Source organism: Hydrogenophaga laconesensis, assembly GCF_031457235.1.
Taxonomy (GTDB): Bacteria; Pseudomonadota; Gammaproteobacteria; order Burkholderiales; family Burkholderiaceae_C; genus Hydrogenophaga; species Hydrogenophaga laconesensis.
In genome coordinates, this window is the sequence record NZ_JAVDWE010000012.1 from 112883 (window position 1) to 170553 (window position 57671).

48 protein-coding genes and 1 pseudogene (2 of these 49 running past the window's edge) are annotated in these 57671 nt (G+C 62.2%); 37 read left to right on the forward strand and 12 right to left on the reverse strand.

All coding sequences use genetic code 11. The annotated features are described in order from the left end of the window. Positions 1 to 303: the beginning of an RlmE family RNA methyltransferase gene (locus tag J2X09_RS19525; RefSeq protein ID WP_204734939.1), read on the reverse strand. It extends 369 nt beyond the left edge of the window; only the first 303 of its 672 coding nucleotides appear in the window; the start codon lies at positions 301 to 303; its stop codon lies off the left edge, out of view. A gap of 44 nt (positions 304 to 347) precedes the next feature. On the opposite strand from J2X09_RS19525, the gene J2X09_RS19530 reads away from it, so the two are divergent. From J2X09_RS19530 to J2X09_RS19540, 3 genes are all read left to right on the forward strand, one after another. Next, positions 348 to 824, forward strand: a complete 477-nt coding sequence (locus J2X09_RS19530; protein ID WP_204734940.1) for a YhbY family RNA-binding protein — start codon at positions 348 to 350, stop codon at positions 822 to 824. A 72-nt stretch (positions 825 to 896) separates the two neighbouring features. Beyond that, positions 897 to 2978 carry a M3 family metallopeptidase gene (locus J2X09_RS19535; protein WP_204734941.1) on the forward strand — a complete coding sequence of 694 codons (2082 nt, stop codon included), beginning with the start codon at positions 897 to 899 and terminating at the stop codon, positions 2976 to 2978. A 30-nt stretch (positions 2979 to 3008) separates the two neighbouring features. Beyond that, positions 3009 to 3665 carry a glutaredoxin family protein gene (locus tag J2X09_RS19540; RefSeq protein ID WP_204734942.1) on the forward strand — a complete coding sequence of 219 codons (657 nt, stop codon included), beginning with the start codon at positions 3009 to 3011 and terminating at the stop codon, positions 3663 to 3665. A gap of 33 nt (positions 3666 to 3698) precedes the next feature. Here the strand turns inward: J2X09_RS19540 and rpiA are convergent, their stop codons facing one another. Beyond that, on the reverse strand, positions 3699 to 4370 hold the full coding sequence (gene rpiA / locus J2X09_RS19545; protein WP_204734943.1) for a ribose-5-phosphate isomerase RpiA: 672 nt from the start codon (positions 4368 to 4370) through the stop codon (positions 3699 to 3701). A gap of 38 nt (positions 4371 to 4408) precedes the next feature. On the opposite strand from rpiA, the gene J2X09_RS19550 reads away from it, so the two are divergent. Further along, positions 4409 to 5494, forward strand: a complete 1086-nt coding sequence (locus J2X09_RS19550) for a quinone-dependent dihydroorotate dehydrogenase (protein WP_204734944.1) — start codon at positions 4409 to 4411, stop codon at positions 5492 to 5494. Here the strand turns inward: J2X09_RS19550 and J2X09_RS19555 are convergent, their stop codons facing one another. Beyond that, the gene (locus J2X09_RS19555) at positions 5495 to 6604 is read right to left on the reverse strand and encodes an NAD(P)/FAD-dependent oxidoreductase (protein WP_204734988.1); all 1110 of its coding nucleotides are present in this window, start codon (positions 6602 to 6604) and stop codon (positions 5495 to 5497) included. A gap of 360 nt (positions 6605 to 6964) precedes the next feature. On the opposite strand from J2X09_RS19555, the gene J2X09_RS19560 reads away from it, so the two are divergent. The 7 genes from J2X09_RS19560 to J2X09_RS19590 all read left to right on the forward strand — a co-directional run bounded on the left by J2X09_RS19560 (position 6965) and on the right by J2X09_RS19590 (position 14869). Continuing rightward, positions 6965 to 8413, forward strand: a complete 1449-nt coding sequence (locus tag J2X09_RS19560; protein WP_204734945.1) for a tyrosine-type recombinase/integrase — start codon at positions 6965 to 6967, stop codon at positions 8411 to 8413. A gap of 105 nt (positions 8414 to 8518) precedes the next feature. Then, positions 8519 to 9514: a helix-turn-helix domain-containing protein gene (locus J2X09_RS19565; protein WP_204734946.1), complete on the forward strand. Its 996-nt coding sequence runs from the start codon at positions 8519 to 8521 to the stop codon at positions 9512 to 9514. Beyond that, the gene (locus tag J2X09_RS19570) at positions 9508 to 10281 is read left to right on the forward strand and encodes a hypothetical protein (protein WP_310309070.1); all 774 of its coding nucleotides are present in this window, start codon (positions 9508 to 9510) and stop codon (positions 10279 to 10281) included. Before J2X09_RS19565 ends, J2X09_RS19570 begins: the two co-directional genes overlap by 7 nt. A 96-nt stretch (positions 10282 to 10377) precedes the next feature. Further along, on the forward strand, positions 10378 to 12675 hold the full coding sequence (locus tag J2X09_RS19575; RefSeq protein ID WP_204734947.1) for a PDDEXK family nuclease: 2298 nt from the start codon (positions 10378 to 10380) through the stop codon (positions 12673 to 12675). A 130-nt stretch (positions 12676 to 12805) separates the two neighbouring features. Beyond that, entirely contained in the window at positions 12806 to 13036 is a 231-nt protein-coding gene (locus J2X09_RS19580) for a helix-turn-helix transcriptional regulator (protein WP_204734948.1), read from the forward strand. A 24-nt stretch (positions 13037 to 13060) separates the two neighbouring features. Beyond that, the gene (locus J2X09_RS19585; protein ID WP_204734949.1) at positions 13061 to 13444 is read left to right on the forward strand and encodes a hypothetical protein; all 384 of its coding nucleotides are present in this window, start codon (positions 13061 to 13063) and stop codon (positions 13442 to 13444) included. Between the two features lie 414 nt (positions 13445 to 13858). Next, positions 13859 to 14869, forward strand: coding sequence for an HTH-type transcriptional regulator ArgP (locus J2X09_RS19590; protein ID WP_204734950.1), 1011 nt, complete (start codon positions 13859 to 13861; stop codon positions 14867 to 14869). On the opposite strand, the gene J2X09_RS19595 is transcribed toward J2X09_RS19590, so the two are convergent. Both J2X09_RS19595 and J2X09_RS19600 read right to left on the reverse strand, forming a co-directional pair. Further along, positions 14795 to 16081, reverse strand: coding sequence for a hypothetical protein (locus tag J2X09_RS19595; protein WP_310309072.1), 1287 nt, complete (start codon positions 16079 to 16081; stop codon positions 14795 to 14797). The genes J2X09_RS19590 and J2X09_RS19595 overlap by 75 nt on opposite strands. Beyond that, positions 16057 to 17001, reverse strand: coding sequence for a fatty acid desaturase family protein (locus J2X09_RS19600; protein ID WP_204734951.1), 945 nt, complete (start codon positions 16999 to 17001; stop codon positions 16057 to 16059). Before J2X09_RS19600 ends, J2X09_RS19595 begins: the two co-directional genes overlap by 25 nt. A gap of 266 nt (positions 17002 to 17267) precedes the next feature. Between J2X09_RS19600 and J2X09_RS19605 the strand changes: the two genes are divergently transcribed. The 5 genes from J2X09_RS19605 (at position 17268) to J2X09_RS19625 (ending at position 22996) form a co-directional block, all read left to right on the forward strand. Next, the gene (locus tag J2X09_RS19605; RefSeq protein WP_044403135.1) at positions 17268 to 17681 is read left to right on the forward strand and encodes an ACT domain-containing protein; all 414 of its coding nucleotides are present in this window, start codon (positions 17268 to 17270) and stop codon (positions 17679 to 17681) included. Positions 17682 to 17881: 200 nt separating this feature from the next. Continuing rightward, positions 17882 to 18319: a glycoside hydrolase family 30 protein gene (locus tag J2X09_RS19610; protein WP_204734952.1), complete on the forward strand. Its 438-nt coding sequence runs from the start codon at positions 17882 to 17884 to the stop codon at positions 18317 to 18319. Between the two features lie 34 nt (positions 18320 to 18353). Then, a complete protein-coding gene (locus J2X09_RS19615; RefSeq protein ID WP_204734953.1) occupies positions 18354 to 19076 on the forward strand; it encodes a helix-turn-helix transcriptional regulator in 723 nt (240 codons plus the stop codon). A 348-nt stretch (positions 19077 to 19424) separates the two neighbouring features. Beyond that, positions 19425 to 21356 carry an ATP-dependent nuclease gene (locus J2X09_RS19620; RefSeq protein WP_204734954.1) on the forward strand — a complete coding sequence of 644 codons (1932 nt, stop codon included), beginning with the start codon at positions 19425 to 19427 and terminating at the stop codon, positions 21354 to 21356. Further along, positions 21353 to 22996 (forward strand): UvrD-helicase domain-containing protein, encoded by a 1644-nt coding sequence (locus tag J2X09_RS19625; RefSeq protein ID WP_204734955.1) that lies wholly within the window; start codon positions 21353 to 21355, stop codon positions 22994 to 22996. Before J2X09_RS19620 ends, J2X09_RS19625 begins: the two co-directional genes overlap by 4 nt. A gap of 839 nt (positions 22997 to 23835) precedes the next feature. Here the strand turns inward: J2X09_RS19625 and J2X09_RS19630 are convergent. From J2X09_RS19630 to phnC, 4 genes are read right to left on the reverse strand one after another with little or no spacing between them, the layout of a single operon-like run. Next, on the reverse strand, positions 23836 to 24849 hold the full coding sequence (locus J2X09_RS19630) for a phosphonate dehydrogenase (protein WP_204734956.1): 1014 nt from the start codon (positions 24847 to 24849) through the stop codon (positions 23836 to 23838). Between the two features lie 17 nt (positions 24850 to 24866). Beyond that, positions 24867 to 25667 carry a phosphonate ABC transporter, permease protein PhnE gene (gene phnE / locus J2X09_RS19635; RefSeq protein ID WP_204734957.1) on the reverse strand — a complete coding sequence of 267 codons (801 nt, stop codon included), beginning with the start codon at positions 25665 to 25667 and terminating at the stop codon, positions 24867 to 24869. Beyond that, on the reverse strand, positions 25664 to 26539 hold the full coding sequence (gene phnD, locus J2X09_RS19640) for a phosphate/phosphite/phosphonate ABC transporter substrate-binding protein (RefSeq protein WP_204734958.1): 876 nt from the start codon (positions 26537 to 26539) through the stop codon (positions 25664 to 25666). Before phnD ends, phnE begins: the two co-directional genes overlap by 4 nt. Further along, positions 26533 to 27381, reverse strand: coding sequence for a phosphonate ABC transporter ATP-binding protein (phnC, locus tag J2X09_RS19645; RefSeq protein WP_008903163.1), 849 nt, complete (start codon positions 27379 to 27381; stop codon positions 26533 to 26535). Before phnC ends, phnD begins: the two co-directional genes overlap by 7 nt. Positions 27382 to 27570: 189 nt before the next feature. Here phnC and J2X09_RS19650 point away from each other — a divergent pair, with 189 nt between their 5' ends. After that, positions 27571 to 28458 (forward strand): LysR substrate-binding domain-containing protein, encoded by an 888-nt coding sequence (locus tag J2X09_RS19650; protein WP_204734959.1) that lies wholly within the window; start codon positions 27571 to 27573, stop codon positions 28456 to 28458. Positions 28459 to 28614: 156 nt separating this feature from the next. On the opposite strand, the pseudogene J2X09_RS19655 reads toward J2X09_RS19650, so the two are convergent. From J2X09_RS19655 to J2X09_RS19665, 3 genes and pseudogenes are all read right to left on the reverse strand, one after another. Beyond that, positions 28615 to 28724 (reverse strand): annotated as a pseudogene (locus J2X09_RS19655) (transposase domain-containing protein); the annotation flags it as partial. A gap of 191 nt (positions 28725 to 28915) precedes the next feature. Continuing rightward, positions 28916 to 30064, reverse strand: coding sequence for a DUF2399 domain-containing protein (locus J2X09_RS19660; RefSeq protein WP_310309085.1), 1149 nt, complete (start codon positions 30062 to 30064; stop codon positions 28916 to 28918). An 82-nt stretch (positions 30065 to 30146) separates the two neighbouring features. Beyond that, positions 30147 to 32606: an AAA family ATPase gene (locus tag J2X09_RS19665; protein ID WP_310309087.1), complete on the reverse strand. Its 2460-nt coding sequence runs from the start codon at positions 32604 to 32606 to the stop codon at positions 30147 to 30149. Between the two features lie 395 nt (positions 32607 to 33001). Between J2X09_RS19665 and J2X09_RS19670 the strand changes: the two genes are divergently transcribed. The 20 genes from J2X09_RS19670 to J2X09_RS19765 all read left to right on the forward strand — a co-directional run. Continuing rightward, complete coding sequence (locus J2X09_RS19670) at positions 33002 to 33559, forward strand: hypothetical protein (RefSeq protein WP_310309089.1); 558 nt, start codon at positions 33002 to 33004, stop codon at positions 33557 to 33559. 10 nt (positions 33560 to 33569) lie between these two features. Then, the gene (locus J2X09_RS19675) at positions 33570 to 34079 is read left to right on the forward strand and encodes a lytic transglycosylase domain-containing protein (RefSeq protein ID WP_204734962.1); all 510 of its coding nucleotides are present in this window, start codon (positions 33570 to 33572) and stop codon (positions 34077 to 34079) included. Continuing rightward, positions 34076 to 34360, forward strand: a complete 285-nt coding sequence (locus J2X09_RS19680) for a TrbC/VirB2 family protein (RefSeq protein WP_310309091.1) — start codon at positions 34076 to 34078, stop codon at positions 34358 to 34360. Before J2X09_RS19675 ends, J2X09_RS19680 begins: the two co-directional genes overlap by 4 nt. Positions 34361 to 34378: 18 nt before the next feature. Next, positions 34379 to 34711 (forward strand): VirB3 family type IV secretion system protein, encoded by a 333-nt coding sequence (locus J2X09_RS19685; protein WP_044399099.1) that lies wholly within the window; start codon positions 34379 to 34381, stop codon positions 34709 to 34711. A gap of 43 nt (positions 34712 to 34754) precedes the next feature. Beyond that, on the forward strand, positions 34755 to 37205 hold the full coding sequence (locus J2X09_RS19690; protein ID WP_310309112.1) for a VirB4 family type IV secretion/conjugal transfer ATPase: 2451 nt from the start codon (positions 34755 to 34757) through the stop codon (positions 37203 to 37205). Then, a complete protein-coding gene (locus J2X09_RS19695) occupies positions 37202 to 37630 on the forward strand; it encodes a hypothetical protein (RefSeq protein ID WP_204734963.1) in 429 nt (142 codons plus the stop codon). Before J2X09_RS19690 ends, J2X09_RS19695 begins: the two co-directional genes overlap by 4 nt. Positions 37631 to 37642: 12 nt before the next feature. Beyond that, on the forward strand, positions 37643 to 38710 hold the full coding sequence (locus tag J2X09_RS19700) for a TrbL/VirB6 family protein (protein WP_204734964.1): 1068 nt from the start codon (positions 37643 to 37645) through the stop codon (positions 38708 to 38710). Positions 38711 to 38735: 25 nt separating this feature from the next. Beyond that, complete coding sequence (locus J2X09_RS19705) at positions 38736 to 39434, forward strand: TrbJ/VirB5 family protein (protein ID WP_204734965.1); 699 nt, start codon at positions 38736 to 38738, stop codon at positions 39432 to 39434. 23 nt (positions 39435 to 39457) lie between these two features. After that, positions 39458 to 40228, forward strand: a complete 771-nt coding sequence (locus J2X09_RS19710; RefSeq protein ID WP_204734966.1) for a VirB8 family type IV secretion system protein — start codon at positions 39458 to 39460, stop codon at positions 40226 to 40228. Next, positions 40225 to 41142 (forward strand): TrbG/VirB9 family P-type conjugative transfer protein, encoded by a 918-nt coding sequence (locus tag J2X09_RS19715; protein WP_204734967.1) that lies wholly within the window; start codon positions 40225 to 40227, stop codon positions 41140 to 41142. Before J2X09_RS19710 ends, J2X09_RS19715 begins: the two co-directional genes overlap by 4 nt. Continuing rightward, positions 41139 to 42458 carry a type IV secretion system protein VirB10 gene (gene virB10, locus J2X09_RS19720; RefSeq protein WP_204734968.1) on the forward strand — a complete coding sequence of 440 codons (1320 nt, stop codon included), beginning with the start codon at positions 41139 to 41141 and terminating at the stop codon, positions 42456 to 42458. Before J2X09_RS19715 ends, virB10 begins: the two co-directional genes overlap by 4 nt. Beyond that, complete coding sequence (virB11, locus tag J2X09_RS19725; RefSeq protein ID WP_204734969.1) at positions 42455 to 43585, forward strand: P-type DNA transfer ATPase VirB11; 1131 nt, start codon at positions 42455 to 42457, stop codon at positions 43583 to 43585. Before virB10 ends, virB11 begins: the two co-directional genes overlap by 4 nt. Continuing rightward, the gene (locus J2X09_RS19730; protein WP_204734970.1) at positions 43582 to 45591 is read left to right on the forward strand and encodes a type IV secretory system conjugative DNA transfer family protein; all 2010 of its coding nucleotides are present in this window, start codon (positions 43582 to 43584) and stop codon (positions 45589 to 45591) included. The genes virB11 and J2X09_RS19730 overlap by 4 nt, the downstream gene beginning before the upstream one ends. A 16-nt stretch (positions 45592 to 45607) precedes the next feature. Beyond that, entirely contained in the window at positions 45608 to 46243 is a 636-nt protein-coding gene (locus J2X09_RS19735) for an OmpA family protein (RefSeq protein WP_204734971.1), read from the forward strand. A gap of 36 nt (positions 46244 to 46279) precedes the next feature. Continuing rightward, complete coding sequence (locus tag J2X09_RS19740) at positions 46280 to 47419, forward strand: LPD7 domain-containing protein (RefSeq protein WP_204734972.1); 1140 nt, start codon at positions 46280 to 46282, stop codon at positions 47417 to 47419. Positions 47420 to 47429: 10 nt separating this feature from the next. After that, positions 47430 to 48722 carry a DUF1173 domain-containing protein gene (locus J2X09_RS19745; protein ID WP_204734973.1) on the forward strand — a complete coding sequence of 431 codons (1293 nt, stop codon included), beginning with the start codon at positions 47430 to 47432 and terminating at the stop codon, positions 48720 to 48722. Positions 48723 to 48955: 233 nt separating this feature from the next. Beyond that, positions 48956 to 49189 (forward strand): antitoxin, encoded by a 234-nt coding sequence (locus J2X09_RS19750; RefSeq protein WP_310309096.1) that lies wholly within the window; start codon positions 48956 to 48958, stop codon positions 49187 to 49189. A 29-nt stretch (positions 49190 to 49218) separates the two neighbouring features. Then, entirely contained in the window at positions 49219 to 49617 is a 399-nt protein-coding gene (locus J2X09_RS19755; RefSeq protein ID WP_310309099.1) for a type II toxin-antitoxin system VapC family toxin, read from the forward strand. Positions 49618 to 49644: 27 nt separating this feature from the next. Then, positions 49645 to 54945, forward strand: a complete 5301-nt coding sequence (locus tag J2X09_RS19760; RefSeq protein WP_204734975.1) for a DEAD/DEAH box helicase family protein — start codon at positions 49645 to 49647, stop codon at positions 54943 to 54945. A gap of 18 nt (positions 54946 to 54963) precedes the next feature. Then, a protein-coding gene (locus J2X09_RS19765) for a DUF8741 domain-containing protein (RefSeq protein WP_204734976.1) crosses the window boundary here: on the forward strand, positions 54964 to 57671 show its 5' portion. The gene runs 142 nt beyond the window's last position; 2708 of the gene's 2850 nt are visible here — the first part of the coding sequence; it begins with the start codon at positions 54964 to 54966; the stop codon falls past the right edge of the window.

Here is a 57671-nt window from a genome sequence, read left to right on the forward strand (position 1 = left end):
ACCTTCGACGGTCTCCATGGGCAGCAGATCGAGGGCGATGATGGTGCCGCGCAACTCGCCTGCTGCCGCCCCGTTCGGGCTGAGGCGCCGGCGCAGGTACTGGCTCCAGGCGCCGGGCGTAGAGCCCAGGTCGACCACGACCTGGCCCGGATGCACCAGACCCAGCAGTTCGTCGATTTCCTGAAGCTTGTAGGCAGCACGCGCGCGGTAGCCATCCTTCTGCGCCAGGCGCACGTACGGATCGTTGACGTGCTGGTTGAGCCAGGCCTTGTTGACCTTCTTGCTCTGGGTTTTGACTTTCATGCCCATGGAGAACGCCTGGGGTCTGTGTAAACGATAATTGTCCCATGCCCCAGATCACACTCACCCCTGCCCAGCGCAAAGTCCATCGAGCCGAGGCCCACCACCTCGACCCTGTCGTCCACATCGGCGGAGATGGCCTGAGCGCCTCGGTGAAAAAGGAAGCCGACGCCGCGCTCAAGGCCCATGGCCTGATCAAGATCCGGGTTCTCAACGACGACCGCGTGGCGCGAGAGGCCATGTTGCAGACACTGGCCGACGAGCTGAACGCCGCGCCGATCCAGCACATCGGGAAACTGCTTGTGCTCTGGCGCCCGATTCCTGAAAAGGAAAAAGTGACCGACGAAGACCGCAAGCCCGGCCCGCGCGACGTCAAGGTGCTGAAGTTCAGCAAGCGTGGAGGACAGCGTCCCGAGGTCAAGGTCGTGCGGGTACTGGGCAACCAGCGCCTGACCCCTGGCGGCCAGATCAAGCGCGCCAAGGTCATGAAAAAGAGCGTGAAGAAGAGCGCACAGTCGCAATAGGCGCGGGCCATCCGTCCTCTTTGTGGCGTGCACCGTCTTGAACTTCACTCACAACGACACATCTGAGAACGCATGAACGATCGAACCGCCCCGTCCACCCTGAATCCCCTGCTCGACTTCGGTGACCTGCCGCTGTTCGATGCCATCACGCCGGCGGCGGTGGGCCCGGCGATCGACAGCCTTTTGCACGATGCCAGCCAGGCGCTCGAAACGGTCACATCGGCCGATTTTCCCAACGACTGGTCCCGCATCTCGCTGACGCTGGACGTCCCCGCCGAACGCCTGTCCCGGGCCTGGGGAGCCGTGAGTCACCTCAACAGCGTGGCCGATACCCCCGAGTTGCGCGCCGCCTACAACGAGGCCTTGCCCAAGGTCACCGAGTTCTGGACGCGGCTTGGCGCCGATGAACGCCTGTATGCAAAGTACAAGGCGATGGACCCCACCACCCTCAACGCCGAGCAGGCCCGCGCGCACCACAATGCGATGCGGGGCTTTGTGCTGGGCGGCGCAGCGCTGCAAGGTGAAGCCAAGACGCGTTTCGCATGGCTGCAGGAGCGGCAGGCGGAACTGGGCCAGAAATTCAGTGAGAACGCGCTGGACGCCACGGACGCCTTCTCCTTGTACGCCACGACCGACGAAATGGCCGGCGTGCCTGATGACGTGCTCCAGGCCACCGCGGCCGCCGCCAGCGCCGCAGGCAAGACCGGGCACAAGCTCACGTTGAAGATGCCCTGCTACCTGCCTGTGATGCAGTTTGCACACAGCAGCGCACTTCGGGAAAAGCTTTACCGGGCCTATGCCACCCGCGCGAGCGATCAGGCGCCCGCCGATGCCCGGAAGTTCGACAACACCGCCATCATGAGCGAGCTGCTCGCCCTCCGGCATGAAGAGGCCCGCCTGCTGGGGTATCGGCACTATGCCGACGTTTCGCTCGTGCCCAAGATGGCGGAATCGCCGGAACAGGTCATCGCCTTTCTCCGCGATCTGGCGACCAAGGCACGCCCCTACGCCGAGAAAGACCTCGCCGATCTGCGTGAATTCGCGGCTGGCGAGCTGGGCCTGGACGACCCGCAGGCCTGGGACTGGCCGTACATCGGCGAGAAGCTGAAGGAGGCGCGTTACGCCTTCAGCGAGCAGGAAGTCAAACCCTATTTCACGGCTCCCAAGGTCTTGGCGGGGCTGTTCCAGATCGTCGAAACCCTCTTCGAGGTTGCGATCCGCCGCGACCAGGCTCCCGTGTGGAACCCCGGCGTCGAGTTCTACCGGATCGAACGAAAGGGCAGTCAAGGCACGGAGCTCGTGGGCCAGTTCTATCTGGACCCGGCGGCCCGCACCGGCAAGCGCGGTGGCGCCTGGATGGACGACGTGCGGGCGCGCTGGCTGCGACCGGACACCCACCAGCTGCAAACCCCGGTGGCGCATCTGGTGTGCAACTTCGCCGAAGGCGTGAACGGCAAACCGGCCCTGCTCACACACGACGACGTGATCACCCTCTTCCACGAGTTCGGCCACGGCCTGCACCACATGCTCACTCAGGTGAACGAGCGGGACGTGTCCGGCATCAGCGGTGTGGAATGGGATGCGGTCGAGTTGCCCAGCCAGTTCATGGAGAACTTCTGCTGGGAGTGGGATGTGCTCAAGCACATGACGGCCCATGTGGACACGGGTGAACCGCTGCCCCGTGCCCTGTTCGACAAGATGCTGGCCGCCAAGAATTACCAGAGCGGTCTGCAGACCCTGCGCCAGGTCGAGTTCTCGCTGTTCGACATGCTGCTGCACAGCCAGTCCGAACCGCCCATCGATGGCGGGGCCATCCTCGTGCTGCAGCAACAGGTGCGCGACGAGGTGGCGGTGCTTCAGCCCCCCGCCTACAGCCGCACGCCACACACCTTCAGCCACATCTTTGCGGGCGGCTACTCGGCCGGCTACTACAGCTACAAGTGGGCGGAAGTGCTGTCGGCCGACGCCTACGCCGCCTTCGAGGAGGCTGCGCTGCAAAACGGCCACAGTACGCTGGACGTCGCCACCGGGCGCCGCTATCGTCAGGCGATCCTCGAAGCGGGCGGCAGCCGCCCTGCGATGGAGTCTTTCAAAGCCTTCCGGGGCCGCGAACCCAGCATTGACGCCTTGCTGCGCCACCAGGGCATGGCTTGATTTTCCCGGTGGCGTGTCGATAGGAGCCGTATGAACGTCAGATCCCCCGTATTCCGGCTCTCGGCACTGACGCTGCTGGCCAGCGTGCTGCTCCCCCCCGCGGCCGCACAGGGCGTCTACCGCATCGTCGGACCGGATGGCAAGGTGACATTTTCCGACCAGCCGCCGCCAGCCACCACGCCAGCGCGCCCATCCGGCAGTGTGACAGCCAGCGCATCAAGTGGCGCGGGAAGCCAGCTGCCCTTCGAGTTGCGCCAGGTCAGCAGCCGCTTCCCGGTCACCCTGTACACCGGCCGCGAGTGCGCGCCTTGCAACAGCGGCCGCAATCTGCTCAACGCGCGCGGGATTCCTTACAGTGAGAGGACGGTGGATACCTTCCAGGATGGCGAAGCTCTCAAACGCCTCAGCGGCGAAACCAGCCTGCCATTCCTGACCATCGGCAACCAGCGCATCAAGGGTTACTCGGACAGCGAGTGGACCCAGTTCCTGGATGCAGCGGGTTACCCCAGGCAGTCGGCCCTTCCCAGCAACTACCGCCGGCCGGCGGCCACACCGCTCGTGGCCGTGCAGGCCGATCCCGCGACGGCCCAGCCGTCATCCGCTGGAACATCCGGCGGCTCGCGAGCGGCGCCAGCCGAAGTGCCCGTCGCGCCTCCTCCGCAGAACCCGGCAGGCATCCGCTTCTGAGCCGCACCGGCCAACCCGGGTCGGTGCAGGCGCTCAGAACGTCAACGTCTTCACACCGTCGGACGTTCCCAACAGGCACACGTTGGCCTTCTGGTGGGCAAACACACCCACTGTCACGACGCCGGGCCATTGATTGACCTGGCTTTCGAAGGCCAGCGGATCGGCCATCTGAAGGCCCGTCACATCCAGGATGTGCTGCCCGTTGTCGGTGACCAGCGGCGTACCATCCTTCAGTCGGACTTGCGCCGTGGCGCCCATTCCCGCGAACTGGCGCACCACGCGCGCCGTGGCCATCGGAATCACCTCCACAGGTAGAGGGAACTTGCCCAGCACCTTGACCAGCTTGGATTCGTCTGCGATGCACACGAACCGCCGCGACTGGGCGGCCACGATCTTCTCTCTCGTGAGTGCCGCACCGCCACCCTTGACCATGTAACCGAGGGCGTCGATCTCGTCGGCCCCGTCAATGTAGACCGACAGCTCCCCGACGGCGTTGGCTTCAAAAACAGGAATGCCCAAGGCCTTCAGGCGCGCGGTGGACGCCTCAGAGCTCGACACAGCCCCCGGGATCTGGTCCTTGATGCCGGCCAGCGCGTCGATGAACTTGTTGACCGTCGAGCCGGTTCCGACGCCGACGATGTCGCCCGGTGTCACGTATTGCAGGGCAGCCTGGCCGACCAGGGCTTTGAGTTCGTCTTGGGTCATTTGAGACAATCGGTTGGAACAACAAGCCGGATTATCCAATGTCGCTCCTCCCGTATGCCGTCGCCCGCCCCCTCCTGTTCAGCATGGACCCCGAGGCGGCGCACGAACTCACACTGGGCTCGATTGCCCGGCTGCAGCGCTCACCCCTCACCTGCCTGTACAGCGAGCCACGTGTCCATGACCCCTACACGCTGGCCGGCCTGCAGTTTCCCAACCGTGTGGGATTGGCCGCGGGGCTGGACAAAAACGCGCGTTGCATCGACGGACTCGCGGCCATGGGCTTCGGTTTCGTCGAAGTCGGCACGGTCACGCCGAAAGCCCAGCCGGGCAACCCCAAGCCCCGCATGTTCCGCCTGCCCAAGGCCAATGCCCTGATCAACCGGCTGGGCTTCAACAACGAAGGCCTGGACGCCTTCATTGCCAATGTGAAGCTGGCACGCTTTCGTGACCAGGCCGGCGTCAGCCCCATGCTGCTCGGCTTGAACATCGGCAAGAATGCCAGCACACCGATCGAGCGGGCGATCGACGACTACCTCACCTGTCTGGATGGCGTCTACCCCCACGCCGATTACGTCACCGTCAACATCTCCAGCCCCAATACGCAGAATCTGCGCAGTCTGCAAAGCGACGCAGCGCTGGATGCCTTGCTGGGTGCCGTGGCTGAGCGGCGCGAGTTGCTGGCCCAGCGCCATGGTCGGCATATCCCGGTTTTCGTGAAGATCGCGCCCGATCTGGACGAAACGCAGGTCGAGATCATCGCCACCACGCTCATGCGATACGGCGCCGACAGCGAGGGACTGGCCACCAGCGCGTTCGGTGTGATCGCCACCAACACCACCCTCAGCCGCGAGGCGGTCGCGGGGCTGCCCCATGCGCAAGAGGCCGGCGGCCTGTCGGGAGCGCCAGTGCTGCAGGCCAGCAACCGTGTGATCCGCCAGTTGCGCGCCTGTCTGGGCAAGAGCTTTCCCATCATCGGTGTGGGCGGTGTTCTGAGCGCCGACGACGCGGTGAGCAAGATCCAGTCGGGGGCGAACCTCGTCCAGATCTACACCGGACTGATCTACCAGGGGCCCTCGCTGGTCTGGGAGTCAGCACGGGCCATCCAGACGCGCGCTCCGGGCTGATCAGCTCAACGCCACCACCCGGTCGGCGATGGCCAGGCTGCTGGTGAGGCCTGGCGATTCGATGCCGAACAGGTTCACCAGACCCGGTACGCGGTGCACCTCAACCCCCTGGATCAGGAAGTCCGCGGCGGGCTCGTGAGGTCCGTTGATCTTGGGGCGCATGCCGGCGTAACCCGGCTGCAGCGAACCATCCGGAAGCCCGGGCCAATAGCGGCGCACCTCGGCGTAGAAGCCATCGCCCCGTGCGGGGTCCACTTCCAGATCGTCAGCGGCGTCGACCCACTGCACGTCTGGCCCGAACTTGGCTTGTCCACCCAGGTCCAGGGTAAGGTGAACGCCCAGCCCCGCGAGGTGCCTGTCGGGCTCGGGCGCCGGATAGATCAGGTGAGAAAACGGGGGCCGGCCCGACAGCGTGAAATAGCTGCCCTTGGCGAACCATGCCTTCGGCACATGTTCGGCCGCCAACCCCTGGATGCATGCCGCCACATCGCACGCCCCCAGGCCCGCGGCATTGACGAACGTGCGCGCTCGCAAGGCCGTGCCATCCAGCGTGTGCACTTCCAGGCCGCCCTCCACCACCTGGGCCCGTGCCACTTCGGCGTGGCACACCACCATCCCTCCCGCGTGTTCAAGCTCGCCCTGCAGCGACAGCATGAGGCCATGGCTGTCCACGATGCCGGTGGAGGGAGAAAGCACGGCGCCCAGGCATTCGAGGTCGGGTTCGAGGGCGCGTGCCTCCTCGCGACCGAGCAGCTGCAGATCGTCTACGCCATTGGCACGGGCCCTCTCGATGATGGAAGGCAATGCCGCGAGCTGAGAGGCCGTGTTCGCCACGATGAGCTTGCCGCAACGGCGGTGCGCCACGCCGCGTTCAGCACAGTAGGCGTACAGCGCCTGCTTGCCCTGCACACACAACTGCGCCTTGAGCGAACCCGGGGGGTAGTAGATGCCGGCATGCACGACCTCGCTGTTGCGTGAACTCGTCTCTGTGCCGATGTCAGCGGCCCGCTCCAGCACCATGACCTCGCGCCCCCTCAAAGCCAGTGCGCGCGCCACCGCCAAGCCCACCACCCCAGCCCCCACCACCAGTGCATCGACCTGTTCGACCATGCTCATTCAGACTCCTTGGCAGTCGGCTTACCTGCACCGTGTGCATGAAGAATGCCCCAAAGCCTCTTGATTTGTCGAGGCTTTTTGGCCGTGGCGGCGGAAGCCATAAACAGAAAAGCCCGGAATCTTGCGATTCCAGGCTTTCGTAAAAATGGTCGGCGTGGCGGGATTCGAACTCGCGACCCCTTGCACCCCATCGAAATATACGTGAAATCTTGCGGGATTTCTTGGGACGTTATGGGACGACGTTTTTTGTTTTAAATCATATAGATACAAAGAATACTTGATCCCAAGTCGTCCCACAAAATACACTGACAGCGTTTTTTCGGTTTACCCCCCGGTTTACCCCCCAGGACCCGTATGACGCGATATCCGAAGTCAGGAAAAGGCAAAAAGTGGACGGCTCTGGAGCTCAAGGCCGTGCCCCTGGCGTGGCGCGGCGACATGCTGAGCGATGGCGACGGACTGACCGGCGAAGTCCGCGTTGTCGGCGACCAGACCATCTCCATCCACTTCAAGTTCGCCTTCAAATGGAACGGCAAAGTGGCCTGGCACTACTGTGGCACCTGGCCGGCCCTGTCCATGGAACAGATCCGCCGGCAACGAGACGAGGCGCGTGATCTGGTCCGCTCCGGCGTCAACCCCAACGACCAGAAGAAGGCCGAGCGCATCGAGAACCAGGCCGCGGTCGAGGCGACCCTGGCGCAGGCCGCCGCCGAGGCCAGCCAGAACAAGCCCTTCAAGGACATGTTCGACGCCTGGCTGGCCGATGGCGTGGCCCGCAAGGATGGCAATGCGGAACTGCGCCGCTCCTTTGAGAAAGACGTGCTGCCCGTGCTGGGCGACAAACCCGTGCGCAGCATCACCGAACACGACCTGCGCAAGGTCCTGCGGACCATGGTGGCCCGTGGCGTGAACCGCATGTCCGTGCGGGTGCACCAGGACCTCGTGCAGCTGTTCGCCTGGGCCGAGAAACGCCAGCCCTGGCGCGGCCTGCTGATTGAGGGCAACCCGGCCGACCTGATCGAAATCCGCAAGATCGTCTCCAAGGACTTCGACATGGTCAACGAGCGCGACCGCGTGCTGACGGCCAGGGAGCTGCAGGAACTGCAGTCGATCTTCGAGCGCATGGAAGCCGACTACGAGGAGACCCCGGCCGGCCACAAGTACGAGGTGCCGCGCCCGCTCAAGCGCGAAACCCAGCTGGCGATCTGGATCTGCCTGGGCACGCTGTGCCGCATCGGCGAGCTGCTGATGACCCGGTGGGAAGATGTGGACCTGATGGAGCGCTACTGGACCATTCCGGTTGAGAACGTCAAGGGGCCGATGGGGAAGAAGCAGGGGCACCGGGTCTACCTGTCGGACTTCTCTCTGCGCCAGTTCCAGGCGCTCAAGGCGCTGACCGGAACATCACCCTACTGCTTTCCCGCCCGCAACCACAAGCAAGACACCCACGTCGATGTCAAGACCGTGTCCAAACAGGTGGGCGACCGCCAGATCCAGTTCAAGACCCGCAAGGACCTGTCACGCCGGGCCAATGACAACGCGCTGGTCCTCAAGAGCGGCAGCCACCGCGAGTGGACGCCACACGACATGCGACGCACCGGCGCCACCATGATGCAGGCGCTGGGCGTCCTGCCCGACATCATCGACCGCTGCCAGAACCACGTGATGGCCGGCAGCCGGGTGCGGCGCCACTACCTGCACCACGAGTTCGCCGACGAGAAGAAGGCAGCGTGGGAGAAGTTGGGGCAGCGGATTGATGACATCCTGGGACAGAGCGCTCCATCGCCTGCGGTGTCCGCATGAGCCTCGGCGCGACTAATCGGAATCCCAAAGCCGGACCAACTTAACAATCTATTGCACGATAACATAGTTAATGTTATTGTTCGCTTTTCTGTTATGAAAGACTGAGTGTTGACGCTTGCAGCCGCCACCCGGAAGTACCTCAACGAGGTGTTGGGCATTCCCACGCCCAAGGAAAAGCCCTGGGCGCAAACCGGCGCGCTGCCGTATTTCCTTCAAGACGCGTTCCAGTTTGCCGAGCTTGAACTGCTGGGCCATCCCATCGTGCTGGCGATCACGCCATCCAACGAGAAACAGGCGCTGGGTGACATCCGTGCCCGGCTGGACAAAGTGCGCGCGCAGGGAGAGCAGCCGGTTGTGTTCGTGACTGATGCCTTGGCGTCGTACGAGCGAAAACGCCTGATCGAGCAGAAGGTTCCATTCATCGTGCCCGGCAACCAGCTCTACTTGCCCGACCTGGGCCTGGACCTTCGCGAACACTTCAGGCAGCGGGCGCCATCCACAGGCACTACCCTGAGCCCATCGACACAGGCGATCCTCATCGCTGCGTTGATGAACGAACCTCTGGCCACCGACTGGCATCCCGCCCGCCTGGCATCGGCCATGGGCTACACCCCTATGACCCTGTCCCGGGCGGTCAGGGAGCTGAACGCGGCGGGCCTCGCCACGACGCGCAAAGTGGGGCGTTCGCAGTATCTGCACCGCGAGTTGCCACCACAGGACATCTGGGACATGGCAAGACCCTTGCTCCGCAGCCCTGTGCGACGAACGGTGTGGGCCGTGAGCGATACCCTGCCAGCAGGCCGCGCGTGGCGGCTGGCTGGCCTGAGCGCACTCGCACGTGATTCCATGCTCACGGAGCCACGACAACCGGTGTACGCCACCACCGTTGCGGAATGGCGGGAGGCCCTGAAAGCCGGTGCCCGCGAGGCGCCGGAACCATCCGATGACACACAAGAGCTTGAGCTCTGGATCTACGATCCAGCGCTGGTTCCAGGTCAGGCGACTGTCGACCCACTGTCGCTGACCCTCAGTCTGCAGGACAGCACCGATGAGCGCGTCCTGCAGGCCGTGGACGAACTGAAGGGACAACTCCCATGGTAAGAGGGCTGGATCTTTTCCGTGACTGGTTTGCAGCGTACACCGATCAGTACCTGCTGATTGGTGGAACCGCTGCGAGCCTGACGATGGAAGACGCCGGGCTTACCTATCGGGCGACCAAGGACCTGGACATCGTCCTGCATGTGGAGGTGCTGACCCCGGCTTTTGGTGAGGCGTTCTGGCGGTTCGTGAATGCTGGGGGCTATCAGTTGCAACAGGTCAGCGACACCGGACAACCGAAGTTCTACCGCTTCCAGAAGCCGACGGACGTTCGATATCCCGCCATGATCGAGCTGTTTGCGAGGGCTCCCGATGGCTTGACACCCGCCGAAGGCAGTCAACTCACCCCGATCCCGCTGGATGAGGCAGTGTCCAGTCTCTCTGCCATCTTGCTGGATGAAACCTACTACGCGTTCATCCTCGCTGGCCGACGTGAGATGGGAGGCCTGTCCTGGGTGGGAGAAGACCGGCTGATTCCGCTGAAGGCCATCGCATGGCTGGATCTGAAGGCACGCAAAGACCAGGGCGCCGCCATCGATGCCAGAGATATCCGAAAGCATCTCAACGACGTGCTGCGCCTGTCGCAACTCCTGGCGCCCACCACCCGCATTCCACTCGACCCCAAAATCGGTACGGACCTCGCCCGATTTCTCGCCGAGGTCGCGGCAGACACCTCCATCGATCCGCAAGCCCTTCAGCTTGGGAAGATCAGCGTGGCCGAACTGGTGGCGCGTATTGCGCAGGCCTATGGGCTACAGGCCCCTGTTTAAGTGCCCTCACCACATCGGGCCAGATGCATCGCCCCTGCACTCATGGCCCAATGCGTCCTCTTCAAAAGCCGGCCCGAGACCTAGGATGATCGGCACATGGAAGCGTCCAACAGCACCACACAGCGCAACTACTACGACGATCTGGCCACGCGCACCGTGCGAAACGGCCATCCCCTTGAAGCGGCCATCGAGCAGGCTGCGAACGCCTATCTGGATGGCAAGCCTGCGATACAAGGGAAACGCAAGTCCACCAGAAGGGAGCGCGACAGCCAGTTCTGGTTGAGTCGCACGGTGAAGGACTGCCCCACCACTGCCTGGTCCACCGATCCCATGGTGCTGGCCCTGGCCCGGTACCTCAGTCAGGAGCAGCTTTCGGTCGAAGGCCTGATCAACACGGTCGCTCAAATCGCGCCCGATGCCATGATCCGGGCGGTCAGGTACTCCGGGCTGGTCCTGAACCAGCGATCTCCCCGGCGAGCGGAACTCAGGCTGGCGGGAGCGAGTTGCCCAGCAGTCGGTGAGCTGTGCCGCGTGCTGGACATCTTTGATCAGGCGCATCGGCTGCGAGTGAAGGCTGTGCAGACCGCAAAAGACCAATTGACCCACCTCTCGGCCTTCGAATTCCTGCTCTATGCGAGCCTCTACGCCTTCGAATGCCTGGTGGGCAAAGACATCGCAGCCATGAAGGCCGCGCAAGGGGACGAAAGCCGCACTGAGCTTGCCTGGCATGCCATCAATGATTTACTGGCCTGGAAGCTGGAAACGGCAGATAAGTCGTCATTGAAACTGAACGATGCCTGCATAGGCCTGTCCCTCGCCCGTCATCTCCGTCCCATTCTGTTTGATGAGGGACGTGATGGTGCAAGCGAGGCAGTACAGACCTTCCATGCATTTCACACGCTGCTGGACGCACAGATCGAGCTGAACGAGTTCATCAGCCGGTCTGCGGATGCCTTCTGCTACGACAATTCCATCAGGTTTGTGCGACACGAAGATCGCCTGGAGATCGTGGAGGTTGATCCAGCAGCTCGGACCGCCTGGCAGAGCGACGGCCACAAGCTCAGGCGTTTGCACGACTACTGGTTTCACCGCGCAATAGACGAGTTCGTCGAGTATGTCGCGGCTGACCCAGGTCGATGGGAAATCGGACGACCAGAAAACGCCGATGCCAACCGGATGGCCTGGCTCAGAGCCCTGCAAGCCAAGCTTCGACTTCAAGAGGTCTACGGTATTGCGGATGAAGTGACATCGGACACGGGTGAGCCTGTCAACGTGTTCCAGGCATTGCTTTCGCTCAACCTGATGTCGGCCCACTTTGAGCGCGACTTCCTCGTGGCCTTTGCTGATCGACTCGATTCCATGGGCGACTGGCGTTCTGCGCTCCAGCACATGACCATGGAGGGTTTGCTCAACGGGATGCAGAACCGTCTGCCCATCACCTGGTCGGGGCGCGAAGCGAAGATCACCAACATCACCGGCTGGACGGTCAACGAATCCCAGCCCAAGGGAAGTCCGCGCATGGCGTCTGCGATCCTGGACTTCTGGACCTACGACATGGCGGTCATGGCTACACGGCTGCAAAAAAGTGAGCCAGGACTCCAGCCCCACCTGTTTGAACGCCCTGTGCTGAAGTTCGGCGCCACCCTGGTCCAGTTGCCCTGGATTGTCGGCATGCAGAACAACAGCACTGCGGCCATCAACAACCTGCGGCGGCTGGGCTCTCGGCGCGGCAATGTCCAGGAAGAGACCCAACGGATCGAAGCCAGCCTGGCCAAGGCACTCGAATCCCGTGGATTTCGGGTCTTACTCAACTGGCAGCCCCCGCGAGAAGAGGCACTCGACGATCCTGGCGAAGTGGACGTGATCGCAACACGCGACGGTCACCTGTTTGTGCTGGAGGTGAAATCGACCTTCATTCGCCGATCACAACGGGAAGCGTGGGTGCATGCCACAACGACGCTGAGGAAAGCCGGGTTGCAGTTGCAACGCAAGATGGCAGCGGTGCTGCGTGCAGTCGAAGGCTCCGCCGAGTTCCGCATGGCCATTGGTCTGAATGACGGCCAAAGCATCACGCATCACCATGGGTGGATCGTCGACACGTCCATCGAAAGCGATCACCAACGCTTCTCCGGTTTCCTGAAGATTTCGGTCGAGGAAATGCTCATCGCCCTTCGCGATGATCGCCACCTGCTGAAAGACCTCTCCGAGTTTCGGACTGCATCACCTGAACTCACCGAATCCCGTGATCAAGACGAGTCACACAGCGGGACGACGATGTATCCCGACGGATTCAGTGCGGAGCGCTTCGTCAAGGTCATAGAAGCAGGTGTCGTGTGGGATGAGGTTGGAAATGATGGCCAGGCGATGAAGGGACAAGGTCTCCTTGCTCGCTAGTGACCTGCTTATACGCAGCATCGAACAGTCGTCGAGAGCCACTTGGCTGCATGATTTTCGGCTGAATCCAGCGGCCAGCGCCGGATTCTCTGCCCCATAGTAAAGGCGTCGCTTCTATCAGGGGTGCGCCATGCAACATCTTCAAACAAGCTCATTGACCGACCATCGAGATCAGCCCGCGCTTGTCTTCTTGCGAATGCACGCGGTCATGAAGATCACGGGTCTTGGACGGTCGACCATCTACAGGTTGATCGCAAGCAAACAGTTTCCCAGCCCGGTGCGTCTGACTTCCCATGCCGTCGCATGGCGGAGCACCGACATTGAAGCGTGGAGCGAGACCCGTCCGATGGCGGCTCACTGAGTGAAACGCTGAGTGGAGGGTGGCATGGGCCTGATTCACGATCCGAACACCACACAGTGGCAGCCAGGCGATCTGGTCATCCACGATTCAGACGCCAAGCGCGCGGACATGCTCATGATCGTATTGGGACAAGACGCTACCGGTGCCTTTCGAACCCGATACGCCTTCCCTTGGGCCCAGCCACGCCCGTGGCGCCGAAAGGTCTGGCGCAACACGATGGAGTGGCTTCATGATCCGGCCCGCTTCGGAATCAGCGCCCCCCGCCTTTCTCAGCCCTCAAGCGGCAAGCCTGAGAGCAAAGCCCATCATCAACAGCCCGAGAACTACCCCACCCCATCGCCAGGTGGTGAAGTGGTAGCGGTGGTTGAAAGCGATGGCGCGGCGAAGCCGGGCCACCGACAGCGCTAAAGCCGCGACGGTCAACACAGGGCCAACGACTCCAAGCGGTTGATTCGACAGCAGGATCGAGAAAGCGGCGGCCAGAGGCCACGCAACCGCGTCCAGCGCAGCAAGACTTGTTCTGCCCGGCCAATGGGGGGCATCTTGCCTCGGTTCACGAGCGACCAAGAGCCACATGGAGCACCTCCTTCATCTGGTAGTTCAAGAGTGCCACTTCGCGCCAAACGATTCAGTCCGCACGGCAACCGAGTGTAATTTTTGTGCACCACCTATTGACCTTTCCATCCTGAATCGGCAAATACTCGAAACCGCTCGTAACTTATCGGAAGCGATTGACACCCGAAAACCATCGACACAACTTCTGCTTTACCCATTAAATGGCGCAGGTTGGCAACCGCGTCAGCCAGACATCGGGAGATACCCATGCTGGATCGTGATCAGTTGGAAACTTTTGCTGTGGTGATTGAGCAGCAGAGCTTTGAAAAGGCGGCGACTGCATTAAGCATCACACGGGGTGCCGTCTCCCAACGAATTAAGGCACTGGAGGAATCCTTGTCGACAGTTCTGGTGCTTCGGGATCGGCCGGTGTCACCCACCCCAGCAGGAGAGGTGTTGCTCCGCCACGTGAAGGCGTTGCGGATTCTGGAAGGCTCGGCCTTGCAGGAGCTGGTGCCTCGACCCAAATCACATGCCCCTGTACCACTGTCCATTGCTGTCAATGCGGATTCATTGGCCACATGGTTTCCGGAGGTGTTGAAGGAACTCCTTCTGAGCCAGCTTGTGGCACTGGAAGTGATTGCCGACGACCAGGACCACACTTCCCAGTTGCTGTCGCGCGGCGAAGTCATCGGGTGTATATCGACCAGTCCCAAGGCAGCAGACGGTTTTGTCGCCGAATGCCTCGGCGCCATGGAGTACCGTTGCTATTCAACGTCTGAATTCGCGCAGAGCGCGTTTCCAGACGGATTGACAGTTCCGTCGGTTCTCGCTGCTCCAGCCGTCCTCTTCAATCGAAAAGACTCTCTGCATGACGACTTCCTGAAAAGCCGATTCGGGTTTTCTATTGACCGGTACGCGAAACACTTTCTGCCTTCGCCAGTGGCCTTGCTGGAGGGTGTGGCAATGGGTGCTGGCTATGGCCTGATACCGACCACCCAGGCCCAACCCTTGGTCGACAGTGGACGGCTCATTGACCTGTGCCCCAACCACGGGGTCATGGTCGATCTCTACTGGCACCACTGGGAACTCGAACCGCCTTTGGCTCACGACATCACTGCGCTGATCGTCAAGGTGGCTCAGCGAGAGCTGGTTTCGCGCGCAGTGGACGATTCTGTGAAGGTGGTAGCAGGGTCGGGCGATTCAGCGACAAGACTTCGTCACGTCAGCCCGCTGGTGGCCTGCGACAAGGCCAAAGCCGACTGCAACACCCATTGATGCTGCAAGTCCGGCGCCCAGCGAGAGAGCGTCAGCCTGCGGGGCCAACAGACCCAGCCAACTTGCTGCATAAACGCATCCAGACACGACAAGCCCCGCGACCATGGTGGCCCTGGCACGCTGGTGCGTCAGGCTGATATCTGCCAGCAGCGCAGCAAAGCAAACACCGACGCTGGCCAGGTAAATGATGTTGACCGACACCATGGTTTCTACGATGCCCTGATCTCGCGAGGCAAGTGCAGCGCCGATGAAGAGTGCTGCGGCCGAAGCAAGCCTGGGTCGGCTCTTGCCCGTCGGGGTCGTACTCATCGCGGATGCCATGGCCCGCAGAATCGCCGCACCCGAACCCAGCGCAGCAAGAGACAGTGCGACCAACATGCCGGCTCCCAGTCCCCCAGCAAGGCCGCCTACCGCGTGGGACAACGCCCACGGGATGACTTGCTTGCCATCTGGCATGTCCGCCAGCACACCGCCTGACTGCATGGCCATCACAACAGCCGCTGGCAAGAACCCAATGAGAATCAGCGCCAGTCCGGCCATGGCGCACCCGACCACGGCGTTCCGGGCGGTTCGACCAGACATCACGAACTGGTGGTAGTCGGCCCCTGTGACAACCAGTAGGCAAACGGCGAGCGACATGGTGCCCAGTTGTGTTGGACTGAAGGTATCCAGATCCTCCACAAATCTAGGTACTGCCCCCAGGTAGAGTGCCAGCCCGTCAGCAGCTACGAGCGCGTACACCAGAACCAAACCGCTCAACAGGAGACATCCCGTAAAGACGCCCGACGCGATGCGCAAACTCATCTGTGCTGCAGCGTAGATCAGACCCAGCACGACGATCAGTCCATGCGGATCGGGTACTCCCAGCAAGCGGGCGACAGCCACTCCGCCATGAATCTGTGCGGCGAGCACACCTGCCATCCAGACCAGAGACAGCGCCGCCACCAAGCCGCGCAGTTGTGTACCGTAGGCACGCCCAAACAAGTCCCACACGGACAAACCAGACTTCCACAAAGGCTTTGCCACCAGTGCAAGTGCGAGCATGCCGAACCCAGTGGCAATGCCGTAGATGCTTCCAGCCATCCCGTGAGTCAGGGCCAGTTCCCCAGAGCCGAACAAGAAGCCGATGCCGTAACTGGCCGACACCAACAACGCAGCGATCTGGACGCTGCTCAGGACGCGATCCATCACGTCGCCGCCCTGCTCTGCCACTCATTTGTCACCGCATTCGCGGTGCGGAAGTAGGCGCGGCAGATGTGTGATCGATCCTCGAACATGGGCAACTGACACAGCAGAGTGTGAGCTTCGGGAAGTCGGTAGTACGGAACCGCTGGCAACAGATGGTGGGTGAGGTGGTAGCCGTTGTTGCGCGGATGAAAGGTCCAGCGCCAGGGGCCGTGACAGACCATGTCGCGGGTGAAGCCAAACACCCCACCCGGCTGCAGTCCGAAGTGATCGCACATCTCGCGAAAAGTGGTGATGCAATGAAAGAAGGTCGCCCTCGCAATTAGCCACAACAACACAAAAGCCAACGCAAAATCGCCACCACCCAAAAGGGCCAGGACACCGACGAGGCCCACCCACCATCCCAAGATGAAGGCTTTGCTCCGCAAGCTGACCTCCTTATCGAACAGATGACCGCTCATTGAGCCTAGCCAGGTAGGCCACGAGAGGAAGCACCTGGCGAAACTGACCACCCAAAGCGATGGAAGATTTTCCTGCCCAGGTATCAAGTCGGGGTCACCCCGCGTACGGCCCAACTTCAGATGGTGCTGGAAATGTGTTTCCCGATATCGGGAAAGGCTGGCAAACAGCAATGGCGCCACCAGAGCACGGGCGACAAGATCGTTCCGACGCTCTTCTCTCCAGATGTTCCGGTGACCCGCGTCGTGCAGGATGTTGCCCAGTGCCCTTTGCCGATTAGAGATCACCAAGACCGACAACGGCGCAAGCACCGCATCGATCCAAACGACAGCGGCGACTGCGCCCAGAATCAGCGCCCAATCGAACGCAATATCGAGCAGCACCCGCGCAGGACGCAGCTTGAACAGTTCGCTGTAGGGGCTGCCCTGCTGCCTCAATTGATCGCGAAGATCGGCCATGTCCGCGAGGACTTCGGAAGTCGGTGCCATGTGGACACTCCTTCTCACTGTGCTTTGCCGTCTGATGCCCGGCGGCCAAAGCAGTGGTTGGCGGGGGACTGTTCCGGGCTGCGCCAGACGGTAGCAGCAGATCCCGCTTGAACGCCGGGGTTTAGGAACTTTGGCCGCGCGTCAATTCAGCTAAACCGACCCATTCGGCGGTGCAACTGCGCACTTGTGCACGCGCCGGACGAACGCCAGCCGCCCATAATCAGTGCCGAAAGCCAACACCATTGCCGTGCGCAGGAGGCCATCGGATGAGCGGAGAAAAAGACCAAGTTCGGCTGCAGAAATTGATGGCCCCAGACCTTCGGCCAGAGACCTACGTCTACTGCACCTTCCAGGATCACTGCCTCCCTGTTGATTTCTCTCCCATCTGCACCTTCAGGGAATCAGAAGGACTGACAGCCATCGTGGAGCGCTCTCAAGCAGTTCGGGCCAAAGTGCCCTACATCTTCGAGGCCAAACTCATCACGCTAACCGTGCACTCGTCGCTGGAAGCCATCGGCTTCCTGGCCATGATCTCCACGACTTTGGCCAAGGCAGGCATCCCCTGCAACGCGGTCGCCGCCTTCCACCACGATCACCTGTTCATCCCCGTGAGTCGGGCTGACGACGCATTTTTGCTGCTGGAGGCTTTGAGCCAAAGCAGCGCACCCGCAGTGATTTGACGAGTCGCGTACATTGGGTAGTCGTCGTTTAGCACGACTGACCTAGCTGCAGATTTGGTCGCCCTGACCGGATTTCCTTTGACATCGCACGACGCGTTTGTCTACCCTCCCCTCTATCCAGTCAGTTGAGACTTGGAGCGTGGGTCGCTCGGTGCCAGTACCGCATGGCCTGTCGGTCAACCCGATTCGCAGGGGTGGAGATGAATACTTTTCAAACTCCCGTGGTGATGGCATCAGCACCATCCGTGTTGTCCAGACCATCAGTCAAACGCCGCATCGATCCCATCGACGCGCCCGCTCGCCCTCTGGGTGCCAAGCGCTCGGCACTGGTCGCAAAGCGTTCTGACTCTTCTGTATTGGCTGGGAGCCGAAATGTTGCACTTGCAGCGCCGGAAGACACGTTGTTGGCCACCGGTGATGGGAGAGTGACCATCCTGCTGCGCGCCACCAACTATGGTCTGTTGATGGAGCGCACCCAACATCAAGGTACGGGCATGCGGCTCGTACAGATGATGGTGTTTGGTGACGTGAAAAGCTTCGACCATTGGTGTGCGGTTGAGCCTCTTCGCTTTGAAGATGGCCTGCTGTTCAGCAAGCTGGTTCGCGAAGGTCATGCAGCATTAGCAGACCATCGCTGAAGGCAGCGGATATCAGTCGAGCGGGCACGCAGCCATGAACGACGTTCGCGTTTTACAGCTGCTTCCGCAGATCGCAGGGGCGGGGTCCACTGGCGAAGTGATCACTCTGTTTCGCGAAGCGGCTGAGAGCCTTGGTGCTGATGGCGGCGTCTTCCTGAGTTGCCTTCGTGACGATGCAACACGAACCTCCCTTCGTTCTCTGTGGGCTTGCGATCCGTCGTGGGTCGCGGACTACGCATCTCACCGGAGGTTCGAACACGATCCCTGGCTACGGCATGCATCAACCGACACAGAACCCATCCGCTCCGGCGACCTGGCCTGCTCATCAACCGAAGAGTACGCTTTCATTCGTGCAGCTGCGGAGCACAGCTTCACCTCTGCTCTGGTTGCTCCTGCCCCCAGCCCGGTTGGACTATCCCGGGTGGGCGTCCTGTGTCTGGGATCAGCGAACTCAGGCAGGTTTGACGGCGAGAACTACCCACAAGTTCGGGTGCTGGCACGTGCGCTCGCCATGGAGCTGCACCACTGGATCGTCAAATCCATGCGCGAGGAGTTGCTCCAAGGGGTTCATCTCACGGAAGCCGACCTAAACCTCCTGCGTCATGAGGCTGCCGGCCACAGCAGCAAGGTCATCGGCGCCACCATGAATTTGGAGGCCAAAACCATCGACTGCCGGTTTCAGAGGCTCAATGCCAAGCTGGGGGCGCCAGACCGGCGTTCAGCTGTCCGCATCGCACGCCTGTATGGACTTCTGTAGGCTGGGTCCGGTCATTCGTGATTAGCTGCCATAACGACCACACCGGCGATCATCGGGCACTCGATGGTCCTCGCCCCGTAAGCCCGCTGCGCTTCCGTCGCCGGTCGTTCGACCGTAGTCGGCTGGTCGCTAGCATGCGAGCGGCTCCTCGCGCGCGGTTCGATCGGCTGGCGCCGACTCCTTCGAAGGCTGAAGTCCAGACATTCCCATGCGTGCGAGCTTGGATTGCGCGGCACCGCCTGTGTCGTTACGCACCGATGCAAACCTCCTAACGCAGTTTGTTACATTGGTCTGTCATCGTGGTTCTACACGGGTGCACAAAGAGTGCAATTCAGGGAGAAGACATAAATGCATCTACAGCGAATCCGCGCACAGAACTTCCGAGCCTTCGGCGATGGCAAGACTGCGCCACAGTTGGACTGGACTCTCTCGCCAGGCCTGAACATCCTCATCGGCGAGAACGACGCGGGCAAGACCGCTGTCGTCGATGCCATTCGCCACATCCTGTGGACCACGAGCTACGAGTTCGTGAGGCTATCCGAACAGGATTTTCACATTCACGGCCACATCCGCGCCCAGTCAATGTTCATTGAGGCCACTCTGGTGGACTTGAGCGCGGACCAGGAGGCAGCGGTGCTCGAGTGGCTCACCTACGAAGACGACGGAAGCCGCAGCCTCGTCTTGCATCTGCAGGGGCGATGGATACCGCCGAGGGAAAACAAACGCGGCCGCGTCGACGTTGTCACACGGGCCTGCCGCGAAGGCATTGGACCCGAGATTGGCAACGCCGTCCGGGAGCTTGTGCGAGCGACTTACCTGCGACCGCTTCGCGACGTTGAGGCCGAGCTGAAGCCTGCGCGTCAATCCCGGTTATCGCAAATTCTGGGTGCGCATAAGAGCATTGCCGGCCAGGAGAAGAACGACTTTGACGAGGCGAACTCGGCCAAGATTCCGGAGAACCTTGTCGGCCTGATGGCCTTCACACAGCACTACCTAGGAAAGCACCCGGTTATCAAGGGCGTCCAGGACGACATCAACAACAACTACCTCGGCAAGTTTGCGTTCGCTGGCGACAAGCTCGAGTCGCGTATCCAGATTGCGCCCGACCTCGGACTTCAGCCCATCCTTGAGAAGTTCGAGCTGGGACTGCTGCCGTCGGACGGCATCAATCCCGAAGACAGTAGCATACGGGGCCTGGGCTACAACAACGCTCTCTTCATGGCCACCGAGCTGGTGCTCCTCCGCGATGGTGACGAACTCGCCCTCCTCCTTATCGAGGAGCCAGAGGCTCACCTTCACCCGCAGTTGCAGGAGCGAGTCCAGGAGCTGCTGGAACAGAGCGCGAACAAGCCGCTAGACGGCAAGCGCCCGGTTCAGGTCGTGATGACCACGCACAGCCCCTCGCTGGCCGCCGGCGCCGACATCGCCTCAATGACCCTCGTGCACCGAGCGCAGCTGTATAGCCTTGCGCACGAGATGACGAAGCTAAAGAAGAACGACTACGAATTCCTGCGCCGGTTCTTGGACGCCACCAAGGCGAATCTGTTCTTTGCCAGGGGCGTCGCCGTCGTTGAAGGTCCGGCCGAGGCGCTGCTGCTCCCCGCGCTGGCCAAGGCCTGCGGCATGTCGTTCTCCAAACACGGGTTGGCGGTGGTAAACGTTGGCGGCGTCGGCTTGTACCACTACGCCCGCATCCTTCAGCGCGCCAAGGAAGACGAGGTCATTCCAATCCCGGTGGCCTGCCTGACCGACCGCGACGTCGTGCCAGACGCGGCCAATGGGTACATCGACAAGCCAAAGAACGGCAACAAGCGGTTCGAGGCTGACTACACGCCCGAAGAGTTGGCGGCTTTGGTGAACGCGAAGATTAACCGCGCAGCCGGCGGAAACACCATAGTCTGCGTGTCGGACCGATGGACCTTCGAATACGACCTAGCGCTCTATGGCTGCGGCGAGTTGATGTTCATGGCGATTCAGTTGGCGGTGAGGGCTGATGCCAAGGGCGAGCGGCTCGACGAGGCGGACGAGTTGCTGGCCATGACCGCAGCACATGACGAGTGGGAGGCGCTCGGCAAGGCTGGGCATACCGAAGACGCGCTCGCCGCCCTCATCTATAAGCCTCTGGCAACTGGCAAGGCCTCGAAAGCGGTGGCTGCGCAGTACGCCGCCCACCTAATTGAGACCGGCAATTACGGCAAGGAAGCCGCGCTCTTTGAGATGTTGCCGCCCTACCTCAGGAACGCGCTGAACTGGCTGACCGGGAAGGCTGGCGCGGCATGATCATCCCGTGGATTTCGCCGGACGACCTTGCCGAGCTTCAGTTCCTTACCCCCGACCTCGACTTCACCGACGCCGAACGTCGAGCCGTTTTGCTCGCGGCCGGCTCCAGTGATGTCAACGCCGCACCTGGCAGCGGCAAGACCACCGTTCTCTCCGCAAAGCTCCTGCTCCTCGCGCGCAAGTGGCCGCACGACACGCGCGGCATCTGCGTGCTGAGCCACACGAACGTTGCGCGGGAGGAGATTCAGCGGCGGCTTGGCGCTACTGCGGTCGGTGCGAGGCTCCTGGCCTACCCGCACTTCATCGGGACCATTCACGGGTTCGTAGACCGCTTTCTCGCGCTACCGGCATTGCGCAGCCTTGGACTCACAGTCGACGTCATCGACGACGAAGTATTTGCCAAGAAGGCCATTGCTCGGGCGATGAAGAAGCCTCCCCTGTGGGGTTGGGCGCAGAACGACGAAGGGGTCAAGCCGATGGTAGGCGGGTTGGTTTACAGAGGCCCGGACCTCGTGTTGGACAGCGAGGATGGGACGCTCCCCAAGACTACCGCGAAGAGCTATCCATTGCTCAAGGAAATCAAGGAGCAGCTGACAAGAGAGGGCGTCTTTCGGTACGCGGACATGTTCGCGTTCGCAGAGATGCTGCTCACGCGCTTCCCCGCCATCAAGGCGCAGCTTTCGCGAAGGTTCCCGCTGGTCTACTTGGATGAGATGCAGGACACCACTTGGGAACAGGAGGCTTTGCTCGCGCGGCTGTTCGACGAGTCAGTGGTCGTCCAGCGATACGGCGACCTCAACCAGCGCATCCTCGTCGGCAAGGGCGATTTTGCTCAGTTGAGCTTCCCCAGAGAGGGCGCGCTCCCGATAAGTACCAGCAAGAGGTTTGGGCCCGCGATTGCCGCCGCGGTGTCGGGCGTGCGCGTCGGCGGCAGCGCCGTCGTAGGCACTGCGGCGGATGTTCACCCGCCCACATTGATGACGTACACAACCGAGCGAGTAGGCGACGTGCTCAATCGTTTCGGCCATTTGGTACTAGACCGGTTCAAAGATGACCAGCTTCGCAGCGGGACCATCAAAGCGCTCTGCACCCGCAAGCAGGGCGACGCCAAGCAAACACCCGGGCGAACGCTGCTGGACTATTGGCCTGCCTACCTTGAGCAGTCTAGGGGGGGCAGCGGACGTTCCGAGCGCCTGTGGGCGCTACTGAACCAGTCGGCTGACCCATGGGTTTGCGGCAACTCCATGCACTCGCGCGCGGCCGACGCAAAACGGGCCGTCGTTTTGGTGCTCCGTGCAGCCGACTCGCCCCACATCAAAGGTCTGCGTGATGGGGCTCAGCTCTTCAGGCGCCTGGCCGATGCCGGCCAAGATGTAAGGGCGTTCGCCGGCTGTGCCGGGAGTTGGCAATCGACCCAAACCTGGGGGCTACCGAGGCCGGACGCGCCAAGGCGGTCGCGCTGTTCAACTATTACCTTCAACCGCTGCTGCCTGCCGGCATGGCCACCGCGAAGTTTCAGGCATTGCCGGTGTTCGAGCCGCCAGAAAAGCAGCCTGAACAAGAAGTCATCCAGCGACGGTGTCAGGTCAAACGTGACGACCGGTGCGTTGAGGTCGAGATTGGCACCGTGGCCTCAATGAAGGGCGAGACGCACCTCGCCACACTGGTTCTCGAGTCCCTTGGGCATCCAAGCCGTCGCTTTGATCTGGAGGAGGCATTGCCAGTGTTGGCTGGCCTCAAGGTTCGCGACCCCAAGATGTCCGAGTCCATCCTCTCTCAGTTTCGCAACCTCTACGTGGGCATGTCCAGACCAACGAGCTTCCTGTGCTTGGCGGTCAACCAGACGCGGGTTTCGGCCGACTGCATCGCGGCGCTACAAGGTAAGGGGTGGGTCTTAGAGACTTTGGCATAGCTCTCAACTTCCAGAGCGATGCGGTAGCTGTGATGTTAGCTGACGTTCATGGGGTTGCAGGCCCCTGAGGTGTAGGTCGACTACTTGACGGTCAGCGTGAGTTCGTCGTTTCGGAGCGAACGACGGCACCCGCAGCACTGCCGCCCCTAGGTTCCGCAAAGTCTCTTCAAGGCTGATCTCCGACACTCGAACCTAACGCCTGAAAGTTCGCGTGTTGCGCAACTGGTCATTGGCCGAGCAGGGTCTCAAGCGACCGCTTTGTTGCTCAGACCGGTCACTCTATTGATGCGAGCCGGGCAAGGTAGCAGGAGCAACTGATCACACCAAGGATGAATTGGTTCTCCCGACCCGCTGCGGTCGGTGTTGATGTAGGCAACGATCCCAGAAAACCGTCCGAGAAACCGGGGGAATCCCACCCCGGATACTTGGCGGCACGGCTTATCGGAACCATTGCGAAGAGCATCCGCAGTTGGCCCGCGGGTCCGAAACACGTAGCCAAGGTCTTCTCAAAGAATTAGATCGGCCAGAACCATAGAACGTCCAAAAGCATTCTCTGGTGTGGTGACCTCATGGCTGCACCGAGCAGTGCGAAGCTGCCACATGAGCCGCTCGGTGCGATGCCTCGTAGTGTGCAAGCGGCTCATTACCATTTAACGCAACGAGCAAATTTTCAGCAGCCTGCAACTCGATGGCTCGGCGAACCTTCTTCACCGCCGAACCAATGTGGGGTGTGAAAACCGTGGAGGGGTGTTGCAAGAGTTCCGGATGAATCTGGCGTGGACGGTCTGCCAGCAGCCAGTCTTCCATCTCGTACACATCGGCGGCGTAGGCACCCAGGCGCTCGTCCTTGAGCGCCCGTGCCACGGCAGCCTCGTCCACAACCGAGCCTCGCCCAATGTTGACCAGGATCTGCCCCCGCCGAACACCTTCAAGCATGGTGTCATTGACGAGGTGACGCGTTACGTCCAGCAGCGGAACGGCCAGAATGACATAGTCGGATTGCGACAGGGCCTCACCCAGGCTCACCATGGTCAGGCGTTCGTCATCACCATGCGGGTCCACGCCCAGCAGTTGAGCGCACCCAAATCCGCAGAGGCGGTCAACGATGGCCCGTCCCACGGCGCCCAGGCCAACGACCGACACGACCGAGCCGTGCAGACCTATTCCATACAGCTGAGGACGCCAGCCGGCGTAGCCCCTGCGAACACGGGTGTCACCAGCGAGCACGTGACGCGCAGCGGCAATGGCCAGACCGATGGCCAGCTCTGCCGTGGGCTCTGTCAGAAGGTCTGGCACAAAGCTCACGCTGACCCCCGCTTGTGCACAGGCCATCAGGTCAAAATTGTCATACCCTTTCAATGCGCAAGCGATGGTCTTGAGCCGTGGAGCGTTCAACAAAGTTCGCCTGTTTACCCGGTCAGGCATGAACGCCATCATGGCGTCGGCGTCCTTCAGGTGGAGGTAAAGCTCTTCCTCGCTCCAGGGCTCAGGCCCTTGATTCATCACTACATCACCGGCGGATCGAAGACGCGCCAGAACTGCTTCATGGATGGGCTGCGTCACCACAATTTTCGGCATCATTACCTTCCTCTCTCTTTCTATTTCAGATGTTTGCGAAGCGCCGACCCAATGCCGTCGACCACGAGCACGCATATGAGGATGGACAGCAAAATGGCGGAGACCTCGTCGTACTTGATCAGGCGCAGAGCTGCCATGAGTTCGAAGCCAATGCCGCCCGCACCCACGACGCCCATCACTGCCGATGCGCGAAAGTGATATTCCCATCGGTAGATGGTGATGTCCGCCAACTGGGGCAAAACCTGCGGTAACACAGCATGGGTGATGACCTGAAACCGGCTTGCGCCCGCGGCCTTAGCGGCCTCCAGAGGTTTCGGGTCCACGTGCTCTATGGCTTCGGCGTAGAACTTGGCCACCATGCCCGTGGAATGCAGGGCCAACGCCAGCACACCAGGCAATGCCCCAAAGCCCACGGCCGCGACGAACAGAATGCCCAGGATGATTTCAGGCACAGACCGAAATGCAGCCAAGATGGTTCTGACGATTCGCCCAACCACCGCATTCGGCGCGGTGTTGGGCGCCGCCACCAGGGCCAGCGGCAACGACGCCAGAACGGTCAGCGCCGTGCCTGCGATCGACATGGCTAAGGTGTCACGCAATGGAATGACCCAGTGCTCCCAGCGCTCGAAATTCGGCGGCACCATCTCTGAGGCCAACTGCTGAATCGCTGGGCCGCCTTCGATGAAACGCTGCGCGTCAAAGAAGCCGGTGACATACAAAGCCACCACACAGACGAACAGAACGACACAGGCGGCGCCCAGCCGTTTGAGTCGCTGCTGTCCGTCGATGGCAACTATGGATTCCAGAGCAACAGACGTCACTGCATGCGCCCCAGATCAAGCTTCAGAATTTGTGCGGTGTCACGCAGAACGTCGTAGGCCTTGTCATCGGTCGCGGCAAAGGCCTGCACACGGAATGACTTGAGAATCTCGGCGTCCTTCATCTCAAGAAAGGCTGCACGGATGGCTGCTTTCAACTCGGGCGTGAGGTTGCCCTGCATCGCGATGGGGTAGTTTGGAATGGGAGCTGACAGTTCGAGTTGCACGATCTTGTTGGCATCCACGGTGCCCTTGGCGATGAGGTTGTCCAGAATGGGTTTTGCCAACGCGCCAGCCGGAATTTGCCCTGCCTGAACGGCTCGGGCCACGGCGTCATGCGTGCCCAGGTAAACGGGGCGGTAGTCGGTCTCACCGTCAAGCTTGTAGTTCTTGAGCAGGTGCGCGCGCGGTGCGAGGTGGCTGGACGTTGAAGCCTGGTCGCCAAAGCCAAACGGCTTTCCTCGAACGTCAGCCAGCGTCTTCACCGGGCCGCCCGCCGTGGCAATGAGAACCGACTGGTAGGTCGGAGAGCCGCGCTCCACGCCAACGGCAAAAGGCTCAATGTTGGGCGCCTTGGACTTGGCCAGTACGTAAGAGAACGGTCCAAAGTAGGCCACCTCGATGCGGCCAAAGCGCATGGCTTCAATCATCGACGAGTAGTCCGTAGTCACCGTAATCTCTATTTCCTTCTTCAGGGTCTGTTCCAGGTACCGCTTCAGAGGCTGTGCGTTCTGAATGATGGTGGCGGCGTTTTCGTCCGGCAACAGTGCAACGCGAAGCTTGGAAGGATTTTTGCCCTCGGCATGGGCGCCAAGTGGCAACAGGGCGGCCAAAGTGACGGCAGCGATAAATTGGAAACGGCGACGATTCAGCACGGTAAAAACTCCTTGGATTGAGAGGGGGAATCAAATTGACTGCCCATGTTGGCAGGTGAGGAAGAACGGGACGGTTCGACAGGTGACGACTTCGCGTACAGGGCAGACTGGGCTTCTTCCGTCAACTGCGCTGCTGTCCCGTCGAACACCACCTGGCCCTGGCGAAGGCCCACAATGCGGTCGGCGAACATGCGCGCGAGGTTGACTTGATGCAGACTCACGATGGCCGTGAGTCGGTCTTTCTTGCAGATGTCGTGAAGCAGGGTCAACACACTCTGCGCGGTCGCCGGGTCGAGGCTGGCCACCGGCTCATCGGCCAGCAGCAGGCGGGGCTTTTGCACCAAGGCACGCGCAATGCCAATGCGTTGTTGTTGCCCACCAGACAAGGTGTCTGCCCGTGCTAGGGCTTTCTCAAGCAGGCCTACGCGGTCAATGGCCGCCAGCGCCTCCAGCTTGTCAGCCTTGCTCCAAGGCCACAACGACGCCAGAGATCCGCGGGTGGCGAGCTTGCCCATCAACACATTGGCCAGCACGCTTTGCCGCCCGATCAGGTGGTGCTGCTGGAACACCATGCCGCAGTGGCGCCGATGCTCAAGAAGGTTGCGTTTTGAGACGGTGCCGCCCGGCAGATCGGCCACCGACACCTCTCCGTCTGTGGGGCTAACCAAGCCATTGATGCTGCGCAGCAGCGTTGACTTTCCCGCGCCCGACGCGCCCAGCAGCACAAGGAACCCGCCATGCTGTACCTCCAGCGAGGTGGGCGCAAGCGCTGTGTGACCATCGGCATAGGTCACCGTGATACCCCGCAAGCTCAGATGGCTCTCGCGAATTGCAGTTTTCATAGCTCGGTTTCATTTGTTGTGGTGCGCTAGACGCACACCAGGACTCAAGTGGTCAGAGGTATCTCTCGGGAAAGAGGAGGTTCTGGAAGAAACAGCTTCAGTGGAAGCACAGCTCAAGTCTGGGTGACCAAGGTGTCATGAATATGAAACTTTCATCCCTAAAAATGAGGGCACCCATAGATCACATCAATGTCTGGACTCAGCCTCCTCGCAGCCTTGAAGGCCTTTGACGCAACGGCCCGAGCCGGCAGCATGACCGCTGCCGCGAGAGTGCTCGCTATTCAACAACCGACTGTTTCTTCACACATACAGCGCCTGGAGGTCGACTTCGGCGTGGAGCTTTTTCATCGGCGCGGGCGGCGGCTTGAACTCACGTCCTTTGGACGCACTCTGTTGAACTACACCCGGCGTACCTTCAGTGGCGAGGAAGATGCGCACGCACTGCTCGCTGCTGCGAAAAATCAATACGTAGGGCGACTGGTCATCCATGCCATCGGGCCGCACAACGTGCTGCCCGTGTTGAAGCTGTTCATGAAACAGTTCCCCCAGGTCAACGTGGCTGTTGGCGTAGGCGACTCGCGAACCATCACCGAAAAGATTCTTGACTACCAGGGAGACGTGGGCATGGTGCTCAATCACGTCGCTCACCCAGATCTATTTGGCGCGGCTTACCGTACCCAGCGATTGGTGATATTCGGCAACACCCAACACCCACTCGCGCAACGGGCCACTCTCAAACTGCGTGATCTGCAGGGTCAGAGGTTCGTCATCCGAGAGGAAGGATCGACGACCAGACGCGTGTTTGAACAAGAACTAAAGGAGCGAGGCGTCGAGGTGCAGGTGGCTCTGGAGATGGGCAGCCGCGAGTCCGTTCGAGAGGCGGTGGCGGAGGGGCTGGGCCTAGGCGTCGTGGCGGAAACAGCCTACAGGCCAGATCCTCGCCTTGTTAAGTTAACTATTTCAGACACCAGCATGGCGACACAGGTGCACTTCATCTGTAGAAAGGAGCGGCATCAAGCTCCTCTGATCTCGACCTTCCTGGGTTTGGCGCATAGCGTAAGTCAGAAAATTGCCTAGGTATGGAACTTGGATTCCATGCAGCCGTGGGGCATGGGACCGAGGGGCAACTGTTCGCCTGTAGGCCGACTTAAGTTAAGGGTTGTAGGACGCCCGTAATCGCGCGGCGATCCCATCTTGACTGCGGGGCGCGGTCGTGTATCTGAATATGCGCTGTCAGGCTGACTGCCAGCGGTATGGCAGCAGCTCGCCGATCTGGGTGGCGGGCTGCATGGGCAGGCGTGCCATGACATCGCGCAGGTAGGCGTAGGGTCGTGCCCGTTCATGGGGAGACGTGTGCTAGACCATGACTGCAGCTCCCTCGATACCGGTCATCGATGCTGCCGCGCTGCTGGGTGAGCCAATGACAGCTTTGTGCCAGGCACCGTGAACTCAGGTCACGGCCGCGACCGACAGCAACCGCTGCTCAGGAGCCACTCGATTGCTGGCAAGCTGCTACCAAGCGCTGCAAGGGATCCTACAACCAGCCCTCCTGCTCCGCTTTGAACCCATCACGCTGCATCGCTAGGCATAGTTGATGCAACGCTTGCGGCAGATCCGGGGACTCCAACAGCCGGGAGATCAAGACTTTGTCGTGAGCGTTCAAAGCCCACGGTTGTCGTGCCGCACGCAGTTCATCAAGCCCCATTCGAAACGGCTCCCACGGCAAGCCTAGGCGCTCCCAGACCCGGCCCATACCCCAAACCATGTCCACGCCCGCGGGATCGGCGTCTCCACTGACCCGCAAGGGTGCAGGTGCGAATTGAGCGAGGTGCTCAATGGCCGCAAGCCATGCGGTAGAAGGCCTCCCGGGCATCCATGCCAGCAGGACACCGTCGGCCAGCTGCTGCGCCTGTCGTTCGAAGCTGGTGCGGTTCTCGATGAGCCACCAATGCGCTGGAGCAGCGGTGACTGCCTTCACTCGCAGAACGTCATCCAATGGCAGCGCCAGAAAACTCACTGCATTCAGGTCGACGGTGCGTTCGTCCCAATGCAAAACACCCTGCCCCGCTACCCACATCATTGGAGTGAAGTGGCTCACCCCGTACCTCTCCAGTTCGAAGTGCTCTTCCAGCCATTTCCAGTCACCAGCGCCAATGGACTTGGTGTGTTCGCCGGCATGTAACGCGAAGTCGCGGCGCGTTCCCTGTCGCTCGTCTAGGCACCAGCTATATAAAGCCCTGATCCAACGATCACGCGCTTCCAGCACCTCGACTCGCTGCGCGGCGTCCTGTTCCAAACTGGATAGTGCGTGGTTCAAGTCGTCGAGCAACCCTCTGTGTTGTGAAGGCAGGTCAGTCGCTTCAAGTCCACTAAGCCACTGCCGCAAATCCTCCAACAACAATGCCCGACTTTCATTTCGCTGGGTTTTACTACCCACACCAAGCAGTTTCTTCAAGGTGTGAAGGTCCCGCCAGGTCAACGCTTCCCAGCGCCAGTGACCGCCTATGAGCTTTTCATTCCGGTTGATCCACCCCTCGCGCAACAGCCAATCGCACAGGGCTTCGGAAAGCTCGATGCGATGCTGACCACCCTCCTTCAGGAGCGAATCGCGTCCACGGGATGCGTTGTCCTTGCGCACCCAGAGGGTGAGTAGCTCGCGTTGCTCAAACGGCAGCAGACCCAATTCGGAGGGTGTTGTGTTAGGGGCCGAGCGCTCACGCACACCTCGTCGTATTTGAACATCCACCCACTCCATTCGTGATCCCTCACGGTTGCGCAACGCGTCGCTTCAGCACCCCAATCGGAGGTGCCCAGCGTGCCCCTGCTGGCTTTTTGGAGGTCACCAGAGTCACATCTGCTGGCTCGAACACCTCTACGTTGTGGGTGATCGGTGTGGTCAAGACGTATTGCGCGCGGGTGGACTTCAGGAAGTGGCCCACCAGCTGAATGTTCCTCACGTCGAGGTGAGCGAACGGTTCGTCGATGAACACGAAGCCGCCCGGCGTTTCCTCATCCTTGAGCAGGCCGACCAACAGGATGAGCGACTTGATGACCTGCTGTCCGCCCGAGGCCTCTCCGTCGTTCAGACCGATCTGGCCCTTGCCGTCGAAGTTGAAGTTGACTTTGAGTTCGGCTTGGCGGAGTACGGTGTCGTCATTGTCTAGGTGCGGAAGATCGGCGCTGACCTCAACGCCAGCCAACTGTCCCAGTTCAACGATGTTTTTTCTGTAGCGACGCACTGTGGACCGCAACACGTCTATGTAACGCTCGCGAGCGTTGCTCACTGCAACGCTGGCGCTGTTGTTGCTTGCTTCACGCTGCGCCAGTACCTGCTTCTGCCCTTCGACGGTGGCGGCCATCAAGGTGTGCTTTTCCTCGACGGTGGGATCTGTTTCCCAAGTGCCTTCTGTCAAATCCTTCTCCACGGCTTCGCCGCGCAACCGCGCCTGAGTGGCGTTTTGGTAGGTCTTGCGCAGCGCCTCAAGCGCTTCCTTTCGAAGCCATCGGGCAGGAAAATTTTTCTTTGCTGTAGCGGATTCACTGGAGCGCTGACGCAGTGCAGAGCGTTTTTCTTCCCACTCGCCCACGTACCGCCGTGCGTTCCGTTCACTTTCCTCCAGCGCGTTCTGGACCCGCTTGTAATCGGTTTCCAGAGCTGATTCCCGCTTATTCGCTGCTCCGTGCTCAGTATCCAGCGTCTGCCAGCGTTGTGCGGCAGACTTACGCGCCTGTATCAGGTGTGGCAGTTGCTGACGCGCCTGTTCAAACTCATCGCTGCGACGGACCAACTCAGAAGCGGCACTGACGCCCCTGGCTGCATCTTCGGCTGCCTTTAGCTGACGCGTATTGGTCGCCTGGTCTTTGGCCACTTGTCCCAGTTGCTTGTCGAGGTCCTCCAAACGCTTCTCGATGGACTCGCGTCGTGCCGCCACGGCTGCAGCGCCGAATTGGTGCTGGCTCGGGTCAACCCACACACTGCGCCCGCCCCGGCTATCGCGCCAAAATGCTTTGGGCGTGATCCATTCACCACCCCTTTTCGTCCCCTCGGCTGGATTGGCCACACGCCGAATCTGTTCGAGCTGACGCAACAGCCATGTCGGCACGGTGTCTGCAAATCGCAGCACCGCCAGCAGGCTCGACGGGTCTGGAGATTTCGGCGCCTCCGCAGCCTGGGCCACCACATAGTGCCGGTATCGATCACGCTCAGCCAGCTCCATGGCTTTGACTTCGTCACCCGCATCTTTCAGCACCACGACCCAGCGCGAGCCGCGCAGAACCCCTTCAGCCGCATCACGCCACTGCGGGTCGGTAATTTCGATCACATCAGCCAGCACATGGTGGGCGATGCCCGCCTGTCGAAGCATGCGCAGAAAGCGTGACACATCCTCAGGTGGTGGCGCTTGCCGCTGGCCTTGCAGCTGGTCGAGCGAGGCCTGTGCCCGATCGCGGTCAGACTTCAGCTCGTGCCAGCGGCCGTCGAGTCGTGATTTCTCCGCCTGCAACGTTTGAAGCCGAGCCGTCAGCTGCTCGGCATCCCCCTCAACCTTGGCCAGCTCCAGCAATTCGTTGGCATGTTTGACCAACAGTTCAACGGGGCGCTCGTTGGCGCTGGCCTCCTGCAGGGCTGCTTGTGCGCCTGCTCTGGCTTCGCCCAGCTGCAGCGCTTGTGCCTTGGCCTCTTCCTTTTGCCTTGACAACTCCAACAGCCGCGCCCGATCTGTTGCTTGTTGTCGCAGTGTGGCGGCATGGTGGACACGCTGCCGGTGAAGCTCGCGAAGCCTAATGGCCACATCCACCTGCGCCAGCAAAGGAGCCAAGTCATCATCGTCACCCGTGGCTTGCGTCAGGGGAGCGAGCAACCCATGAACCTGTCGCGCCAAGATCGAGAGGCTGTAGTCTTGCGAAGTGGCATCCCACACCAGCAGCCCCACATCGCGGAAGCGCTTGAGGACGTTGTCCAGTGCCTGCGGCAGCAGCAGATGGAACAGCTGGTTGAGGTCCTCACGGGTAATCCGGCCATGCGGCACGCTGACCAACTCCATGAAGCACCACACCCGCAGTTGCACCACCGCAGGTGGGCCGCTGAACAGCCCCCGCAAAGCATCCAGGACGGCCGCCCGTTGACTGACTGCCCAGGCTAATGGCGAGTCTGCGGCTGAAGCAGGATCGCGGAAGTAAGCCTCAAAACTGGCCCCTTCATGCTCTTGTTCGTTTTGTAGATCCATCTGCGCATTTTGCCGAATGTCCACTCACGCTTTACCGACTGGCGATGGGGTAACTCCAAACCCCAGATGAACTCCACCCTACAGCCACAGGATGCAGTTTTTTCATAGACGTTTGGAACTGCGTGGATCAATAATGCTCCCGGGTCGGCCTGAACAGTCGGCCCTCCTCCCTGAAAAGTCGTGTGACAGCGACTTTGATTTGCCCGGCCCTCGCGCCGGGCGTTCTTTTTGGGGTTGCCTCATGGGCCCAGTGGTCTGCAAAGCACGATTCCGCTGGAAATCAGCCCAAATCCAGCAGCAGAACAGGCTCCGCTCAGTCCTACATTGACCTCACAGCACCCAGCGAGATGAAGTGACCTTCACCTCCAGCGGATGCGGGAACTGTGAGGTGTCTGGTGGACTTCATCCTTTCGAGTAATCGGCGCTTTCCCTTGCGCCCCGGAACAACGCGAGCAGCGGGCACCGACCGGAAGTTCGGCTCGGCAGTGGCGTCTGCTGCGGTGCTTTCGCTGAGCCTTCTTGCCCCCACGGCCGCGCACGCGGTGGACGGTTGCCTGGTGTTGCTGTGCTTCGCGGCACCGAGCTGGAAGTCGATCCCCCAATGCGTGCCGCCGATTCGGCAAGTGCTCCGGGATCTGGCCCGAGGCAAGGCGTTTCCCACGTGCGGGATGTCCGGCAGTGGCAACTCCGCCTGGCACGCGTGGGCCCGTGCACCGGGCAATTGCCCACCCCAGTACACCCGGGAGCACGAGACCGAAAGCGGTCCGATTTACACCTGCGACTACACCGGTGCAATCACGGTCAGTATTGACGGCAAGCCGTTCACACGCACCTGGTGGGACATGGGTGGCGACACGGTGACGGACTTCAGCCCCGTGGCCAAGTCCCAACTTGGATCTTGGGACACCAAGTACGACGACGACCGGGCTGCCTGGCAGCGCTCACGTCCCTGAGGGCTGCGCTATGGACGCCTCCACGTTTGCGGCGCTGGCCCTGGCCTGTGCACCACAAGTCCATCTGACGACAGCGCATGCGCTCGTCTCGGTGGAAAGTGCCTTCAACCCTTGGGCCATCGGCGTCGTGGGTGGTGCGTTGCGCCGCCAGCCGAGCAACCGGGATGAAGCGCTGGCCACAGCCCACCAGCTGTTGCGCGACGGGCGCAACTTCAGCGTTGGTCTGGGGCAGATCAATGTGGGCAACTTCCGGCGTCTGGGGTTGAACAGCAGCAGTGCCTTCGATCCCTGCCAGAACCTGTCGGCCATGCAGTCCGTGTTGACGGAATGTTTCGACCGATCAGGCCCGACCCGCAGTCGCGCTGACACCGAGCAGTTCGACCTGCGCAAAGCCCTCTCCTGCTACTACAGCGGCAACTTCTCGACCGGCTTCCGTCATGGCTACGTGCAGAAGGTCGTCGCTGCCGCGCGCGCTCTGCCTCGCCCTCGTTTCAACCCGTCATCCAAGGAGCCATCATGAATCGCCCGAAACTGTCTCAAGGCCAGGTCCGCGCCCTCAGCCTGTTGATGTTGCTGCCTCCCCAGGTCTGGGCGCAAGGCTTCGACAAGGTGAACACAACCGTCACCAACGTCAACGCCATCCTGGTGACGATCTCTGTGGCCGTGGTGACGATTGCGATCATTTGGGCCGGCTTCAAGATGATCTTCCAGGGCGCCCGGCTGGCGGACGTAGCCAACATCCTGATCGGTGGAACCTTGGTCGGTGGCGCAGCTGCTTTTGCCAGCTACATCGTCAGCTGACCTCAGCAGGCTACCACCATGCAAGCTGAAACCATCTACAAGGGCGCAACCCGCCCGGCCATGAAGCTGGGCATTCCACTGGTGCCGCTGGTGATTCTCTTCGGCAGCGGGATGCTGCTGATGATGTGGGGCGGCATTCTGGTGAGCTGGTGGATAGCGCTTGGAGTGTTGATGTCTTTCGTCCCCACCCTCTTCTGGATGCGATGGGTGACATCCCGGGATGACCAGCGGTTTCGGCAAATCTTCATTGCACTCAAGCTGCGTCTGCACGACCGCAACCGACGGTTCTGGCGCGCACGCAGCTACTCACCCACCCTGTTCCGGGGAGCGTCCGATGTCTGGCATCTTTGACCGACTGGGCAAGGGCTCACGCCGCGCGAAGCGACGCCCTGTGATGGGTGGTCCTCAGCCTCGTCACTGGTCGCAAGCTCTGGCAGAGAACCCCTTGACCAGATTCGTGCCCTTCTCGTCACTGGTGAGCGACCACGATGTGATCACCCGTGGTGGCGATTTCCTGCGGGTGTGGAGGCTCGACGGCGTGGCATTCGAGTGCGCCGACGACTACCTGGTTACGGAACGGCACGAAGCGCTTTGTAGCCTGCTGCGCAATCTCTCGGGTGGCCAGTGGGCCATCTGGACACACCGGCTTCACCGCAAGATTCAGGATGCGCTGACCGACCCAGCTGAAGACGGGTTTGCCAAAGACCTGTCCCGGGCCTACCAGGCGCACATGAACCAGCGGGCGATGATGAGCAACGAGCTGTACCTGACCTTGGTCTATAGGCCCACCACGTCCCGCATCAGCCGAGCGTTGCAGTCGCCGCAGCGGTCCAAGACCGCCATCGCGGAAGCACATGCCGAAGCACTGCGAGTCATGGAAGAGCGCACCGCTTTCGTGCACCGGGTACTGCGGGGGTTTGGCCCGCAACTGCTCGGCGTACGTGAAAAGCGGGGGCGTCTCTATTCGGAAGTCGCCGAGTTTCTAGGCTACTTGGTCAACGGGTACTGGAAACCCGTTCCGTTCACGACTGGGCCGCTGCACCGCACCCTGCCCTCAACCCGCCTTTCGTTTGGAGGCGACAAGCTGGAGTTGCGAAATGGTGATCAGCGCCGCTGCGCGGCCCTGGTGGACATCAAGGAATACGCCGACGCCGTCGAACCCGGCATCCTAAATGCTCTGCTGTACGAAGACAGCGAGTTCATCGAGACCCAGAGCTTTTCGATCCTGCCGCGCCGCGAGGCCAGCCGCGCCCTAGAACTGCAGCGCGACCAGCTGATTGCCAGCGACGACGTGGTGGCTAGCCAGATCGCGGACATGGACGAAGCGCTCAACGAGCTGGGCGATGGTCAGTTCTGCATGGGTGAGTACCACTACAGCCTGGTGGTATTCGGGAACCCGGGTGAAGACAGTCTGGCCGATGCCGGCCGCCGTGCGGCCCAGGCCATCGGCGCCGTGGGCGAGTCGTCAAGCCTACAGATGTCGCCCGTAGACCTGGTGGCCGACGCCGCTTGGTTCGCCCAGATGCCCGGCAACTGGCAGTGGCGCCCGCGCGATGCCAAGCTGTCTTCCCGCGCCTTCGCGGCCCTGGCCAGTGGGCACAACTTCGCGCGCGGAAAGCGGGACGGCAACCCTTGGGGCGAAGCGCTGGCCTTGCTGCGGACGCCATCGGGCCAGCCGTTCTACCTGAACTTCCACAGCAGTCCCGACGGTGAAGACTCAGCCGACAAGAAGCTGCCCGGCAACACCATCATCATCGGATCCACTGGGGTCGGTAAAACCACGCTGGAGATGTTCTTGCTGACGCTGACGCGAAAGTGGGACCCGGCACCTAGGCTGGTGCTGTTCGATCTGGATCGGGGTTGTGAGATTGCCATCCGGGCCATGAACGGTCGGTACTTCACGCTTGAAGCGGGCAAGCCCACACACCTGAACCCATTGCAACGCGACCCCACGCCGGCCCGCATCCAGTTTTGGGAACAGTTGATCCGCATCTGTATCGCCACCCCCGCCCTGCCATTGTTGCCAGCAGACGAGCGCGCCATCGCCGACGCAGTGAAGACGGTGGCGATGATGCCGACCGCCTTGCGCCGCTTCTCGACCATTCGCCAGAACCTGCCCAAATCTGGTGAGAACAGCCTGTACGAGCGCCTGGGCCGTTGGTGCGAGGGCGGCGCCTTGGGCTGGGTATTTGATCAAGCCAACGACCAGCTCACGGACCTGCAGTCCGCCTCGGTCATCGCCTTCGACACCACCGAGTTTCTCGACCTACCCGAGGTCCGCACGCCGGTCATGCTGTACCTGCTTCAGGTGATGGAAGAGCTGGTCAACGGGGAGCGACTGATCTACGTGATCTCGGAGTTCTGGAAAGCGCTGGACCACGAAATCTTCAGCGACTTCGCCAAACAGAAGCAGAAGACGATTCGCAAGCAGAACGGTCTGGGCGTCTTCGACACCCAGAGCCCGTCCGACGTGCTGCGCCACCCCATCGGCCGCACCATGGTGGAACAGAGCGTGACCAAAATCTTCCTGGCCAACCCGGAAGCCGTGCGCGAGGAATACGTCGAAGGCTTCGGGCTCAGTGAAGCCGAGTTCGGCATCGTGCGAAGCCTGGGCGCGCAGGGCGGCAGGCGCTTCCTGGTCAAGCAAGGGCATAGCAGTGCGATCTGCGAGCTGGACCTCAGCAACTTGCAGGACTTTGTGACAGTGCTGTCGGCCACCACCGACAACGTCGCCCTGCTGGACACCGTTCGTGAACAACACGGTAACGATCCGTTGCAGTGGCTTCCCGCGCTGCTGCGCGAGGTTCAGGATCGCAAATCCCGCAACTCCAGGAGAGCGACATGAACCGATCTCACCCCTTGCTCGTCATGTTGGCGTGTACCGCATTCAGCGCGAACACCAGTGCCCAATTCGTCAAAGGCAACGAAGCGGTTCGCGCCTCAACCACCGGTGAGCGTCTGGTCGAGCTGGCTCCTCTCCCCAGCTCTGGCCCCATCCGCAAGACCAAGCCATGCCTAGCTCAAGCGGGATGCCACGCAGGCCCCTGGCACATGGTGGAGACCCGCGCCGGATTGATGGAGTGCACCGAGGTCTACGCGCGCGAGGGTACCTGCAGGCCGTCCAGCTACGGCACCACCAAACTCTCGCGCATCTGGGTGGTGAAGGCTGGCGGCCAGTGGTTGCAGTGCCAGTTTCCCGATCTGGGCAGCAAGTGCGTCAAGGTCTTCGCGCCGCCCCCGACCAACCTGCCCTACCCGGCCTTTCAATAGGGGAGCGATGTCATGTTCGCCTGGGTCGGTTCCAACTTCGATGCGATTCTGAGCACCTATGTGCTCGGCGTGGTGTCCTCGCTCATGTCGGCGATCACGCCGATCGCACTGTCAGCCATGACGGTGTGGGTCGCCCTTTATGGCTGGGCCGTGCTGCGCAACGAAGTGCAGGAGACCGTGCCCACCTTCGTCTGGAAGGTGTTCAAGATCGCGCTCGTACTGGCCTTCGCACTGCAGTCCGGCTTCTACATCAGCAACGTGGCCGACATCGCCAACGCCCTGGCCATGGGCGTGGCAAGCACCTTTCTGCCTTCGGGCGTCGACCCCAGCACCATCAGCTCGCCCTACGCCCTGCTCGACAAGTTCAACGATGACGCCAGCGCGCAGGTGGCCGACATCATGAAAGAAGCCAGCGTGCTCCGGCTGGATCTGCTGCTGGCCGGCGGCATCTTCTCCATCGGCACCGTCTTCTTTCTCTGCATTGCGCTCTTCGTCGTCACGCTGGCCAAGCTGTTCCTGACCTTCGTGATCGCCATCGGGCCACTGTTCATCCTGTGCCTGGCATGGCGACCCACGGCACGTTTCTTCGACAGTTGGCTGTCCATGGTGTTGAACGCGGTGGTGCTGACGTGGTTCGCCTTCTTTGCACTGGGCCTGAGCGCGTACATGGGCGCCGCCATGTTCAAGGCCATCAACGACGGTGGTGGCTTCCTCGGCAGCACCTTCAATGTGCTGGGTGAAGCCACCCGCTACTGCGTGCTCATGATCCTCATGGCCATCCTCTGCTTCCAAGCGCCCAGCCTCGCCTCGGCCCTGACCGGTGGCGCCGCCATTCAACAAGGCGTCCAGATGATCCAGAACGCCATGATGGTTTCGGGCCTGCGCTCTGCCTCCTCAGCCCGATCAGCCGCCATCGGTACAGGTGCCGGTGGCGTGATCCGTTCAGGCGCTGGTGCGGCGGCCACGGCGGGCGCCGCCGCAGCGGCCACGGGTCGTTACGCCGGAAACATGGCCCGCAGGGGCTACGGAGCCGCACGGTCTGCGGCATACCGACTTGCCGCTCTGCGCGGCCGGTCTTGATCTCCAACTTGCCAAGGAGCACACCATGAAGCCGTTTCGTCTCAAGGTCGCCGCCGCCGTGTTGATTACGTTGGGTGCCAGCCACGCGCGCGCCACCGGCATCCCTGTGATCGATGTCGCCAACCTGTTCCAGGCGGTGCAGCAGGTGATCAATGACATCACCCAGATCAACAACCAGATCCAGCAGATCCGACAGCTGCAGACCCAGATCGAGAGCATCAATGGCATGCGCAACCTGGGCGATGTGTTCAACAACCCGCTGCTCAAGAACTACATTCCGGCCGAGGCTTACACCTACCTTAACGCCATCAACACCTCGGGGTACAGCGGCCTCAATGCCACGGCCAAGGTGCTGCGCGATGTCGGGATGCTCTACAACTGCATGGACCGCAGCGGTGAAGCGCGCACCGAATGCCAGGCCACCCTGGCACAGCCGTACCAGCAAAAAGGCTTGCTGCAGGACGCCATGAAGTCGGCTGCCCAGCGACTGGAGCAGATCCAGTCCCTGATGACACAGATCAACGCCACCACCGACCAGAAATCGGTGCAGGAGATTCAGGCCCGCATCGGCGCTGAGAACGCCCTGCTGGCGCACGAGTCCTCGCAAATCCAGATGCTGCAAGGCATGGCCGACAGCGAGGAGCGCATTGCCCGGTCCCGTGAGCGCGAACGCCAGTACGAGATGCTGGGCCGGACCGGAAAGGTCTCCGACTTCCTGCCGTAACCACCACCTCACCGGAGTCCCCCATGAGTGCCATCCTGTTGTCGGGTGAGGCCGCCGCATGGCCGAAACAACCCAAATCGCGCCCTACTGCACCTGAAGCCCCGTCGCTGCAGACCAACCGGGACTGGGAAATCGACCGAACCCTGATGCTGGAGCGCTCCGAGCGCCGGGCCTGGGCGGCCGCTGCCGCAGGTCTCGCGATTGGCCTGATCGGCATCGCCGCCGTTTTCGTCCAGGGGCCGCTGCGCAAGGTGGTGGAAATCCCCATCGTGGTGGACCGGGTCACCGGCGAAACGACCATCCAGCAGCGACTGAGCGAAGAAACCATTCCCGCCATGGAAGCGCTGGACAAGCACAACCTGGCCACCTTCGTGCGTTCGCGCGAGGCCTACAGCTGGATGTTCCTGCAGCGGGACTTTGACCAGGTGGCCCGCATGGCGGTGCCCGCCGTGTTCTCAGAATACAACCGGCAGTTCGAAGGCGACGGCGCACTGCAGAAGAAGGTGGGCGCCACCGAAGAGTGGCGCATCAACATCGTCGGCGTTCGGCTGCGCGCATCGGGGCGCAGCGGCAACCAGAGCGACGCCACCGTCACCTACGACAAGGTGGTGCGCATGACCGACCGCAACCTGCCCGATGTGAGCACCCGGCACGTGGCCAGCGTGGTCTACCAGTACCAACCCAAGGTGCTGGCCAAAGAGTCAGATCGCCTGGAGAACCCGTTTGGCTTCGTGGTCACGGCCTACCGCTCCGATCCTGAGATCAACACCCCGACCTCTGGAGCGAAGCCATGAACGTGCTTGTTCTGCCCTTGGCGCTGGTTTCGTTGTCCATGCCTCTCATGCCGGCTTCTGCGGCTCAGCCCGGCGATAAGTCCGATCCGCGCCTGCGCGAGGTGGTCTACGACGCCAACGCGGTGGTCACGGTGCCCGTCAAGCGCGGCATGGTGACACTGGTCGAATTCGACAAGGGCGAAGTCATCGCCGAGGTGGCCGTGGGCCAGGGCGGTGATTGCAGCAAACCCGATGCTGCCTGGTGCGTAGCCGCCCAACCGGGCGGACGCCACCTGTACGTCAAGGCAAAAAGCGCCGCCGATGCGCCCAACAACCTGGCGGTCGTCACCGACCGACGCTCGCACGCCCTGCGTTTTGTGGTGTTGCCGGACGGCGACCGCCAGACGCCGGTCTATCGCCTGGCCATCCGATCCCCCAAACCCGCAGTAGCCACGCCCAGTCTGGCGCAGAGGGAGCTGGCAGCGCTGGCGAGTCTGCCGCCGATTCCGCCCCCACCCACGGCCCAGCAGATCTTGGCGGAGCGTCTGGCGGCCAAACCCACTGTGGTCAACACCCAGTACGCATTGGCAGAAGGCGCCGGCTCGGCGGACATCGTCCCCACCCTGATCTACGACGACGGGCGGTTCACCTACCTGAAGTTTCCTGGCAACCGCGAGGTACCCGCCGTCTTCCATGTGCTCGGTGACGGCAGCGAAACCTTGGTTAACGCCCGCATGGAAGACGACACCCTGGTGGTTGACCGTGTCAGCCGCCGCCTGATGCTGCGGGCGGGGTTGGCCGTGGTGGGCATCTGGAACGAAGCCTTTGATCTGGAGGGATCGCCGGCCACAGGCTCCACCACGGTGCCGGGTGTGAAGCGGGTCCTGAAGTCCGATTCTTCTGCATCGTCCTCAAGCACGGGAGTAAAGCCATGACCGAACGATCTCAAGGTTCGTCGTCGCCAAACGATGATCCATCGTCGCAGGACAGCGGCAACACCATCAGCCCCCTGCCGGGCGAAGCGGGCATTCCCAACGTGGCCCGCCGACAGCCACTCAACCTGTCCTGGAAGAACATTTCGGTCATTGGCCTGGTGGTGACCATGGTCGCGGGCATGAGCGGCCTGTACCTGTACCGCTTCATCGACCACAACAGCGATACGGACAAAGACAAGTCGCTGCTGAGGGACCGCCCCTCGGCCGCGGGCGTCGGCACGCGACAGCTGGACATGACCCAGCCCGTCACTCCCCGCGTGCCTGCGTTGATTCCAACGCCCGCAGAAGCGGCCGACCCCATCGGGCTGCGAAACGCTGGCACGGCCACACCGTCTGGGCCCAAAGCGCCCTCACCAGACGACGCACCGGTGCTGGTGGTGTCATCCCGGCCCGTTGCGACCGCTGGCGCAAACGGGGACGCTACACCGTTGTCCAGCGATCCGGCTGCATCCACCGCCAAGCAACTGCAAGACTACCAGCGCCGGCTGCAAGGACTTCTAGACAACCTGACCCAAGGCAACGCCTTGCCGGCAGGTCTCGGTGCTTCAGCCACCGAGCCGACGTCCTCACCTGATATTGGGTCGAACCTGCGCTCTGGAGCGGCCGGTTTGTTCGGCGGCGAGTTGCAGGGTTCTTCCACACCCCGGGTCAAGGCCACCACGCTGGGTGACAGAAGCCTCACCCTGCCCAAGGGAACCGCTTTCACCTGTGCGCTTAAAACCAGAGTCATCAGCGCCACCTCGGGCCTGGTCGGCTGCCAGGTGCAGCGGGATGTGTACAGCGACAACGGTCGGGTGCTGCTGATCGAGCGCGGATCGCACCTGGACGGCGAGTACCGCATTGCCTCGGTGCGGCCCGGCACGGTTCGCATACCGGTGCTGTGGACCCGCATCCGCACTCCGCACGGCGTCACAGTGGACGTCGAGTCGCCGGGCACAGGGCAACTGGGCGAGTCGGGCATCGACGGCCATGTGGACAACCGGTGGGGGGACCGCATCGGCGCCGCCATGCTGCTCTCCCTGATCGACGACTCGGTCAAGCTGGTGATCCAGAACCAGATGCAGGACCGTGAAGCGGACACCATCGTCTTGCCCTCCACCGCCGAGAACACCAGCAAGCTGTCGGAGAAGGTGCTGGACAGCACCATCAACATCCCGCCCCTTATCTACCAGAACCAAGGCGGCGTTGTGGGCATCTACGTGGCCCGCGACGTGGACTTCTCGTCGGTCTACGCCCTGCAGCCGGTCGAGCGATGAACGCCCTGCCCTTCACCGATGACGCCCAACCGGACGGCTGGTGCGGCGACGCCACCTCGGTGGTCGAGTTCCTGCGCCCGCTGCGCGAGCAGCTGGATGCACCGGGCGTACTGGAAGTCTGCGTGAACCGCCCCGGCGTGCTCCAGGTGGAGACCGTGCAGGGCTGGCAACAGGTGGACGCGCCCAACATGACGCAAGAGCGCTGCCTGTCGCTGGCCACGGCCGTGGCCACCTACTGCGACCAGCAGATCAACCAGGAACGGCCGCTGCTGTCGGCCACACTGCCCAGTGGGGAGCGGATCCAGTTCGTCATTCCACCGGCCGTGACGCGCGGCACCGTGTCGATTACGGTGCGCAAGCCATCGGAGCTGATCAAGCGCTTGGGCGACTTCGAACGCGAGGGTCTGTTCAACCGAATCGATGAACGCGCTGAAATGGGCGCCGATGACGACGGCCTTCAGCCCTTTGAAAAGCAGCTGCTTGCGTTGAAAGCGGTCGGTCGTTATGCGGAGTTTCTGCGCCTCGCGGTGCAGAAGCACCAGACCATCGTGGTCAGCGGCAAGACCGGTTCAGGCAAGACCACCTTCATGAAAGGCCTGGTCGAGGAAGTCCCGCACCACGAGCGCCTGATCACCATCCAGGACACGGCCGAACTTACTCTGCCCAACCACCCGAACGTGGTGCACCTGTACTACAGCAAGGACGCCCAGGGCACGGCACGCGTCACGGCCAAGTCCCTGCTGGAAGCCTGCCTGCGCATGAAGCCCGACCGCATCTTCCTGGCCGAGTTGCGCGGTGAGGAGTGCTTCTCCTTCATCCGCCTGGCCGCTTCCGGCCACCCCGGCAGCATCACCAGCGTGCACGCGGGCAGTTGCACCCTGGCGCTGGAGCAGATGTCGCTCATGATCCGCGAGAGCGGTGCCGGTGGCGGTCTGCGTCTGGACGAAATCAAAGGCCTTCTGCGCATCGTGATCGATGTCATCGTGCAGTTCGGTCGTGACGAACGGGGCCGCTTCATTTCCGAGATCGCCTACGAACCGCACCGCAAGCGTTTTGCCATCGACGACAACAGCCTGGGGGGCGCACCAGATGCGCAAGCCAGTCTGTTTGACGGGGCTCCGACATGAGCACCGTTCTGACGCTGCCCATGGCATCGTGGCCAACCGCGCGCAAAGTGGCGGCCGTCTTGTTCACAGTGATCGCCTTCGCTGCATTGGTCATGGCCGCGCTTTACCTGTCGGCCGTGCTCTTCCTGGTCTTCAGCAAGGCAAACCCCAGGCTTGCAGGCTGGAACAGCATCCTTGACTACTGGCAGCTCTATGCCGATGTGCCGGTGCTTCGGCGGCGGTTGGTCACAGCCATTGGCATGGCCAACATTGCCACACTTATCGTTTTCCCAGGCGCCCTGTACGCCGCCAGCCGCCCGCGCCGGGCATTGCATGGCGATGCCCGCTTCGCCTCAACCGCTGAAGTCAAGCGCGCCGGACTGTTGCTGAACGAGCAGAACACCACCACCCCGAGCGTTCTGATCGGCCGCTTCCGTGGTCAGTTCCTGGCCCTGCCCGGCCAGCTGTCCGTCATGCTGTCCGCCCCCACCCGCAGTGGAAAAGGCGTGGGGGTGGTGATCCCGAACCTGCTGAACTGGCCGGACTCCGTGGTCGTGCTCGACATCAAGGGCGAGAACCATGCCATCACGGCAGGCTACCGCGCCGCCCACGGCCAGGCGGTCTTCGCCTTTTCCCCATTCGACGAAGAAGCCCGCAGTCACCGCTGGAATCCGCTCACCGCCGTGCGCACCAGCCCTCTGCACCGCGTAGGTGACCTGCTGGGCATCGGTCAGGTGTTCTTCCCTAACGATGGCAGCGGCACTTCGTCCGAAGCCTTTTTCAATGACCAGGCCCGCAATCTCTTCCTGGGCTTGGGTTTGCTGCTGCTCGAAACACCGGAGCTGCCGCGCACTGTCGGCGAAATGCTCCGCCAGTCGTCCGGACAAGGGCAGCCGCTGAAGGACCACTTGAACCACCTGATCACACAGCGTGTCGAGTCAGGCAAGCCCCTTTCAGACGAATGCATCGACGCCTTGCAGCGCCTGCTGGGCAATTCAGAGAACACCCTCGCCAGTGTCGTAGCCACCTTCCACGCGCCCTTGACGATATTCGCCGATACCGTGGTTGACGCGGCCACCAGCGCCGACGACTTTCGGCTTGAAGACTTGCGGCGCCAACGCATGTCGGTCTACGTGCGTATTCCGCCGCACCGTCTGGCCAATGCACGGCCGCTGCTCACCCTGTTCTTCTCCCAGCTCGTCAGTCTCAACACGCAGCACCTGCCGGAGCAGGACAAATCACTCAAGTACCAGTGCCTGCTGGTCAACGACGAGTTCACCGCCATGGGCCGTGTGGGGGTCATCACCCACTCTGCCGCCTTCCTGGCCGGCTACAACCTGCGCCTTCTCACGGTGGTGCAGGCCATGTCGCAGCTGGACGCGGTCTACGGGGACAAGGAAGCCCGCACCTTCGCCACCAACCACGGCCTGCAGATCCTCTTCGCCCCGCGCGAACAGCGCGACGCCGATGAATACAGCGCCATGTTGGGCCACTTCACGGAACGGGTCACCAGCCGGGGGCGCAGTCGCTCTTTCAGCGGGCACGGCCACAGCTCGGTCAGCCGCAACGAGAGCGAGCAACGCAGATCCCTGCTCCTGCCTCAGGAGTTCAAGGAGCTGGGCTCCGAACGGCTGGTGGTGATCTGCGAGAACTGCAAACCGATCCTGGGCGAAAAGATCCGCTACCACCGAGACAAGGTGCTCAGGGATCGCCTCTTGCCTGCCCCGGTGGTACCCCGGATGAACACCGACCTTCACCTCGCGAAGGTGCAGCAGCGTTGGCGCTACGCCGACGACGAGCTTGGACCGTGCGATGGCCTGGACGTTGAGCAACTGGCCTACGACATAGACCAGCTACCGGCTCTGCAAGAAGGACCGGCCGAGGACGTCGCTGAGTCCGTCCTGGACTTCCTCGTGGGTCCGAAGCCTGGCGAAGGCGCACCCGGCGGCGCGATCGAACCCCTGCCTGACGAGGACGGGGTGCTGATCACCAAGCCAAACGAGATCGAACGCGCCGACATCACCTGAAACCTGGAGCACCACCATGCGCGCCTACATCGCATTCACCGCACCATTGTTTGTTCTGCTCACTGCCTGCAGCTCGCCCCCCAAGCCGCCCTCCGTGGACGAATCGCAGAAACGACCAGTCAACTCGCAGACGGCCATCGAGCTGCAAGTCTGCAAGAACGACCTGCAGAACACCCGAATCCTGGCCACCGAATCCAGCCGCTTGGCAGAAACCACCGCCGCCACCCTGGCGCACATGGCCGCACGGCAGCAGCTGATGGCATCGATTCAGGAGAAATCGCTAGCCAATAGCGTACGCATCGTCCATTTCGGCTTCAACAGCACCCGGGTGACGATTCCTTCGGAAGAGGCAACGGCCTTGGTGGAAGAAGCCAAGTCCGCCCCGTTGGTGGTCCTCAGGGGTCGCACAGACGGCACCAGCGACTCCTCTGCCGAAAGCCGCATCGCGCAGGCCAGAGCCCATGCGGTCCGCGACTATCTGGTCGCGTCCGGGGTGGACCCCTCCCGGATTCGCGCCACGCACCAACCCAGCGGCGACCACCTGGCCGACAACCGCAGCGCGCGAGGCAGAAACCTCAACCGCCGCGTCGAGATTGAGATCTATCGGGTTCTCCCGTTGTCCCCTCAGGTGTCTGCGCCTCCGCATTCCTGACCCTGCCCTGTGCAACCACCGATCAAGGAGAAACCCATGGACGAGAAATCTGCGCCAGCCAAACCTGTGAGTCGATCCGCATCGGATGCCAATGCGACCTTGGGCGGCACGGTGGAACCCGCTGATCGGGCACGGATCGCCATCCGAACCTTCCAGACGCCAGAACCGGAGCCTGTTGAACGGTTTGAGCTGCGCGACCCTTTTGCCGACCTCACCTACCGCAGCGACCACTACCAGGACATGGTGGCCAAAGCCGACCAACTGGGCGCGAACCGCTTTGTCGTCCTTGATGCAAGGGGGCAGAAGTCCTTCGTTCACAAGCTGGATGGTCAGTGGCAACGCGTGCCAACACGGGACGCCCAACCAGAAACTGCCCGCCCAAAGGCAGACTCGAACGTCATCCCGCCTCCCGCCAAAGAAAAAAGCGCCGAAACGCCCGACCCCTCATCGCCGCAGACAACGGCCCGTATGGACGCTCAGGCCGAACGTGAAGCCCTCGTTGCCCAGCTGGAGGCGTCGCTGAATGATCGCTACATCATCAAGCGCGCGCCGGTCACCGTGGGTGACGTCAGTATCGGCTTCACGGAATACCGGTTCCGCGGTGACACCTCGCGCGTGGCCTTCACCGAATCCACCTTCCGGCTGGCCACCGACACCAACAGCCCCTCCATCGCCCGCTCCATGGTCGATGTGGCCGAGGCCCGCAACTGGCAATCCCTGCGAATCAGCGGCAGCGAAGACTTCAAACGGCTGGTGTGGCTGGAAGCCGCCGCACGCGGTGTGAAGACGCTCGGCTACGAACCCAACCCAGCCGACCTGGAACGCCTCAAGGTTGAGCGCGAAACGCGCCAGATCAACCGGATTGAACCCTCGCGCGACACCAGCTCAACCCAAGGCGCAGCCACCGTTGATAAGGCTTCAAGTCGTGGCAGTGGCGGGCGAAGAACCGTGCTGGCCGCCATCGAAGCCATCCTCGTGGCCAATCGCATCCCCGAGAAGCGGCGCGAAGCCATCATGGTGGCGGCTGCAGAAAAGCTGGCCCAGCGCATCCGAAACGGCCAGACACCCAAGGTCAAGCTCTACGACAAGGCGGCGCCATCGCAGCGAAGCGTCGCAGTGCCAACGCCCGAAAGGCAACGCTCGCGCGACCGGGCCATGCCTGCGCCCGCCCGTTGAGACTACCGCCGTGGAAGCGTCGGCCTATGGCGTTTCAGCGACTGGCACGGTCTACGTGATCGGGGGCCAGCGCTTCGAGGTCGCGTCCCGCGGGTTCGCAGAGGCCATCGCCAATGCTTACGCTGCCCGCCAGCGGCCACGTTGCCAGTGCGTTCCACATGGCGTCGAGATGTACGTAGCGCGCCTGGCGGGGCCTCACGGGGGCTACATCGTCAAACGCATGCCTGGCACTGGCTCTTGTCACGCCTACGATTGCCCATCGTACGAACCACTGGCCGATCTCTCAGGCCTCGGCCAGGTGCTGGGCACAGCAATCAGGGAAGACCCCGCCACTGGCCAGACCAGCTTGCGGCTGGGCTTTTCTTTGACCAAGTTGCCTGGCCGCTCACAGATGCCATCGGCAGGCGGCGAAAGTGAAAGTGTCTGCACCGACGGCACCAAGCTCTCCCTCCGTGGCCTGCTCCACTACCTGTGGGACCAGGCCGAACTGACGAAGTGGCATCCCGGATTCACGGGCAAGCGAACCTGGGGCACGGTGCGCAGGCAACTGCTGTCGGCATCTGAGGACAAGTTCGCGCGAGGCGACTCGCTGCGTTCTCGCCTGTACATCCCAGAGACGTTCTTCCTTGAACAGTGCGACGCGATCATCGCCAGGCGATCTGCGCAATGGTTGCAAGCCCTCTCAGCACCCAGCAAGCCGCAGAGCTTGATGCTGCTGATTGGAGAAGTCAAAGAAATCGCACCGGCTCGATATGGCTTCAAGGTTGTGGTGAAACATCTTCCGGACCAGGCCTTTTCAATCGATCAGCAGCTCTACCGACGACTTGGCAGGCGCTTCGAAACTGAACTTGCGCTATGGGGGAGCTGCGATCACATGCACATGGTGATCATCGCAACGTTCAGCGTTTCGGAATTGGGCATACCGAGCATAAGGGAGCTCTCGCCAATGCTTGTGTCACGACAGTGGCTACCCATCGAAGACATGTTGGACGGGCAATTGGTGGATCAATTGGTAATTCAGGGCCGAACCTTCATCAAATCGTTGCGATACAACCTTCCAAGGGCTCGTTTGGACGCCAACGCAATCCTTATGGACTGCGATGGCGCACCGTATCCGCTGCGCATCTCGCAGACGGCTGAGGATTCACCTCTCGAGTGTCCTACGACGGGCTCTGTCGTGACGCCGGAGCCTTTGCAGACATGGGTCTGGCTAGCTCACCAGGGACCGATGCCCTCCTTGCCAGCGAAAAACCTGTTTCGAGCAGACTCTGGGTTGAAGGTTGCCCGCCATCACCCATCTTGAGCTACGTGATGGGAGAAGCCAACCGCAGGGTGCGGACAAAGCCTCAAGAACTGCATCACACTGCAAATACTTCTCCCTCCTTCGTCAGCAGGACCAGAACGGCACCCCACTGCGGACCAATAGCGCACCCGGTTTGCGGCAGTCCTCTGATTTCTAGCAGCGCGCGGACTTTTTGGGTCTGTTTTTTAGCATATGCTATGGCATATGCCAGACAACACTCCGGGAAGTCAATCGTGATCGAACGGCACGCTTCATTGTTCCGCAACGGCCGCAACCAGGCCGTCCGCATTCCACGCGAGTTTGAGATGGAAGGCACCGAGGTGCTGATGCGAAAGGAAGGCGACCGCCTCATCCTGACTCCGATCCGCAAGAACCGCCTAGTGGACCTGCTGGCCTCGTGGACTCCGATGGAAAACGCTCTTCCCGAGGCAGAGGACCCACCTCCTCAGCAACGGGATGCACTGTAATGGCCATGTCTCTCCAAGCGTTGCCTTGCATGCTTGATACCAACGCGCTATCCGAGTTGATTAGTCACCCCAACGGCGCCCTCGCCCAACAGCTGAACGACCTTGACCCCGATGCCGTGTGCACCAGCATCGTGGCCGCCTGTGAGCTACGCTACTGCGCGCAACGCAAAGGTTCTGCGCTGCTCACGCAACGAGTGGAACTGCTGCTACAGACGATCAATGTGCTGCCACTGGACACGACCGCTGGCGAGCACTACGCCGACCTCCGCGCTACTTTGGAGCGCAACGGCACCTCCATTGGAAACTGCGACCTGTTTATTGCTGCGCATGCACGCTCGCGCGGAATGACGCTGCTCACGAGCAACCTGCGCGAATTCCAGCAGGTACCTGGCTTGACCGTAGAAGACTGGCCTTCGGGCGCCGTTTGATCTAGCGGGCTGAAGGGATAACAAGAAATGAAAGATGTCTTCGATTTCCGCAACCGACTCGTCGACGAGTACAGCACTTTCTCGCGCAGCTTTTCCCGCATCGCCGCCGCGGACCTGGCTTCGCGGGTAGAGGAGGAGTACGCCCGTGGCCGCTACTGGCCAGAGCCGCTCATTCAGATCAACCCGAACTACAAGCGCAGCGGTACCGTGCAAGAGCTGGTCACACAGGGCAGCCTGCACCCGGCCTGTACCGAACTATTCAAGACCGGCAAGGTAGAGGGCAATCCCTCCGACCTGCACCTGTACGTGCACCAGCTACAGGCCATCGCGAAGGCACACCAGCAGCAAAGCTACGTCGTAACCACCGGCACCGGGTCGGGCAAGTCGCTGTCGTTCTTCATCCCGGTCATCGATCGCATCCTCAAAGCCAAGCAGGCCGATCACACTCCACGCACGCGCGCCATCGTCATCTACCCGATGAACGCCTTGGCTAACAGCCAGCTGGAAGAACTCGACAAGTTCCTTCATGGCTATCCTGCGGGGCAAGAGCCGTTCAGCGTCAAGCGCTACACCGGCCAGGAGAGCAGCGACGAGCGCAAGGCGATCGCCGACAACCCGCCCGACATCCTGCTCACCAACTTCATGATGTTGGAGCTGATCCTCACGCGCTTCGAAGATATCGATCGCCGCGTTGTCGATCATTGCCGCGGGCTGGAGTTCCTGGTGTTGGACGAGCTCCACACCTACCGTGGCAGGCAGGGCGCGGATGTGGCCATGCTCGTGCGCCGTATCCGAGAACGTATGCAGGCCGAGCAGCTGGTGTGTATAGGCACATCGGCCACGATGTCATCGTCCGAGCGCGAAGACGATCGGAACAAGGCCGTCGCCGACGTCGCCAGCTTGCTCTTCGGCACGCCGCTCACCTCGCTCGATGTGATCGGCGAGACCCTTGAGCGGGTCACGAACCCCTCTCGTGACGTCGTCGCCGTCAAGCCCTTGCTCTTGGCTGCCCTGAAGAAAGCCGAACACTCGTGGCCCAGCTTCGACGCTTTCAAGGACGACCCCCTGGCGATTTGGGTCGAACTCAACCTGGGCATCGACCTCCCTAACGATCAACCGCCTCGCAGAGCGCGGCCGATCACGCTCAATGAGGCAGCCTCGCGTCTTGCCACTGATGCGGGGGGGTGTGACCTCGACGTCGCGAGAGAAGGTCTTCGCCGCTTCCTGGTTGCCGCCCACGACATGCGCACCCCGCAGGGCCGGGCACCCTTCGCGTTCAAGTTGCACCAGTTCATCAGCGGCCCTGGCAAAGTACTAGCCACGCTGGAGGCTCCGGGCCAGCGACACATCACGCTTGACGCACAGCGCTTCGCCCCGGGTCGGCAGGCAGAAGGCACCCGCCTCTACCCCGTACACTTCTGCCGCGACTGCGGACAGGAATACCACCCTGTGTGGCGCTCCGGCAAGGGGGCGCCGACCTTTGATCCCCGCGAGATCGACGACATCTCCGGCGAAGATGACGAGGATGCGAGCTACGGTTTCCTCTGCCCCGTCCGCCCTGACTTGACCTACAACAACTGGGAAGACCTGCCCGAGAGCTGGCTTGACCTGACCAAGGCCGAGCCCAAGGTCAAGCCCACCTACAAGCACGCCGTTCCGGAGTCGGTCAACGTCACTCCGCAAGGTGCCACGGGCCCCGGCAGGGCGTACTGGTTCATCCCGGGCAAGTACCGCTTCTGCCTAGGCTGCGGGGTCACACACGAGGCCTACGGCAAAGACATAAACCGCCTCGCCAGCCTGTCCGGCGAAGGGCGCTCATCGGCGACGACGATGCTGACCCTCAGCGCCGTGCGCCAGTTGTTCGAGCTGGGTGAGCCTTCCACCGATCAGCCAGACCCCCGCAAGCTGCTGGGCTTCACCGACAACCGGCAAGACGCCGCCCTGCAGGCTGGCCACTTCAACGACTTCATTTTTCTGCTCACCCTCCGCTCGGCACTCGTGGCCGCGCTTCAAAAGCAAGGCGGCGTGCTCGACGAAGAGCATCTAGCCGATGCCGTGTTCAAGGCACTCGGCTTCGACCGCACGGATACCGGCACACTCTCCGAGTACCTAAAGACACCCAAGCTCATGGGGTTGGCCCGTCAAGAGGCCCAGCGCACGCTGCGCTTTATCCTGGGCTACCGCCTGCTGCGAGACCTGCGCCGCGGCTGGCGCTTCAACAACCCGAACCTAGACCAGCTGAACCTGCTGGCCATCCAGTACCGAGGCCTCGACGAGTTCAGCGGCGAGGCAGCGCTCTTCGCCGCCAACCCCGTGCTGTCCGCCATGACGCCCGGCCAACGCACGGAGATGGCCATCAGCGTCTTCGATGCCATGCGGCGGGCGCTATGCCTGGAAACCCGCTACCTCGACGCCGTTGAGCAAGAGCGGGCCAAAGCCACCGCCTTCCAGTACCTCAGCGAGCGATGGACATTTGGTGACGAGAACCTCGAAACGTCGCGTTGGCTGATCCTCAGCAAGCGGCCCGACGACAAAAAGGGCAAACCCCGGACCGACTTGGTGCCCGGCGGCGCACGCTCGCGCCTCCTAAAGGAACTCAAGGCCCTACCCCTGTGGAAGTCACCCAACCTGCTGGGTAACGTCAAGGGCTGGAAAGACGCGCAGTGGCTGGAGCTGCTGCAACTGTTCCTGATCGGGGCCTCGCACTACGGCTACGCACAGCGGCATGAGGTCGAGCCAAACCTGATCGGCTGGCGCCTGAACGCCTCGGCGATGGACTGGGTGCTGGTCGACACGCCCGAGGTCGAGCAAGAAGGCAAGCACAACCGCTTCTTCCGGCAGCTCTACCTGTCGGTCGCCGCCACCCTCACCCAGCAGCAACACACGCTATTCGACTTTGAGGCCCAAGAGCACACGGCCCAGGTCGATGCTGGCCGGCGTCAGCTGCTTGAACAGCGCTTCCGCTACACCGAGAAGGACCGTAAAGACTGGCTGGAGAACCCTGCCCACGAGGCCCCGCTTGAACGGCTACCAGTGATGTTCTGCTCGCCCACGATGGAGTTGGGCGTCGATATCTCGTCCCTCAACACGGTCTACCTGCGCAATGTTCCCCCCACACCTGCCAACTACGCTCAGCGCAGTGGCCGTGCCGGCCGCTCGGGGCAGCAGGCACTGGTCATCACCTACTGCGCGGCCCTTAGCCCGCACGACCAGTGGTTCTTCCACCACGCCAACGAGATGGTCCACGGCGTGGTTCGCCCGCCCACGCTCGATCTGGCGAACCGCGATCTCATCGACAGCCATCTGCACGCCGTTTGGCTGGCGGCCGCTCAGATCCACTTGGACACGAGCATCTCGCCGCTGCTGGATCTGGAAAAGACAGACAAGCCGCTCATCCCTGCACTCCAATCGGCACTCGATGCGCCTGAAGTCACTCTCCGCGCAACCGAAAGCGGCGAACGCCTCATGCGGCAGGTTCGTCCGTTGCTGTCGTCCAGCACGTGGTTCACCGAAGACCACGTGGCCGCCACCATGCAACAGGCCAGCGCAGAGTTCAGCGCCGCTTTTGGCCGTTGGCGTGTGATGGTGGATGCGACCCGCAAGCAGATGGATATGGCCGACCAAGTGGTGAAGAGCTACACCACCACCCACCAGGAGAAGCAGAACGCGCAGCGCCGCTATGGCGATGCCGCCCGGCAGTACGCCGTGCTCCTAAAGTCGGGCAACACCCAGAATTCCGACTTCTACACGTACCGGTACCTGGCCAGCCAGGGCTTCTTGCCGGGCTACAACTTCCCACGCCTGCCGCTGATGGCCTGGATTCCCGCGCGGGGAGGAAGCCCGGTCAAGGGCAAGGACGACGAGGGAAGCATGGTCAGCCGCCCCCGGTTCCTCGCGCTCTCGGAATTCGGCCCCCGCAGCCTCATCTATCACCAGGGCCGTATGTACCGGGTGGTGAGAGCCAAGCTCAACGTCGGCTCGGCCGACCACGTGTCGGGCAACACCACGCTGGCCACAGTGTCCAGCAGGGTGTGCAGCCAGTGCGGCTACGCCCATATGGGTGGCGAAGACGGCTCCGAGCCTACCGAGAACCTGTGCGAGAACTGCGGGGCCCTGCTCACCGACCACGACTGGGTGCGCAACCTCTACCGCATCGAGACGGTTGAGACGGTGCCGGTGGAGCGCATCTCCATAAACGACGAAGACCGCCAGCGCCAAGGCTTCGAACTCCAGACCACCTACCGATTCTTGCCAGGCCCAGAGGGCCGGACTGCCCTGCAGACCTCGCTGGTGCTGGATGCTGCCGGCGATACTGAGCCCCCCCTCGCCAGCCTGAAGTACGCCCCAGCGGCACAAATCTGGCGCATCAATCGGGGCTGGCGTCGCCGTAAGAACAAAGAGCAGCTGGGCTTCTACATCAACCCCATCACCGGCCAATGGAGCCGGAAGGACGAACCAGGCGGCAACGACGACGCATCAGAGCCCGCGGAAGAGCTGCTCAACAAGGTTCCGAACCAGTCTATCGTCCCATTCGTTGAAGATCACCGCAACGTTCTGATCCTGGCCCCGGTCAAGCAGCTCGAAGCCCCGGCCATGGCTACGCTTCAGGCCGCTCTCAAGCGCGGCATTGAGCTGGTGTTCCAGATTGAAGAGTCCGAGCTCGTTGCTGAACCACTGCCCACCCAAGACGACCGCAAGGCCCTGCTGTTCTACGAAGCCGCAGAAGGTGGCGCCGGTGTGCTCACGCGCCTGGCCACTGAGCCCGATGCACTGGCACAGGTGGCCGCCCAGGCGCTGGAGCTGATGCACCACCGCAAGCCCAGCGGTGCATGGTCGGTGGCGGGCTTACCTGAGTTGGAGATCAAGCGCAAAGATGGCAGCAGCATCTGCGAAGCGGGCTGCTACCAGTGCCTGCTGTCCTACTTCAACCAGCCAGACCACGAGCACATCAACCGCCGCGACACCGGCGCCCTAGGCTTGCTCGTCGCCCTGGCCAACGCTCGGGTGGCACCACAGGTAACCGAGGCCGATGCCCCAGCAACGTCAACACAGACCAAGGCCACCGCTGGAGATGACAAACACGCCCAATGGCTGTTGGCCGTCCGGGCCGCAGGTTGCCGCGCCCCGGATGAGGGCCCACTGGCCGTCCTCGGCGGTCAGGCCCAGGTGGCAGCCCGCTACAAGGCGACCCGCACGCTCGTAGCCCTCGATCCCTTGCCGTCCGATGTGGTGTCGGAACTGGCCGATCTGGGCTGGACCGTACTGGACATGTCAGATCCTTCCTTGTGGGCGCAACAATTCGCCACCCACGCTGCCTTCTTCAACTGATTTCCGCTACGCAAGCTGATGACAACAACCGCCACCGAGTTCATGCCTGGCAACCTCGTACGGGCCCGTGGCCGCGAGTGGGTGGTCCAGTCCGACACCCGGCAGTCCGACGGCGCTTCCGCCCTACGCCTGCGGCCCCTGGGCGGCTCCGACGACGACGTGATCACGCTGCTGCCGGAGCTGGAAGAGTTCAGCCCCGTCGAACCGGCTACGTTCGAGAAGCCCAACCCGGCCCAGGCGGGCAACCACACCGCGGCACTGTTGCTGCGCGATGCCCTGCGCCTGAAGCTGCGCGCTGGTGCTGGCCCCTTCCGCAGCTTCGGCAACATCGCCGTGGAGCCGCGGGCGTATCAGCTGGTGCCCCTGCTCATGGCCTTGCGGCTACCCACCGTTCGGCTGCTGATCGGCGACGACGTCGGCATCGGCAAGACCATCGAAGCCTCGCTGATCGTGCGCGAGCTGATGGACCGCGGGGAGATCCAGCGTGTCGCCGTGCTCTGCCCGCCCCACCTGGTGGAGCAGTGGCAGGGCGAGCTGCAGCAGCGCTTTAACCTGCCCGCCGTGGCGCTGACGGCGGCCAGTGCCAGCCGGCTAGAGCGGCAACTGTCCCACGGCGTGGGCCTGTTCGACCACCACCCGGTGGTCGTGGTCAGCCTGGACTACATCAAGAGCGAGCGCCACCGCGAGCACTTCCTGTCCATCGCCCCCGAGTGCATCGTGGTGGATGAGGCCCACACCTGTTCGGCCAGCGGTGCCGGCAAGCAGCTGCGCTTTGAACTGCTGCAACGCCTGGCGGCCAATGCCGACCGCCACCTGCTACTGCTGACCGCCACGCCCCACTCAGGCGACGAGGTGGCGTTCTTCAACCTGCTCTCGCTGCTCAACCCCGCCTTTGCCGAGTTGCAGCACCGCACCTCAACGGCCGACCCGCTGCGCGAGCAACTGGCGCTGCACTTCGTGCAACGCCGGCGCAAAGACATCGTCGAATGGCAAACAGCCACCCAAGACGGCCACGGCTTCCCCCGGCGCATGAAGGCTGATGTCACATACCGCCTCAGCGGCGCCTGGGGCAGCTTCTTCGACGAGGTGCAGGCCTACTGCCGTGAGTTGGCTGAAAACGTCGAGCGCTCGGGCGACGCTGGCGGCGCACGGCTGATCTGGTATGCGACTTTGGCGTTGCTGCGCTGCGTGGCGTCATCGCCGGCCGCGGCCGCCAAAGCCCTCAACACGCGGCTCGAAGGACACCTGGGCCTGGGAGAAGACGGCGACGACGCCGAAGAAGACGCCGCTCTGGCCGACCTGCAAGACGGCACCGCTGAAGACCTGAGCAGCCTCGATCTGGAGCCTGCCGCCCAGCTGCAGGCCGAGACGGGTGCGCAACGGCTGCAGGCCCTCATCGCCACGGCCGAGCGCCTCAGCGGTGCGGCGGGCGACCCAAAGCTGGCCGCGCTGGTGGCCCACATCGCCGACCTCCTGAAGGAAGGCTACGCCCCAGTGGTGTTCTGCCGCTACGTTGCGACCGCCAACTACGTGGCCGCCGAGCTGCGCAAGCATTTCCCGAAGGCGATGGTCGATGCCGTGACGGGCGAACTGGTACCCGAAGAGCGCCGCGAACGCGTCGACCGCATGGGCGAGGCCGACAAGGAGACTGGCCGCGTGCTGGTTGCCACCGACTGCTTGTCGGAGGGTATCAACCTCCAGCACCTGTTCACCGCCGTCGTGCACTACGACCTTGCCTGGAACCCTACCCGTCACGAGCAGCGAGAAGGCCGTGTCGACCGCTACGGCCAGCGTGCCACTGAAGTGCGCTGCACCATGCTCTATGGGCAAGACAACCCCGTCGATGGCTTTGTGCTCAAGGTCATCCTGCGCAAGGGCGATGCCATCCAGAAAGAGCTGGGTGTGCTGGTGCCCATGCCCGAAGACCGCCCGCGCATCAACCAGGCCCTGGTCAAGGCAGCACTGATGAGGCGCAGCACCACCAGCCCGCAACAGGCCTTCGACTTTGGCGAGCCCGAACAACTGCTCGCGCCGTTGCAAACCCGCTGGCAAGACGCGCTGGACAAGGCCCGAAGCAACCGCACGGTGTTCGCCCAGCGGGCCATCCGGCCGGCCGAGGTCCTGCCCGAGTGGCAAAAGCAGCAAGAGGCGCTGGGCTCTCAGGCCGACGTGCAGCGCTTCCTGGTCAGCGCCTGCGCGCGCCTGAACGCCCCGCTGGAGGCTCACCGCGGCCAGCACAGGCTGCATCCCCAGCACCTGCCCGAACCGCTGCGCCTGCGTCTGGCCGACGAGGGTCTGGTGCCCGAAGGCAGCAACAAGCCACTGTTGCTGGACACCGCCGAGTTGCACCGAAGCCACCCGCTGGTGAGCGTGCTGGCCGAGTACCTGATCGAGACCTCGTTGCAGGGCGAAAGCGCCCTGGCCGCACGCTGCGCTGCCACCGTTACCGCCAGCGTGGACCGCGTCACCACCGTAGTGCTGCTGCGCCTGCGCCACCAGTTGGGCTACCAGCGCAAGCATCTGAGTTTTCAAATGATGGCTGAAGAGTGCGTCGCCCTGGCGATACGCGGCCGGAAGAACCCCGAGTGGCTGACTGGCCCCGAGGCTGCGCGTCTCCTGGAAAGCACCCCGGCCGGCAACCTGCCGCGCGAAGCTGCCGAACGAGAAGTGACCAAGGCACTCGAAGCGCTGCAGGCAGAGACCCCCCGGCTCAACGAGCTGGCCAA

Excerpts from the sequence above, each read along its gene's own strand:
- J2X09_RS19735 (WP_204734971.1), top strand. The coding sequence starts at position 45,608 with ATGCGCGCCTACATCGCATTCACCGCACCATTGTTTGTTCTGCTCACT.
- J2X09_RS19605 (WP_044403135.1), top strand. The coding sequence starts at position 17,268 with ATGAGCGGAGAAAAAGACCAAGTTCGGCTGCAGAAATTGATGGCCCCA.
- J2X09_RS19580 (WP_204734948.1), top strand. The coding sequence starts at position 12,806 with ATGCAACATCTTCAAACAAGCTCATTGACCGACCATCGAGATCAGCCC.
- J2X09_RS19705 (WP_204734965.1), top strand. The coding sequence starts at position 38,736 with ATGAAGCCGTTTCGTCTCAAGGTCGCCGCCGCCGTGTTGATTACGTTG.
- J2X09_RS19590 (WP_204734950.1), top strand. The coding sequence starts at position 13,859 with ATGCTGGATCGTGATCAGTTGGAAACTTTTGCTGTGGTGATTGAGCAG.
- J2X09_RS19690 (WP_310309112.1), top strand. The coding sequence starts at position 34,755 with ATGGGTGGTCCTCAGCCTCGTCACTGGTCGCAAGCTCTGGCAGAGAAC.
- J2X09_RS19560 (WP_204734945.1), top strand. The coding sequence starts at position 6,965 with ATGACGCGATATCCGAAGTCAGGAAAAGGCAAAAAGTGGACGGCTCTG.
- J2X09_RS19715 (WP_204734967.1), top strand. The coding sequence starts at position 40,225 with ATGAACGTGCTTGTTCTGCCCTTGGCGCTGGTTTCGTTGTCCATGCCT.
- virB11 (WP_204734969.1), top strand. The coding sequence starts at position 42,455 with ATGAACGCCCTGCCCTTCACCGATGACGCCCAACCGGACGGCTGGTGC.
- J2X09_RS19675 (WP_204734962.1), top strand. The coding sequence starts at position 33,570 with ATGGACGCCTCCACGTTTGCGGCGCTGGCCCTGGCCTGTGCACCACAA.
- J2X09_RS19760 (WP_204734975.1), top strand. The coding sequence starts at position 49,645 with ATGAAAGATGTCTTCGATTTCCGCAACCGACTCGTCGACGAGTACAGC.
- J2X09_RS19685 (WP_044399099.1), top strand. The coding sequence starts at position 34,379 with ATGCAAGCTGAAACCATCTACAAGGGCGCAACCCGCCCGGCCATGAAG.
- J2X09_RS19535 (WP_204734941.1), top strand. The coding sequence starts at position 897 with ATGAACGATCGAACCGCCCCGTCCACCCTGAATCCCCTGCTCGACTTC.
- J2X09_RS19570 (WP_310309070.1), top strand. The coding sequence starts at position 9,508 with ATGGTAAGAGGGCTGGATCTTTTCCGTGACTGGTTTGCAGCGTACACC.
- virB10 (WP_204734968.1), top strand. The coding sequence starts at position 41,139 with ATGACCGAACGATCTCAAGGTTCGTCGTCGCCAAACGATGATCCATCG.
- J2X09_RS19600 (WP_204734951.1), bottom strand. The coding sequence starts at position 17,001 with ATGGCACCGACTTCCGAAGTCCTCGCGGACATGGCCGATCTTCGCGAT.
- J2X09_RS19755 (WP_310309099.1), top strand. The coding sequence starts at position 49,219 with ATGCTTGATACCAACGCGCTATCCGAGTTGATTAGTCACCCCAACGGC.
- J2X09_RS19530 (WP_204734940.1), top strand. The coding sequence starts at position 348 with ATGCCCCAGATCACACTCACCCCTGCCCAGCGCAAAGTCCATCGAGCC.
- J2X09_RS19625 (WP_204734955.1), top strand. The coding sequence starts at position 21,353 with ATGATCATCCCGTGGATTTCGCCGGACGACCTTGCCGAGCTTCAGTTC.
- J2X09_RS19620 (WP_204734954.1), top strand. The coding sequence starts at position 19,425 with ATGCATCTACAGCGAATCCGCGCACAGAACTTCCGAGCCTTCGGCGAT.
- J2X09_RS19680 (WP_310309091.1), top strand. The coding sequence starts at position 34,076 with ATGAATCGCCCGAAACTGTCTCAAGGCCAGGTCCGCGCCCTCAGCCTG.
- J2X09_RS19665 (WP_310309087.1), bottom strand. The coding sequence starts at position 32,606 with ATGGATCTACAAAACGAACAAGAGCATGAAGGGGCCAGTTTTGAGGCT.
- J2X09_RS19730 (WP_204734970.1), top strand. The coding sequence starts at position 43,582 with ATGAGCACCGTTCTGACGCTGCCCATGGCATCGTGGCCAACCGCGCGC.
- J2X09_RS19710 (WP_204734966.1), top strand. The coding sequence starts at position 39,458 with ATGAGTGCCATCCTGTTGTCGGGTGAGGCCGCCGCATGGCCGAAACAA.
- J2X09_RS19630 (WP_204734956.1), bottom strand. The coding sequence starts at position 24,849 with ATGATGCCGAAAATTGTGGTGACGCAGCCCATCCATGAAGCAGTTCTG.
- J2X09_RS19650 (WP_204734959.1), top strand. The coding sequence starts at position 27,571 with ATGTCTGGACTCAGCCTCCTCGCAGCCTTGAAGGCCTTTGACGCAACG.
- J2X09_RS19610 (WP_204734952.1), top strand. The coding sequence starts at position 17,882 with ATGAATACTTTTCAAACTCCCGTGGTGATGGCATCAGCACCATCCGTG.
- J2X09_RS19700 (WP_204734964.1), top strand. The coding sequence starts at position 37,643 with ATGTTCGCCTGGGTCGGTTCCAACTTCGATGCGATTCTGAGCACCTAT.
- J2X09_RS19740 (WP_204734972.1), top strand. The coding sequence starts at position 46,280 with ATGGACGAGAAATCTGCGCCAGCCAAACCTGTGAGTCGATCCGCATCG.
- J2X09_RS19555 (WP_204734988.1), bottom strand. The coding sequence starts at position 6,604 with ATGGTCGAACAGGTCGATGCACTGGTGGTGGGGGCTGGGGTGGTGGGC.
- J2X09_RS19540 (WP_204734942.1), top strand. The coding sequence starts at position 3,009 with ATGAACGTCAGATCCCCCGTATTCCGGCTCTCGGCACTGACGCTGCTG.
- J2X09_RS19550 (WP_204734944.1), top strand. The coding sequence starts at position 4,409 with ATGTCGCTCCTCCCGTATGCCGTCGCCCGCCCCCTCCTGTTCAGCATG.
- phnC (WP_008903163.1), bottom strand. The coding sequence starts at position 27,381 with ATGAAAACTGCAATTCGCGAGAGCCATCTGAGCTTGCGGGGTATCACG.
- J2X09_RS19585 (WP_204734949.1), top strand. The coding sequence starts at position 13,061 with ATGGGCCTGATTCACGATCCGAACACCACACAGTGGCAGCCAGGCGAT.
- J2X09_RS19615 (WP_204734953.1), top strand. The coding sequence starts at position 18,354 with ATGAACGACGTTCGCGTTTTACAGCTGCTTCCGCAGATCGCAGGGGCG.
- rpiA (WP_204734943.1), bottom strand. The coding sequence starts at position 4,370 with ATGACCCAAGACGAACTCAAAGCCCTGGTCGGCCAGGCTGCCCTGCAA.
- J2X09_RS19695 (WP_204734963.1), top strand. The coding sequence starts at position 37,202 with ATGAACCGATCTCACCCCTTGCTCGTCATGTTGGCGTGTACCGCATTC.
- J2X09_RS19575 (WP_204734947.1), top strand. The coding sequence starts at position 10,378 with ATGGAAGCGTCCAACAGCACCACACAGCGCAACTACTACGACGATCTG.